Source organism: Gordonia prachuapensis, from assembly GCF_036350515.1.
Classification (GTDB): Bacteria; Actinomycetota; Actinomycetes; order Mycobacteriales; family Mycobacteriaceae; genus Gordonia; species Gordonia prachuapensis.
In genome coordinates this window covers 1-57,671 of sequence record NZ_JAZDUE010000019.1, presented here as the reverse complement: position 1 = coordinate 57,671, position 57,671 = coordinate 1, and the positions used below count along the sequence as shown (strand labels likewise).

Here is a 57,671-nt window from a genome sequence, read left to right as displayed (position 1 = left end):
AGGACGCGTACCCGTATGCAAACGGGCGAAACTTCGCGAGTCGGTCACCGATGGTTCACCTGTGAGCCGTGCCACCGCTCCGGCAGGCGCCCCCGCTAGCTGATAGGTTCCAACCGCCTGGCAAAACCTGTCGGGGACAATAACGTTCACACAATCTTCGGGGAGATTGCATGAAGAAGAAACTCGCATCCGGTATCGCCGCGCTGTCGATCGCGGCATCGGTCGGCGTCACGGGACTGGCCGCCGCGCCGGCCCTCGCCGCGCCGTCGGGCACCGCCACCCAGTCCGCCGCCCACTGGGCGCCGACCGAGACGCAGAAGCTCGCGATCAAGCAGGCGGTTCTCGACTCGCTCAACCGCACACCGGTGGTGGAGGAGACCGAGGAGACGGAGTCCGACGACACCGAGACCGACTCCCCGTCCTTCGGGTCGTCGAGCGGTTCCTCGAGCGGGTCCGCCGAACTCGGCCCGATCATCGGCGACTTCCTCGACAACTTCGACTGGGCCATCGTCACCGTGCCGCTGATCTCGCGGTATCTGCAGGCGCAGGGCATCCCCGCGGTGATCGCGACGCCGCTGGCGCAGGTCATCTGGGGCGCCATCGAGTCGGTGTTGCCCGCTCGCGCGGCCTGACGTCACCCCTCGGTCCCTGAGGAGATCCGGAGCGCTGGTGGGAGTCACCACCTGGTCCCTGAGGAGATCCGGAGCGCTGGTGGGAGTCACCACCTGGTCCCTGAGGAGATCCGGAGCGCTAGCGGAGGATCGTCACGAAGGGCCGCCCTTCGTGACCCTCGCAAGCTCGCTCCTCAGGGATCAGGACCCTACTGCACCTCCGGCAACCCGAACGCCGACAACACGGTCCGCGTCCACAGCTGCTGACCTTCGGCGTTCGGGTTGACGCTGTCCCGCAGCAGCGCCGACAGCTGGGTGGAGCTGGTGGGGAAGGCGGAACTGACGTCGATCACTTGGATGCCCTCGGCGTCCATGGCGGCGGCGAAGCCCTCGAGCTGGGCGGACGTGTCCGCACCCTGCGCGGGACTCTGTTTGATGGCCACGAGGTCGGCCTCGGGATAGCGCTGGCGCAGCTCGTCGATGAGCGGCTGCAGCTGCGGCGCGAGCGGCTGGCTGGTGTCCTGGGTGTGGCCGAAATTCAGCATGATCAGATCCGGCGTCACGTCGGGCGTGATCATCGCGTCCAGGTTGTCGAGGGCGTAGTCGGCGTCGCGGCCCGAGGCGCTGGCATTCCAGTACCCGACGGGACCGTTGGGGCCGTCGCCGAGCCCGACCATCGGCCCGTAGCTGTCGGTCGACGAGTTCCAGTAGCGGGTCGCCACCGGTCGCTCCAGCGTCTGCGAGATCGACTCGCCCAACGCGGGCGCCCACCCGTTGGGGTCGGCCCCCGTCGAGTCGCCCAGCAGCACGAGCGTTTTCGGGGTCTCCGGGTTGGCGCGGGCGTCGTCGACGAATGCCACGGTCGCCGGGGTCTGCATCGCGGTGCTGGTGGTGGGCAGCGTCTCGGCCGCCGACGGGGACGTCGGCGCGGTGCGGTTCGACGAGATGATCAGGCCGACGACCAGGATCACCACACACACGGCCATGACGATCCACGCCCACAGCGGAGCCGAATCCCAGATCCGCTTCACAACCTTCGGCATCCCCGCACGCTCCCGAATCGAAACAACCCAAACCACTACGCCGACCTGCAGCGCCGGTTTGCTTCAGCGCCGGTCCGACCGTGTCACTGTAACGGGCGGTCCGCCGCGACTTCTCGGTGAGTTGTCCGTTTCCGCTCAGCAATCACTCGGTACGGGCGCATCGTCGAGTCGATCGCTCATCCATTTCGCCATCAGTGGCCCCGGATCCAGCGAATGCCCTTGTCGTTCACGGCGAACCCGCGTGAGCTGATCGCCGACGCTGCAGCCACGTTGCAATGTGATCTGCATTACGTCAGGCGGGATGATGTCGTCCAAACTGCCGTAGAAGGCGAGGATCGGCACCTCCGTCGACTCCTGCGGCAACGCATAGGACCCGACCGTGGTCCGCAGGTGTTCGGCAGCGGCCGGCGTCACCGCGACGAACGCGTCGGCCGCCGGAGCGGCCGGTTGGGTGGCGAGGGCGGTCCCGTCCAGCGGGCACGACCCCGCGGCGGTCGGGGACGCGCCGGCCGGCAGGTGATCGATGGTCGTGACCTGCGGATCGGACTGTGCAACACCTCGCACGAGCAGCGGATACAGGTAGCGCTGTGCGGTGGTGAGGTGCCCGTTCTGCGCGTTGTCGACCAGATAGGTCGCGTCGAGCAGGGGCGCCACCGCGACCGCCCCGACGAGGTCGCCGCTGCCCTCGCCATAGGACGCGTACTGCTCGGCCGTCGCCCACGCCGCCGCGCCGCCCTGCGATGCGCCGACCGCGAACCATTCCGGCCCGATGTCGGGCTCCACCGACCGCGCCGCGCGCACCGCATCGATGACGTTGTATGCGGCCGTGTGGGGTTCGAGGTAGGGGTGCGGCGGTGTGTCGCCGGTGCGGGTGCCGAGGCCCTGGTAGTCGGTGGTCACCACGGCGTAGCCGCGGCGCAGGAAGTCGTCGACGGCGGTGAGATCGCCGAACATGTCCGGCCGGTCCGACGGTGCGCAGTCCCGGCTGATGCCGGTGGTGCCGTGCGCGTAGGCGATCAGCGGCCAACCCTCGTCGGGACGACGTTCATCAGAAGGTATGAATATCGCGCCGCTGACCGCGGTTCCCGCACCGTCGACACCGGAGGTGGACCGGTAGACGATCCGGGTGGTGCGGGTGCCGGCCGGAAGAGCCGCCGCCCATTGCTCCAGGCCGGGCTCGGTGCCGACCACCTCGCCCTGCCGGTCGCGGGCATCTGTGCTGATCGCGACCCCGGACGACGTCGTCTGCCCATCCGGCGAGCCGTCGCCGGCGCACGCGGAGATCAGCAGCAAGGCGGCGATTCCGTACGCCGCCACGCCGAGCATTCGCCGCGATTTCACAGAAGAAAGGTAGCCGTTGCGTTGCATACCGCCACTGCGGGCCATTCGAGATCACAATTGCGCGGTTTGCGTCGTCGCCCCGCCTCCCCGATTCTGATCGCGTGGAGTTGACGATCGGGGAAGACGACACGGCGCGCATCGCGGTCGCCGACGTCGACACCGAACCGATCGCGCTGCCCACCCGACCGGTGCGTCGCGGCAAGGCGGAACCCCCGGCGCCCGAATACGACCCGCAGGCAGTGTCACCACCCGCCGACGACGAGGTGTACGACTACCTCGGCCCGCAGATGCGCTGGATTCAGCCGTTGCTCATCTCCGCCTTTCTGCTCGTCGCGTGGTCGATGATCCTGTTCACGACCGGGCACCCATTGTTGTGGCCGGTGTGGATCGTCCTGGCCGCGAATGTGATCGGGAACACTCTGTCGACACTCACCGGCACCTACCGGCGCCGCGTCACCTGGCGGTCGCACCAGGAGAAGATCACCGAGTGGCAGAACCACAACGGCTGGCACCCGAGCGTCGATGTGTTCCTGCCGACGTGCGGTGAGAGTCTCGACATCCTGCGCAACACCTACCGGCACGTCGGCGCGCTGAACTGGTCGAGCCCGTTGACCGTGTTCGTGCTCGACGACGCGGACCGCGACGAGGTGCGTGCGCTGGCCGCCGACCACGGCTTCCGCTACGTCGTGCGTCCCGACCGCGGGCACCTGCGCAAGGCGGGCAACCTGCGCCACGCGTGCACGATCAGCGCCGGCGAACTGATCGTCATCTTCGACGCCGACTTCTGCCCGCGCCCCGACTTCCTGCGGCACCTGGTGCCCTACCTCGACGACCCGCAGGTCGCGATCGCACAGAGCCCGCAGTGTTTCGACACCACCGAGGCGATGCACTGGATTCAGCGCACCGCCGGCGCCACCCAGGAGTTCTTCTACCGCTGGGTGCTGCCGTCCCGGGATCGGATCGGCGCGGCCAACTGCGTCGGCACGTCGGCGGTGTATCGGCGTAGCGCGCTCGAACAGGTCGGCGGGTTCGCCCCCATCGAACACTCCGAGGATCTGCACACCGGCCGCCACCTGCAGCAGGCCGGCTACGAGATCCGCTATGTCCCGGTGGTGTTGTCCCGGGGGTTGTGCCCGTCGGATCTCGCCGGCTTTCTCAATCAGCAGTACCGCTGGTGTCAGGGGTCGTTGTCGCGGCTGCGCAACGACCACATCGAATCGCCGCGACGAATGCGCCTGCGGCAGTGGTTCGCCCACTGGGCGGGCATCTTCTACTACCTGACCACCGCGATGAATGTCTTCCTGCTGTTCCTGCCCGGCATCATCATGGCGGCCTTCTACCCCGACGACGTGCGGCCCGAACAACTCGTCCCGTTCCTGTTCGGCCTGTGGGTGTACGTGGTGCTGTTCCCGCTGGTGTCGCGCACCCGGTGGCGGTTCGAGGTGCTGCGGGTGCAGATCGCCTACAGCTACGCCCACACGATCGCCATCTGGCACAAGGTGATCGGGCGGGAGATCGACTGGGTGCCCACCGGAGCGATCGGCAAGAGCAACTCGCTGGCGCGGTCCATCTCGTGGCTCGGTACCGTCGCCCTCGGCGGTTCGTTGGTCGCGTTCTGGGCGTTCATCATTCGCGATGTGGTGGTGTACGGGCTCGACGACTTCTGGATGATGGTCGGCTTCGTCCTCGCCTACACCTACCTGACCGCGCCCCTGCTGCTCGAGTTCGTCCGGGTGCTGCTGCCCTCGCGACCCCCGCTCCCTGAAGAGGTCCGGAGCGCTGGCCGTCACCACTCGGTCCCTGAGGACCCCCACCCCCCGGTCCCTGAGGAGGTCCGGAGCGCTAGCGGAGGACCATCACGAAGGGCCCCCCAACCAGACCAACACCCCCAACAAACCCCCCACCGCCCCACCTCCACCAACTGGAACCGCATCACCATCTGGGAGGTCATCGGCTACACGTCCGCGATCCTGTTCATCGCGGCCCTGGCCCTGGGCTGGTTCGACATCATGGTGCCGTGGGCGGGCGCGTGACGACCCTCTCCCACGATGCGCCGACCGAACCGATTCGCACTCCGGCGGCCAAGGTCTTCTTCGACGACATCGCCGGGCTGCGTGGCATCGCGGTGCTGCTGGTGGTGCTGTTCCACGCGCACGTCCCGTTCGTCACCGGCGGATTCGTCGGCGTCGACATCTTCTTCGTCATCTCCGGGTTCCTGATCACCCGACTGTTGATCCGCGAGTACGAGACCACCGGGTCGTTGTCGTTCAAGGGCTTCTACGCACGACGGGCACGGCGCATCATCCCGGCGGCGGCTCTGGTGATCGTGGTGTCGATCATCGGTGCCGCGTTGACGATGCCGCTGCTCAAGGTGTTCAAGCAGGCCATCGATCTGCTCGCTGCGGCAGCGCAATTGGCGAACTGGCACTTCCTGTCGCAGAACGCCGACTATCTGGCCGGCGCCATCGACGGCAGTCTCGCGACGCACTTCTGGTCGTTGTCGATCGAGGAACAGTTGTATTTCGTGTGGCCGCTGGCGGTGTTCGCCGCCGCGGCGGTGGCCTCGCGGACTGCGCTGCGCCGCTACGTGTCCATGCGGATGGCCGTGGGTCTGGTGGTCGGCGCGATCACCGTCGCCTCGCTGGTGGTGGCGATCCGGCTGACCCCCACCGACCCGGCCGCCGCCTACATGGCCACCTACAGCCGCGCCTGGCAGTTCGGTGTCGGTGGGCTGATCGCCGTGGCCGCACCGTTGTTCGCGTTGAGGTGGAAGTCGCCGCGGCTCGCGGCGGTGGTCGCCATCCTGATCGGCTGGCTCGGCTTTGCGGGCATCGTCGTCGCCGTGGTGACGATCGACTCCACCACCCCTTATCCCGGTACCGCTGCCCTGTTGCCGACGATGGGTGCCGCCCTGGTGATCGCGTCCGGGCAGTTGCGCCCCCGCCGCACACCCACCATCTCCACCCTCCTCTCCACACCCCCGCTCACCTTCCTCGGCCGCGTCTCCTACGCCTGGTACCTGTGGCATTGGCCGGCGATCGTGCTGTTCGAAACCGTCACCGGCGCAACGTCCTGGCCCGCACTGTTGCTCGTATCCGTGGTGGCCCTGGGCATCGCGACCTTGTCGACGCTGTTCTTCGAAGAGCCGATCATCAACAACCGTGAGCTGCGACGTAACGCCTCGGCGTCGATCTCGGTGGGCGTGACCGGTGTGGTGGTGGGTCTTGCCGTGACGATGACCGCCGGCGTCGTGGCCGTGCAGATCGCCAGCCGCGACACCGTCGCCAACGCCGCGCTCAGCTACCAGTCGGTGTTCGGTTCGGAGAGCACCGAGCCCGCGGGTCCGGTGGTGCCCAATCCCTTCCAGGCCTACGACGACCGGCCCGAACCGCACGAATGTCTGATCCCGGTCGGCGAGCAGGCAGCCGGTCACGACTGCACCTTCGGGCCCGACAACGGTCTTCCGGTGGTGCTGTTCGGCGACAGTCACGCCGACCAGTGGTCGGAGGCGATCCGCAGTATCGGCAGCACGCACGGCTGGCAGATTCACCAGTTCACCAAGGCCGCCTGCCCGGCGCAGAATCTGCGGCCTCGGCCGGGGGTGCCCGACCCGTACACCACGTCCGAGTGCACGCAGTGGCGGGCGGACGCGTTGCAGGACATCACATCTCTGGCGCCGAAGATCATCGTCGTGTCGTCGCTGTCGACATATGTCCCCGAACGGGCCGCGGTCGAGGCCGCCTGGGACGACACCCTGACCACGCTGCGCGCCACCGGCGCCCAGATCGTCTACGTCGCCGACACCCCGTACCCGGGGTTCCAGATCGCCGACTGCATGTCCGGCGCGTTGGACAACTGGCACCAGTGCGACTTCCCGCTCGACGGCTTCACCCGCATCGAGCCGATCCTGGATCAGCAGGCGGCGGGGGAGAGCACCGACATCATCACCATCGGCGTGAACGATCTACTGTGCGACGACAATCTGTGCTTCCCGGCGCGCAACAAGATCCTCTTCTATCGCGACGACTCGCATCTCACCGCGACCGCAGCCGAGGTGCTGGAGCCCGCGCTTGTCCGCCAGCTCGACGAGGCGCGATTCGACTACACCGGACGTTGATCACATGCGTTCTTTCACGCCGGCCCGGATCAGCCACCAGTTCACCGGGAAGGACGTGACAAAGCCGATGAGCATCGCCAGCTGCATGACCGCCCAGAACACCGGGGTGTCTGTCGGCACCGCACCACCCAGCCAGGCCGGGAACACCGCAAGCTGCGCGACGCCCATCGTTGTGTACATCCCGATCTGCCAGGCGGTCAGCGACAAGACGTCCGCACGCCCGGCCGCCCGCAGATTGGCTGCCCGTCCGCGGTCGCGATTCATCGGCGCGATCGCGAAGTACTGGAACCCGATTCCCGCAGCCAGTGCCGCGACATAGGCCAGCACCCAGCCCGCGTAGATCTCGTCGTCGAACAACCAGTCCATCCCACCGATGATCGCCACCGGTGGCACGGTGAAGATCAGCCATTCGACGACGAGGTCGGCGACGGTACACCCTGCGCCGCAATGGCTCGTCCCGACGAACACCGAGCTGCCCATCGACCTTGGCGATGACGCTCTCCCCAACGGCGGCATGTCCATGTCGGAGTCGGTATGGCCGTCCGACTCAGCCGACGGGCGCGGCGCCCGGCCCCACGCGATGTAGGCCATCACCCACAGCACCGACCCGAACAGCGCGCAGATCGGCCAGACCAGGTTCATCACTGCCATCGGCTGCGGTCGGCGGTATGCGTCGATCGCGAGCGCCGCAGCACAGATCAGTCCAGCCGAGACGCTCGCCCAGCTCGCCGCCGCCAGCCAGGTCGGTAGGTCGTTCGATGCAAGCATGGTCATCTGACCATGCTCGCATCGACGGTCATCGGCCGAAGTCCAGTCCCAGACCCAGCCGATCAAGCGGGTTCCGCCCGACGTGGCGAACCAGCGTGCGCTTTCTTCGCCGCCGACGGCGTGGCCGAACCCCGCCTCGAGGTGGCGTGATCGGTCGAGCCGGTGACGGCGCCTCCGGTGGGCGCGGCGCATCACTGATCGACCCTCCGCGCAGGTACTGCTCGAACAGTTCGCCGACCTCGTGGATGCGGTTCACCCGCGGCGGTGGTGGTGGACCACTCACCGGATTCAGCGACCAGCCCGCCCGACCCGCATCCGGACCTTCGCGGATGATGCGCGTCGTCCATTGGCCCGGATTGGGGCCGACCATCCGGTTGTGGCGAGGGCACGCCGGTGCGGTCTCGTCGATGTTGGTGCGACCGCCCTGTGCCCAGTCCTTCTCCGCATGGTGGATCTCCGCATGCGCGATCGGTTGCGAACAACCGGGCGTGGAACACCCACCGCCGCCGGGCTGCGCGAAGAGCGCCAGCCGCTGCGCACGACTGGCGAGTCGCTTGGACGTGCCGAGGTAAAGCGGTTGTGCCGTATGGTCTTTGAAGACTGCCAGATGCCACTGCGCCTCGGCGGCGATCTCGAGAACATCCTTGATCGGCAGGTGCGAACCCGTCGCGGTGGTGCCCACGCCGGCGCGCTCGCGGAGCTCGGACTCGTCGATCTTCACCACCAGGTGCGGCGGCAGACCGCGGTGACTCTTGCCGAGGACACCGCCGTCGAGGACCGCCTTCAACATCGCCTCGAACGCATCGTGGCGGCATTGCGCGGGCGTTCTCCTGTCGCGCTTCGCAGCTTCCTTCAGTTTCTCGATGTCGGCGTCGGATTCGACTCCGCTGGGTGAGTTCTCGTCGTCGGGGTTGTTCATGCCCGGTGCGGCCCACGCGGCGAAGAGAACTTCGAGCATCGCTCGGGCCTTGGGGCTGAGGACAGCATCGAGTTCACTCATCGACTGCGAGTCCTGGTTGCCGAGGCTCATCTGTCGACGCTTCTTGCGGTCGGCGTCGTCGACGAGTGAGCCGTCGGGATCGATGCGCTCGAGGAGGTGGACTCCCGCGGCAGTGAGTTGTTTCGGGGTGAGCGTGCGCGCGAAGTCGGACATCAACGCCTCGGCCGCATTCTGGACGTCGGCGGGGACGGACGACGGGATCTTGCGGATCGTCTCGATGACGACGTCGACATGCGCCGGGGCGGCATCACCATCGGCGATCGCATCGGCGAGATGCGCATAACGCGGTTCCATGAGTTCGCCCTGCAGCGAATACATCTCGGCCACGAAGCGCATGTGATTCATGCGGCGACGCGCATCGGGTATCCGCAGCCGATGCAACATCAGGTCGAGCAGTCCGCGATACCCGAGCTCGCCGACCAGGCCACGATCCGACACGTCCAGAACGCGGCGATGACCGATGCCGCTCATCCTCCGGTAGGCACGCTCGTGTTCTTCGGCGACCTTCATGATGGCGTCGGCGGACGTCGGTGTGGTGTCGACTGCGCGGATCTGATCGAGGACGGCATGCAGCTGCTGATACAGCGCTTCCACCTCGGTGACCGAATCAATGTCCGACATCCTGCTGCACCCCCCGATTGCAGTCCGAACGTATGTTCGAGAGTAACCTATGTCCGAAATGTCCGCAAGGGGCAATTTTCAGAATCGGAAGATGTCCCCTGGAAAACCCCTTGCGTCGACGAAAGTGGAGGTACTAGCGTCGCTCACGCGCTGACAACTGGTCAGCAGACGACCCTTGGAGTGATGAGCCGATGACCGCGCCGACGAGCACCGCTGTGCGCGGTGCACGGTCCATCCTCATTCATCGGGCCTCGATCTGATCCGTTCACGGATCCGAGGCCCATCTCGACAAGGGTCTCAACATTGTCTTCTTCATCTTCTGAACACTCTGTGACGCTCGCCGACTACGGCTGGGACGAGCAGCGCGACAACGACTTCGCGGAACACGCCGCGCAGGGCCGCGTACCCGGGCGGGTTGTGCGAGCCGAACGGGGCCAGTGCGACGTCGTCACCGCAGCCGGTCTCATCCGGGTCACCGTGCCGCCCGATTCGACCGGAGATCAGCACGCGCCGTGCACGGGCGACTGGGTGGCCCTGCATCCGGCCACCGCGCAGTCCGCGGCGACCGTCACGGCAATCCTCGATCGACGAAGCGCCGTCACCCGCGCCCGGGCGTCGGGCACCTCCGATGGGCAGGTGCTGGCCGCTAACGTCGACATCGTGGCGATCGTCGTCTCCCTTGCCGACCCGCTCAAACAATCCCGCATCGAACGGCTTCTCGCCCTCGCGTGGGAGAGCGGCGGCATGCCGCTGGTGATCCTGACCAAGTCAGACCAGTGTCCCGATGCCCATCAGAAGGCGGCCGAGGTCGCCGACATCGCGCCCGGCGTCAACGTGCTGGTCACCAGCGCCACGACGGGCGAGGGCATCGACGACGTCCGAAGCGCGATCACGGGCACCGTCGTTCTTCTCGGCCGGTCGGGCGCCGGGAAGTCCAGTCTCGGCAACCGCCTGATGGGCGCGGATCTGTTGGCGATCAACACTGTTCGCGACACGGACGGCAAAGGGCGCCACACCACCGCGTGGCGAGAGCTGCTGCCGCTACCGGGTGGTGGCGTCCTTCTCGATACTCCCGGGTTGCGTGGCGTGGGACTGCACGATGTCGACGACGGCCTCGATCAGACCTTCGCCGAGATCACCGATCTGGCAGAGCGCTGCCGCTTCACCGACTGCGCGCACCAGACCGAACCGGGCTGTGCCGTGCTGGCCGCGATCGAGGGCGGCGACCTGCCTCGTCGTCGGCTCGACAGCTATCACCGGCTGCAGCGCGAGAATGCCCATGCTGCGGCCCGCACCGACGCCCGACTACGTGCCGAGGCGAAGCGGTCGGCGAAGGAGATGGGGCGCCTGCGTAAGTCGATCAACCGGTCGCATCCGCGCAAGATGTGACGCCGACGCTGCTCAATCCTCGATCAACGTCGGATCAGTACTGAGTTCCACGGTCGCCCACAGCTGGTAGTCGGACGATTCCAGTCGGTCGACGACGAAGCGCCGGACCCGGTCCTCGTCCTCCACCCGCCAATCACCCGGTTGCACAAGGAAGTCGACTTCCACGTACAGCCGCCGGCCGAGGCGAGTGGCGCGCACGATCGGGTCCGGCAGCTCGTATTCGGCGGCTGCCGCGGCGGCTGCCGCTTCGATGTTCGCGCGGAGTTCGGCGGGTGGCGCCGCCTCCATCAGCTCGCGCAGACCCTGTCGCAGCAGGGAGGTCGCCATCGGCGCGATCGCTGCCGATGCGATCAGGACGAGGACGGGATCGACGTAGGCAGCTGCCGATTCGGCCTCGGACCGTCGCATGATGACGGCGACGACACCGCCGACAGCCACCATGAGACTCAGCAGCGCGCCGGCCCGCCAGCTCACCAGTTCGGCTTGCGCCAGCTGAGACAGCCGGGCTGGACCGCGCAGGAAGATCATCACCACCAACGACAACGCCGCCGACACGATCCCGTAGGCGACCACACTGCCGGCGGATGCGTCGGACCCTCCGTTGACGATCACGGCGACGGCGTCGGATGCGCCGTATACGAGCGTCGCCAGCAAGGCAGCGCCTTGCAGACAGACCGCGAGCGGGGTGGCGCCGTGGCGGCCGAACGGGTAGTCGGGGGTCGGGCGCGTCTCGGCGGTGCGGGCGGCCACGAGGGACACCGCCACCAGCACGATCCCGGCGAGCATGTACAGCCCGTCGAACAGGATGACGCTCGAGCCGCTGATGATGCCCCACACCAGCGCGGCCGAGCCGAGTGCGCCGGTGACGGCAAGGCTCAGCAGGAGGGCGCGGCGCTCATGTGATCGGGGATCGGCTGCCACGGGTTCCAGGGTATGGCAGTGCCGAGCCGCCCGGTCCGTGGTCGGTGGGATGATGGTGGGGTCGGACGTAACGGACACCATGCGAGAAGGAGACGGTTGATGGCTTTGGGTGACGACGCGGTCGTGGTCGCGGTCGACGGTTCGGAGAACGCACTGATCGCCACGCGATGGGCCGCCGGTGCCGCGGGACGAGAGAAGCTGCCGCTCACGGTGGTGTGCGCATTCGAGAACCCGCCCATCGTGCCCACGCAGGGTTTCCTCGACAATTGGCGCTCCGAGAGTCAGCAGGCGGTGGACAAGGCTGCGCAGGTCGCGGCCGAAATCGCTCCCGGCGTCGAGGTCACCGCCCAGGTCATCGAGTCCCGGCCGTCGCTGCTGCTGCAGGAGCTGTCCTCGCGGGCGAAGATGCTGGTCGTCGGCAGCCGCGGCCGTGGTGGGGTCGCCGGCCTGCTGCTCGGGTCGGTGAGCACCTACATCTCCGCGCATGCCGACTGCCCGGTCGTCGTGGTTCCCTCCACGGCACGTGCCGATGCCGCCGGCCCTGTGGTGGTGGGCGTCGACGGTTCGCAGGTCTCGCGCGTCGCCACCGCCGCAGCGTTCCAGCAGGCACAACTGTTGACGACGTCGCTGGTCGCAGTCAACGGTTTCGGCGCCATGTCGGGTGAGGTCATCGGCGGACGGCATCTGCCGCCGCAGCAGCAGATGCACGACGACGCGGAGGCGTTGGTGACCGGCCTGGTCGACGAGTTCCGCGCGGACTATCCCGATGTCGACGTGACAACCGTTGTGGAAGCCGAGAATTCGGCGCAGAGCATCGTGAAGTCGGCCGACGACGCGCAGCTCGTGGTCCTTGGTAACCGAGGTCGCGGCGGATTCCGTGGCCTGCTGCTCGGTTCGACCACGCAGTCGGTGCTGCATGTGACGAAGTGCCCGGTGATGGTGGTACACACCCAGTAGGGCGCGGTCAGCCGGTTACGAGGGAGCTCACACCACGCCGGAACGCCTGCGTGCTGGCCGGCGTGGTGTTGAATCGCCAGTCTCGTTCCTTGTCGGTCTGGAACCACAGGAACGCCTTCAGCCGCGGCTCGGCGTCGACGACGGCGAAGAAGTCGCGAATCCAGTCCGCCTTCATCTCCGGTGCGGGACCCTCGGCGCACCCGACCTCGGTGATCAGCAGCGGCAGGTCGGCGTCGAGTTCCCGGAGTCGAGCGAGGCTGGGGGAGAACAGGTCTGCCGCCGGCTGCCAGTGGTGGCCGGGGGTGTCGCCCCAGTTGTAGCCGTCGAGGGCGAGATAGTCGACGTGGTCTGCGCCCGGGTAGGCGTCGCCGAAGTCGGTGGTGGCAACGGTCAGCGCGTTGGGCGCCCAGACGAACGACACGTTCTCGACGCCCTCGTCGCCGAAGACGGACCGCATCCGCGACCACGCATTGCGATAGTCGGCCGCCGTGTTGCCGCTGACCCCGATCGACCACGGATACCAGGTGCCGTTCATCTCCTGCGCGAAACGCAACAGGACGGGTCGGCCCCACTCGGCGAGTTGGGCGGCCCAGCGTCGGAAATCGGCGTCGAAATCGCCGGCAGCGATGCGCGACAACGTATATCGCGGCTGCACGATCCCGCCGTCTGGCCGCCACGGTTCGAGGGTCAGCAATGGAGTGGCCCCGGCATCGACGATGGCGTCGAGATCGGTGGTCGGGGCGGAGTCGCCGATCGCGGCGAAGCGGTGCAGGTACGCGGGCGCTGCGCCGGCGAGCGCGGCCAGCTGGTCGATCGGGGAGGGGGATGTGTCGGAGGCAGGGATGACGCTGGGGATGTACGCCCCCCACGCGCGCCGCGGCCCAGCGTCCTCGCTGGTCGACGACCCGCAGGCCGCCAGCGGAAGGGCCGCGCCGGCGAGCAGCATCGTGCGCAGTGCCTGCCGACGCGTCCACCCTCGTGGCGACGCCAGGCCGGTCTGCGCAGAGCTCATGCGTCCATCTTGTCGACTGGGTGCCACTTTCCGTCGACTGGGCGCCGTTTTCCGTCGACTGGGCGCCGTTTTCCGTCGACTGGGTGCCACTTTCGGTCGACTGGGTGCCACTTTCCGTCGAGTGGGTGCCGTTTCCGGTCCACCGGGCGCCGTTCTCGGTTCAGTGGGCGTTATCAAGGCGCCGATCGAGCGGTAGCGGAACTACCATACGTTTTGTGTTCACGATGACCTTGTCCGTCCCGGACGACCTGAAGCGAGCCATCGAGGTCGAAGCGCGTCGGCGGTCCGTCTCCGAGGCCGAGGTCGTGCGGCAGGCGCTTCGTGAAGCATTGAGCGACGGCCCTGTTCGTCCTAGAGGTGGCTTGTTCACCGGTCGCGAGCCCGTTGCCGAACGTGTCGATGAGCTGCTGGAAGGGTTCGGCCAGTAGTTCTCGGTGCACCATCGCAACTTGCATTCGACCACCCGATGCTGTCGGATGGGGTGCGACACGGGGTGCCGGCATGGGTCGGCTGAGATCACACCCGTCGAACCTGCTCCGGTTAGCACCGGCGAAGGGATGGTCCGAATGTCTGCTGTGCCCACCTCTGAGCATGTCGTTCTGGTCACCGGCGGTGGCCGCGGCCTCGGCGCGCACATCGTCCTGGCGGCCGCCGCCCAGGGGGCCCGCGTTGTCATCAACTATCGCCGGAGTGGTGATGCGGCACGGGCTTTGGCCGACAAGATCGGTGACAAGGCATTCGTCGTCGGCGCCGACGTCACTGATCGAGATGCGGTGCGTGACATGGTCGCCGCCGCGGGCGAGCATTTCGGCACCCCGGTTACCGCAGTGGTGAACAATGCGCTGCCGGACTACTCCTTCAACGGTGAGCATCGGTCACACGCCGACGATCTCTCTTGGGGTGAGCTGGACGCGCAGTTCAGCGGCGTCGTCGGGGGCGCACTCAACGTCATCCAGGCGGCACTACCGGGAATGCGGTCGGCCGGCGGTGGTCGAATCGTCAACATCGGCACCAACCTGGTGCAGAATCCGGTTGTGCCGTATCACGATTACACGGCGGCGAAGGCGGCGCTGCTCGCGTTGACCCGCACGATGTCGCACGATCTTGGCCCCGACGGCATCACGGTCAACATGGTTTCCGGAGGGCTGTTGCGCACCACTGACGCCAGCGCTGCAACTCCGAGTGGGGTGTTCGACGCCATTGCCGACTCCACGCCGCTCCGGTCGGTGACCACGCCCGAAGAGTTCGCCGACGCCGTGCTGTTCTTCCTGTCCCCGTGGTCGCGGGCGGTGACCGGTCAGAACCTCGTCGTCGACGGTGGGCTGGTGAAGAACTGATCGGGCGCGTCGCCAGACCTTCCAGTTCCTTCTGTTCTCGGCACATAGGTCAGGTTTGGTCGCCGCCCGTGCTGGTCATACCGGTGGTGTGCCTGTCACCAGCCTCGTGAGCAAACCCTTCGAGTGGCTGTCGCATGCCCGGTCGGCGCGCGTCTTCCACCCCGACGGCCTGGTGTGCAGCGGGTACGCGGCCCTTTCGGGCGACACCCCACTGCCGGTGCGCTCGGGGCCGGTCACCGCGCGGGTGTCGAAGGGGGTCGGCACACCCGGTGGGCTTCCCGACATCGTGGGTCTCGCCGTGCGACTGCCCGTCGAGCCGTCGGTCGATGACGACGGAAACTCGCACGCCGTCTGGGATCTGCTGCTGGCGGGTCCCGCGCCCCTCGGTGGCCGGCTGCCGCTTCCGCTACCGACATTCCGCTGGCCGGGCGCGACGGTGTCGAGCCTGACCCCGTTCCGCCACGACGACACCCTGTACTGGATTCGGGCGCGCTTCATCGAACCCGACGACCTGTCCGGCCTGTCGCTCGACGAGTTGCGCAAAGCGGTCTACGCCGGCCGGCCGATCGTCGCGGTCGTGGAGGTCGCGCGCGGCGGCGCAGAGTTCGTCGCAGTGCTACGACTCGACCTCGACGTCCTGGCCGACCCGGACTTCGACTTCGACCCGGTGATCCGCACCCCGGCATCGGTGGAACTCGCGCCGTCGTGGCTCGCGACGTTGCGTAAGGAGGCGTATCGGTACAGCCGGATCGGGCGGGAGCGAGCCTAGGAGCGATGAGCGTTCCGCGGAACGCCTACCGACGCCTCAAACAGCCGCCCGCCGATCCTGCCAATTCGTCGCCTTCAGCCCATACCGCATCCGGATGACCATCCACCCGACAGTCCCAACGACGAGCGCAATACCCAACCCGATCAGCGTCCACAGGTTGCTGACGCCGAGCATCTTCAGTCCTGCGGTGACCAGGACGAGGGCGAGTGCGCGACGCACGAGTCCGGCCGACGCCCGCGACGACAGGCGCGCGCCGATGTAGGCGCCCGGGATGCTGCCGACCAGCAGCGGCGCCACGACGCTCCAGTCGACGTCACCGAACAGCAGGTGCCCGGCTGCGGCGGCGATGACGAGGGGGACTGCTTGGGCGAGGTCGGTGCCGACCAGCCAGTTGGCGGACAGGAACGGGTACAGCGCCATCAGCGCGATGATCACCAGCGACCCCGAGCCGACCGAGGTGAGTCCGACGACCAGCCCGCCGATCACCCCGACCGCCAGGGTTGGGAGCATGCGCACGGCGATGTCGTTGCCGGTGGCCGGGGGTGGGCCGGCAACAGCGGACGGGTCGGGCCGCATGTTCTGACGCAAGGTGAGGTAGGCGCGTCCGACCAGGCCGGCAGCCGCGATGAGCAGCACGATGCCGAGCGCCGTCTTCACGAATTCGCTGACCCCCGCCAGGGGACCCAGCCAGGAGATGACGAGCGCCCCGGAGAATGCTGCCGGCACCGACCCGATGACCAGCCAGAGCACGATTTTCCAGTGCACGGTCCCGTTGCGGGTGTGCACCACGGTCCCGACGGGTTTGGTGGCCGCGCTGACCACGAGGTCGCTCGACACGGCGGTGAGCGGAGGAACGTTGAAGAACAGCACCAGCGTCGGCGTCATGAGTGCGCCGCCGCCCATACCGGTCAGGCCGATGACGATGCCGATCCCGAGAGCGGCGATGGCCATTTCGTAGTTCATCCGGGTGGTACCTCGCTGTCCAATCCGTCCGACCGAGGATAGGCCAGCCTCCGAACGACCCCTCGAAGGAGGTTCGCCGTTATCAACCCGTTACCTCGATCGCGAATCCGCCACGATGTGCTTCACGCAGTCGAACGCACCAGCCCACGCCCTTAGCGTCGTCAGCGAGACCGATAGAGCGCTACGAGGGGGAGTCACGATGCCAGCCGCACACGAATCTGCCGTCGCCACCGATCTGGCACAGCCGATCGATTCGGTGGTCGACCACGCCCGCGCCGCCGTGGTCATCGCCGCCTCCTTCGCCGCGAGTGGATTGCTGACCTTCGGCATGCTCCTCGCGTAGTTCCCTCGGTTTGCGCCCGTCGATGCCGGGGTATCCGCACGAACCGGATGCCGTCATCGACGAGGAGGCGAGCGGGCGTGGTCAGCGAACCCGAAGATCGTGTACCCACCGACGAGGAAGTGCACGAGCGGTGCGAGAAGCTCGCTGAGCTCGTCGGCCAACGCGAGCTCACCGTGGCCACCGCCGAATCGCTCACCGCGGGCAACCTCGCCTCCCATCTGGGTCGGGCCACCGCATCCGGCGACTGGTACTGCGGCGGGGTCGTCGCCTACCGCAAAGAGGTCAAGCACTCGGTGCTGCACGTGCCGGACGGACCCGTGGTGTGCGAAGCCGCTGCAGAGGCGATGGCGACCAGCGTCGCCGAATTCATGGGCGCACATATCGCGTTGGCGGTGACCGGGGAAGCCGGTCCGGAATGCCAGGAGGACGTGCCGCCGGGCACGGTGTGGTTCGGCATGTACGACCGCGGCGACGTCCGGACCGAACACCACGTCTTCGACGGCGATCCGCCGACGGTCCTGGCGCGCACCATCGCGACCAGCCTGAATCTGCTACTCACTGTGGCCGAGAACGCCGACCCGCGAGAGGGAGCGCACTGACATGAGTGAGCTCCAGGACGAGATCAGACAAGAGCTGCACCCCGCGGCGACGATCGACCCCGAACAAGAGATCGAGCGACGCGTCACCTTCCTCGTCGACTACCTGAACACGACGCCGGCACGCGGATTCGTGCTCGGGATCAGCGGCGGACAGGACAGTACCCTCGCCGGGAAGATCGCTCAGCTCGCCGTCGACCGCATTGCCGATGCCGAGTTCGTCGCGGTGCAACTGCCGTACGGGCAGCAGTCCGATCAGGACGACGTCGACGTCGCGTTGAAGTTCATCGACCCCACCCACACGATCGCCATCGACATCAAACCGGCGGTTGACGCGTCCGTGACGTCAGCCGCCCAGGCTCTCGGGGTGGAGCAGATCAGCGACTTCACCCGCGGCAATGTCAAAGCGCGCCAACGGATGATCGCGCAGTACACGATCGCCGGCGAGCGCAACTTACTCGTGGTGGGCACCGACCACGCGGCCGAAGCGGTCACCGGGTTCTTCACCAAGTACGGCGACGGTGGCAGTGACGTCAATCCACTGGCCGGGTTGACGAAAAGTCAGGGCGCACAGCTACTTCGGCACCTCGGCGCACCGGAGAGCACGTGGACGAAGGTGCCCACGGCCGACCTCGAGGACGACCGCCCGGCCCTGCCCGACGAGGAGGCGCTCGGCGTCAGCTACGCCGACATCGACCGTTACCTGCAGGGCGAGGCCGTCGACCCTGCCGCGGCCGAGGTCATCGAGTCCACCTACCTGCGCACCCGGCACAAGCGGTCGCTGCCGGTGGACCCGTATGACTCGTGGTGGCGTAGCTGAGTTCGGGATACAAGTCAGGCCGATGACGATGCCGATCCCGGCCACCATCGGATCGCGGTCGCGGTTCGCCCAGTCGTCGTTCATCCTGACTACGCTGGGATTATCACCCGGTAAAGGAGCTGCGTTGACCGAGCTGGAGAAGGTGCAACGGCGAGTGCGTACGATCCGCAAGATCCGTAGTGGCTCCGAGCTGGAAGGCTACCGCAGCACAGACGCCACACGGGCTGATCAGCGTGCCTACGCTCGCGGAGCGATCACTGCGGCGGAACTCGGTGAGCGAGTCCGCCAGCGCTACGACATCTGATAGCCGCGGGTGCCGGCCATCGATGCTTGGCCCCGCTCGGACAGCGATTCGGTGAACCCATGGTCACCGTCGTCGGTGTCCGGATGTTGCTCGATCCCCATTCAAAGCGTTCCGCGGAACGCTTTGCCACCCAAGCGAGTCAATCGACCCACTTGATACGGTCGAATCCGTCTTGCAGGACCGTGCAGGGACGATGATCGGGGGCGGAACGGTTGGGGGAAGTACTCAAGGCTGATCCGGAGTGGATCGGTGGGTTTGGGGAATCATGTTCTGGCGCTGCAACGCAACATCGTCACGGCGGTCAACCGTGAGATCTCGTGTGAAGCTGCTACCGACGGCGATCCTTGCAACATTGATGACGCTGCTTCTGAGCGCCTGTGGCGATGACTCATCGAACGACGCCGCGGAATCCACCACGACTGCCGTCTCTGGGGAGACGTCGAACTGGGCGGATGCGCCCGTCGAGAGTCCCACCGACCTGACCTCCGAACAGATCTGCGAGGTGTTGGCTCCCGAAGACGTGGCGCCGCTCGCAGAAGGAGAGATCACCGAACCACCGACTCCGACGATCGAACGGGGCCTCCCAGGGTGCAAATGGCCGGTCCGCGAAGGGTACGGATGGCTTGAGATCTCGGTGAGTAAACCGTTCGACGTCGACATCCTCCTCGACACCACGGTCTCCGGGGAATACCCGATCGGAGACGGGACCATGTATCGCCATACGCAGGAGGATATTTCGCTGTGCCGTTCGTCGGTCCAGACTCCCGAGACCCCAGATGGGTACCTGCTGAAAGTCGCGGTCGCCGGATCGCCGTCTGACACGACGAATGCCTGCGAAGCCGCCATCCCACAGACCGAAAAGGTCCTCCAGGCTTTGGGGTGGTGAGTTCGTCATTACCCAAACCTGCTGGATTTCTGGCGGAACCGAACAGGGAGGACGCGGCGTGAGGAATGTGACTAAAGCGTCGTTGGCAGCCGCGGCGACGTTGATCGCACTGACCGTCGGTGCATGTGGGGACAGTTCCACCGGCGACGATTCCGCGTCGTCCGGAATGCCGGCGCCGTTGTCAGCGCCGGCCGAAACGCAGCGGGAGAGTCCGACCACCCTGACCGGCCAGGAGATCTGCGCTGTCCTGACCAACGATGACCTTGCCCCACTCACGGTCGGCGAAGTCGCCATGGAACCGGAACCGACCGACGATCGCGGCCTTCCTGGGTGCGACTGGCCGCTCAGCGACGGCTACGGTTCGCTGAAGATCGAGGTGTTTCAGCCGGTGGACGTGGACATAATTCTGGAGAACGCGGTGGTCAGTGAGTATCCGATCGCGGCGGGCACCATGTACCAGCAGACGGAGGACGGGCAGTCGTCCTGCCGTGCTCTGGTGAAGACTGCCGGCACCCCGGACGGCTTCCTACTGCGGGTGCTGGTTGATGGCGACGCCGACGACGGAAGCGTCTGTCGCAGCGCGATCCCGCAGACCGAGAAGGTCCTCCAGGCTTTGGGGTGGTAACTATCGCACGACCAATCCGGCCGGTTTCGATGAGACGCTGAACAAGCTGCAGGGCGCGATGGACGATCTCTCCACCGCGACGATCCGCGCCCGCCAATCAGAGCCCACGACGTCGAGTAGCAATTCATCCCTTACGCCGAATCAGCGGAGAATGATTCCGCACCGGTCATTCGAAGAATCGCGTGCCGGATTCTGACTATCCGGTGAAAGTCCGATTCGTCGCATACTCTGAGATCGCATTTTGCCTCGGCCGGGTCAAGGAGATCTGTGGACAACTCACGTCGGATCGGTGTCGTCGAAGATCACGCGGTCACGGTCGCCGGTATCCGGGCGTTGCTCGATCCGTATCCCGAGCTGGCCATCATCGCCGCGGCACCGAGCGTGGCCGAGTTGCTGGCCAAGGCCACCGACCTTGATCTGGCGATTCTGGATCTGCGACTACCCGACGGGTCGTCGCCCGCCGCCAATGTCGCCGACCTCGGCGCGGCCGGCATCGACAACGTTCTGGTGTTCACCTCGGGTGAGGAACCGTATCTCGTCAGGACGGCCGCCAAAGCCGGTGTCCTGGGCGTCGTGCGCAAGTCGGAGCACGACTCGGTAGTGGTGGCCGCCATCCGCCGCGCAGCTGCCGGCGGGGTGGTCGGCACCATGGATTGGGCGATGGCCATCGACGGCGACGCCGACTTCGCCGACGTCGCACTGAGCCCCCGGCAACGCGAGATCCTCAGCCTGTACGCGTCCGGGGAGTCGGCGCAGCGGGTGGCGACGCTGTCGGGCCTCTCGCCGGACACGGTCAACGACTACCTGACCCGCATCCGGCAGAAGTACGCCGCGTCGGGACGTCCCGCCCCCACCAAGACCGACCTGTATCAGCGCGCATTGGAGGACGGATGGTTGCCCTTTCCCCGCCGACGACGAAACCGCTGACCCGCATCGAAGAGCAAAGCGCGGCAATACGAATCGAGCGGCTGTTCTCGATCTTCGTCGGCGCCGGCTACTTCGCCTACCTGGCGATCCTGGGCCCACAGATCGCAGCACAATTCTCGATCACGGCGGCGTGGTGGAATCTACTGGCGCCGCTTGCCATCTTCGCGCCCCCGGCGGTGCTGCTGATCGCCGCCATCACCCGCAGACGCAGCCTCGCGCAAACCGCCTCGCGCACATGTGCAGTCGTCTTCATCATCGTCGGCATCAGCTGGTTCCCGGCATGGAACGGCGGAACCGTCGACGACCAACTGTGGTTCTCCGTCATCCCCGGACTCGCGGGACTCGCCGCAGCAATCACCCTGCCACCCCGGTGGACGCTGACCCTGATGACCGCGGCGATCATTCCGGCACAGCTGGCCAACGCACTCGGCCGTCCCGACGACTACCCCGCGAACCTCACGGCCAACGTCCTGTTCGCGTTTGCGTTCATCCTGCCGTACACCTGCGCGGCGTTGATGGCGCTGCGGACAGGGCGGGTGCTCGACGAAACCCGTGCCGAAGCCTACGCGGGCGCCGCTGCTGCCGCCGAGGCCGATGCCCGACGCAGCCAGCGCAGTCACGTCGACGGCCTGATGCACGACTGGGTCATCTCGACACTGCTCGCCGCCGCGAAACAGGGCAACACGGATTCGGTTCGGCGGCAGGCGACCATCACCATGGACAAGCTGAACTCGCCGCCCGAGGAAGTCACCACCCTGGCCGCCGGCGCCATCCGCACCCGGTTGCGCGCGGCCGTCCTGGCCGTCGATGTCAGCCAGCAGATCAACACCCGCATCGACGACGACGCGGACTCGCTGCGAGCTCCCGTCGACGTCGTCGACGTTCTCGAATCCGCAGCCGCGGAGGCACTGCGCAACAGCATCATCCACGCCGGCGACGACGCCGACCGTGCGGTGGCACTGCACATCACCGCTGACGCCATCGGTGTCACCGTGGTCGACGACGGTGTCGGTTTCGACCCCACCGGCATCCCGCCGCACCGTCTCGGGCTGGCGGTGAGCATCCTGGCGCGGGTCCGCTCGCTGCCCGGCGGGTCGGCCGAGGTGGTGTCGGCCCCGGACGCCGGGACCCGCGTGGACCTGCGATGGGAGAACATCCGGTGAGTGTGCTCGACTTCCGGCTGAACCAGGAGACCGGCGACATCCGCTCACTGCTGGGGATGAACACCCGCGCGGCCTGGGGTATCGCGGCGCTGTTCATCGCCGCGGAGGCAACGATGTTCGCGACGTCGGCGGGCGACTTGTCCGCGCTGTGGCCGGGCGCCGTGCTCCTGGTGCTGCTCGCGTTGGGGGCGGTGGCCATCCTCGCGGTCCGGCAGGACCCGCTGCCCGCGCCGTTCGCGGTCGCCGTGGTCGTCACGACGACGCCCGCGGCGTACGCCTGCTTCCACGCGCTTCCGGTGCCGAACAGTTCGCCGGATCAGCTGTGGATGTTCGGCGGGGTCACCATGCTCTGCACCTGGCTGTGTGTGCGTGGGCGGGTCGGCGCGGCGTGGCTGACGATGGCCGGCCTGATTGCCGCGTCGATCCTGTGGACCATCTCGGCCGATCGCGGGCCGCTAGAAGGTTTCGCGTCCGGTGTGGTGAACCTGGGGCCGCTGCTCATGGCGACTCTGTTCGCCGCGACCATCCGGCCGGCGGCCCGCAACATCTACGAGCTGCGACGACGTGCCGTCGAGCAGAACGCCGCCCGCGCCGCAGCGGTCGGGGCGGTGGCCGAACGCGACCAGCGGCTGCGCGAACTGAACGCAGAAGTCACCCCGCTGCTGCAGCGGATCGCCGAGGAAGAACCGCTGACCGCGGCCGAACGGGAGCGGTGCCGCAATCTGGAAGCGCAGATACGGGATTCGTTGCGTGCGCCGATCCTCGCCGGCACCCCGGAGGTCGCGGCGGCCGCGTCCCGTGCCCGCGCCCGTGGCGTGGAGGTGATCATGGTCGACGGACACGCCCTCGACGACGCCGACGAACACGCGCGCACCTCCGTGCTGTCGCGCATCGCCGACGAATTGAACAGCACCACCGAGGGTTCCGTGGTGATTCGCATCTTGCCGCCGGGGCGGGCGTTGTGCGGGACTGTCGTGGTCGACGGACCCGGCAGTGTGTTGCGCATCGAGTTTCTGCCGGATGGGGACGAAGCATTCGTGGTCGCAAGGAGCACTGCTGCGGTGACCACTGGCGGTGGTCGCTACAGATACTGACACGAATGGCTCGGCGTTCCGCGGAGCACGATGGCGCCGACGGCTACGACCTGGCGGCGATAAGCTGTGACAGCAGTTTCGCGAGAAGCTTAGTCAGCACTCATCGTCAAGTAGCCGTGGTGACACGATGATTGTCACGCGGGGCCAATACGGTCGGCTCTACCCAAGTCATTTCCAATTTTCTTGAAATTGGCCTATTCGCCGCGAACTGATTCGGAATCCCTTAGTTTCAATTGCACAATTCCTCGCCGTGATAGCTCGGGAAACCCGCTGTAGAGCGACTCTTCCCAATCAGGCCCCCATTTCTTCGCCATTCCAAGATCATTCTCCAACTCAGCTTCTTGTTCACTGAAACCTGCGATTCCTGAAGCGGTCGCTCTTGCATAATGCGATAGATACGCACGCTCGGTCACGACCACCTTGCCGCCGAGATTCCGAACGCGCATACAGAGATCCTTGTCGCACCCCCAGTTCCACTGTGGCCAATGGTCGGTGTCCAGCGGACCAGCCAGTCTGAGTGCTTTGCTTGACGCCCATAGGCAGGTTCCGTCGACGAACGGTACTTCATGCTCCAAATCTTTGGCTTTGAAATCGCTGGGCGATCCACAGAAGTCAAAGCGCTGGTGCGGCCAATTGTGGTCATAACATGGCGCAACAATCCATGCGCCGCTCGATCGTGCAGCTGCCTGGAGTCCAGTCAGGAATCGCTGGGAGAGTTCAACGTCATTGTTAAGAAGTACAACTGAATCCACGCCCAACCGGGTGAGGCAGAACTCGATACCAAGATTCGAACCGGCTGCCCAGCCGAGATTGACGCCGGGACGCAAGACATGAACCGAGGAGGGATAGGAAGCGTTTTCCGGAAAGTCGTCGCCATTGTCGACAATTACAATTGCGACCCCTGTTGACTCCGCATGTAACTGTTTGACTACCGAATCTGTGAGGGTTTTCATTCCGAATGAGCAGACGATTACCGCCACGGTAGAATCCATCGATTCAACGAACATCAGGGTGATCATCCTCCGATATGCTGACTACGTATTCAACGTCTTTTCCAAAGGACGCGGCTATCTCGATTGCCTCCTCGAAGGAGAGTCGCGCGCCTTCCAGATCGCCTAGTGCTAGTTGAATCCTGTAGCGAGCTACCGCTACTTCGCATTGGTCTGACTTCGCGTCGATGCTTCGGAACGTCTGCATGGGAGCGTCCAACGCTCGTACAGCTGCGTCCTTCCTATCCACCAAACCGTTCACCAAGGACAGCTGCACCAATGCCCGGGCGCCCCAAACAGGATCACCGATTGCCTCTTGCAGCTCTTTGGTGCAGGCCAATAGTATATCTCGCGCCTTGTCGGGCTCGCCTGCAACTCGCAAACACTGGCCATAGCGGATTGCCGTAACAGCTGCCCAACGATCGTCTCCAACGCTTCTAAGGCTAGAGATCGCTTCTTCGAAGTCATGAACGGCTTGCTTCGGACCTAGATCCAGATATCGAGCCCTACCAAGATCGGAGAGAGTGAAACCGAGCCATCGATAGTCACGGCGATCTCGAAATCCCTCGCAAGCTCTTTCGAGTAGTTCAATAGCCTTTGATCGGTTCCCCATCTCCATGTACGTGATACCTCGATTGCGAAGAGGATTGAGCGAGAGGTGAACATTGCCGATCTTTCGGAGAATGTTCTCGCTCTCCACGAGCATGTCTAGAGCGGGCTGCCACTCCCGGTCGTACATCATGACTAGACCCAAGTCGTTTCTGATGTAGGCCTCGCCTTCGATATCTTTGGCCTTCAGGAAACATTGAAGACTGGATTCAATTGCTTCTCGTCCAGAGTCCCAACCGTTGGTCCTTACGATATTGGCTAACGATTGCATGCAATACCCCTCGGCCGAGCTGTCGGAGATTTCCTTGGCAGCGCCTGCAGCAGCAAGAACTCCGGGGAGAGAATCGCTCCACGTACCGCGAATGATGAAGCATGTCGGTATGCTGTGTGCAAGATTTATTAAGGGTCGGGCGAAATCGCGTCTCGCAGCAGAGGTCATAAGCCGGACGATATTCGCCTTCTCACTCTGCAGCCAAATTTCCGCTTCTCGCTGCTCTTCTGGCATCGGGAGGGGTAGGTGCGCAGATGCTGCGCCGCCAACAGGTGGCCTTTCAGGTTCGATTTTCCGTCGAGCGTCAACAATTCGTACGGAGAACTCGAGATATACTCGCTTGGTGGTCTCGGACAATTCGGTGGGCGAGTGTTCACTTACCGCTTTTGATCGCGCCAGGTCGCCTACGAGCGAATGCATCTCGAATAGTCCGTCTTCAATCGCGGTGAGCAACGAAGACTTCAAGAGCTCGTCAAGTACTTCGCGAGCACTGGCCTGCAGGTCCCACGATAACGTGTCGATAATCCAGGGCCGTATGTCTTTGAACGGCGCCAAGGCCAACCGTTTCAGTATTTCTCTTGCATCGCGCCCAAGCGCTTCGTATGCGCTACTCAGTACAGCCTCGACGCGCGGCCCGTTCTGCATCGAGTGGTGCTCAGTACTGAGCATCCTCTCGTTCATATGGTCACTATCGCGCGGGCGTACGAGGTCTCGAGCGGTGAGAGTGAGTGCTAGCGGGTGGTTTTCGGCACCAGTCACCATTTTGCGAACACGCTCTGAACTAACTGTTTCAGATGGGGAGAGTCGGCTTCTCAGCAGATCCTCTGAGGCGGCACTATCTAGTGGACCGAGATGGATGACTTCGTCGAATCCTTCAGTCGTCTCGGAGGATCGCGACGTTGCAATTAAAGCCGAACCTGTCGGGATTCTTAATCGGCTAAGGCGGCTAGGATCTACGATATCATCCAGGACGACGAGTGTCGGTTGATGGCTTAATATCTCGTAGAATGCCTCCTCTCGGCTTCGCGGATTCAGCGGAACACGTTCTGGTGGCACTCCGAGGGCCTCCAGAAAACCGCCTAAGGCGGCCCCTAGGGCGCCGTCGAAGTCAGGCGAACGATATAACCCTGCTCTAAGATTACCTCCTGCGAATCTATCTCTTGTTAATTTTGCTGCGTGTGTTGAAAGGAGGGTCTTTCCAATACCTGCAACGCCGCAAATCAAGACTCTGCGAGACTTTGCAGACAACGACTTTTCCGATAGGCACGCGGTGATTCTACGGAGTTCATTTTGGCGACCGAAGATTTCTGGAATTGATCCTGGGACTTGGTCGACTACTCTTGGCGAAACCGTTGATGCCAATCGAATCGCCTGCTCACTAATCGCACTGCGAGATGCATGAGTACCGACATTGGTCGATCTTGATGCGATTGACTTGTTATGAGTCAGCGCCTGCTCAATCTCTCTAGTGAGATGCGTATACTGCAGATCATTTGATGTCTCAGGCTTTATTATTGATCGGTGGTTGGCATCGATTGCGGTAACATTTGGGAACAGTCCTCGCGCTGATGCTGGTTTGACGATTTTGTCGCGAAGCCCGTAGTATGCAGATATGTGGACTGGGCAACTTGAGTCCGTTTCGGAGGTTGCGTAAACGGCGCGCTCAAGCACGTCCGTCCGCATCCTCTCGATCATTTCGTTGAGAGGGCGAAGCCGTTTTTCCTGAACATTTCCCGGGAAGAGTATTCGACGAATCCCCAGGAGCGTGTCTGAGCCGGAGTTGGGGCAAGCGAACATTACTACACGGAGCAGGTATCTAAGTTCGGCTGCTCGCCCCTTTCTTAGCTTCTCGGCGATATAGTTTTGCGCAACTAGGCCGCCGTGGCTATGGGTTACCAGAATAAAGGGACGGGATTCGCCCACGCGATCTCTTATATACGAATCCAAAAGGTCCGTGATAGATTCGAGGCTGGGAATGACTTTGGCGGGATTCAGGCTGCCTAGTCGCGTCGGGTAACCAATTAGTATTAGCTCGATATGCGATATTAGCGGATCATCGTTCAGCAATTCGACGGTACGGTCCCACGTAGCTGGGCTAGATTTAAATCCATGCACCAGAAGGACGGCTAATGGACCTCCCTCGGGTTGCTGGCGCGTCATTCGCTGATCCTAGCGCGTTGTCAACCTGAGTGCGGTGAGGACTGTGTCCTGAGACGCAGATCACGCTGAAAATGCTGAGGTAGGATTGTCTGCTCCAGGCTTTAGTGCGCACGGTTGCCCCTAGGGGCACGTAAGCAGAGATGAAGGTCCGCGATCTGATCGACGAACTGAAGAAGGCGATCGACGCGCTGAAGACCTTCCTCGAGTTTGTAACGACCAAATCGGAGTCGCTCGCGAGAAGGCGGACGCTATTGCCCGACCGAGCCTGAAGACGTGCTCGGGCTTCCTTCACAAAGCGGGGTTAATCCGTCGATTGGCCGTTCACGTCGACACCGCATTCGAGGGTGAAGCGAGTCGTCGAGACGGCGACCGAAGCTTATGACCAGCAGAGGGCGAAGTGCTGTGGGAGTGCGCCTCGTGGTGTCGGCCGTGACTCAGGGCCGGTGGCAGCTGTGGCGGCGCTGATCGCGCTGACCGTCGATGCGCTTAAGGACAACTCCATCGACGACGCGTCCTAGTCGAACGGCACGCCGACGGCATGGTCTGTGCCGGTCGAAACGCAGGGGACAGTACGACAACGCTTCCCGGCCAGGACATCTGTGCCGCACTCACCGACGACGACTTCGCCGCACTCACGGACAGCGGCGTCCTATGAGATTGAGCCCATCGACGATTGCCGCCCGCCGGGATGCGAGCGGCCGCGCCGCGACCGATACCCTTCGCTTGAGATCGAGGTGTTCGAGCCGGCCGACGTGACCATCGTCCTGGAGACGCGGTGCTCAGCGAGTACCCGATCGCTGGCGCCGCCATGTACCAGTAGACGCTTTAGTTGCCCGGAATAGTCGAACCACCGATCTCCCGCGACCAGCGCGCCGCCCTGGATGGAGTTGGCCGACCCGTCCCGCCCTAGCGGCACGCCGATTCGAGCTGAAGAACGTGACACCTGAAGCGCCCCGCCAGACCAGTCGGGGGGTGGTCTGACGGGGCGCACCTCAACGATACTTGATCGACGATTAGCTATCCGCGGATTGGGGCTGCCGACGTGTCAGGCGTCGGGCTCGGCGTCGCCCTCCTCCCGCGACCGACGCTTGTCGGCGTGCAGAGATTTGATGCGGCGATCTTCGCGCCGCACCTCGAGCTGGGTGGCGCGCTCGGCCGCCAACCAGTCCGGCATCTCGGCGAGGAGCTCATCGATTTGCGCCGTGGTGAGCGCTTCGGTGATCCCGCCGCGGACCAGGCCGGAGTTGGAGATGCCGAGTTTGGCGGCGACCAGGTTCTTCGGATGCGGGCCGTCGGTGCGCAGCGTGCGGAGCCATTCCGGCGGGTCGGCCTGCAGGTCCGCGAGTTCGGCTCGGGTGATGGGGCGCTCGCGGAACTCGGCCGGGGTCGCCGGCAGGTACACGTCCAGCTTCTTGGCGGCGGTGGCCGGCTTCATCGATTGCGAGCTCATCGGCCGAGGATATCGCGCGGTAGCCTCTGGTCGTGACCACACCCGACGCGACCACCAGCGACGATGCCCCGGCGTTCCGGCTGGCGTTTGTCCCGGGGGTCACGCCGGGCAAGTGGGTGCGGATCTGGGAGCAACGACGTCCCGATGTGCCGCTGGACCTCGTCGCCCTCGACGTCGCGGACTGTGCCGAGGCCATCGGGCAGGGGCGCGTGCAGATGGCGATCACCCGCCTGCCCGATGCGCTGCGTCACGGTGACGCGGGTGCGCATCACAGCATCGAGCTGTACGAGGAGACCACCGTCGTGGTGGTGCCGAAAGACCACGTGTTGACCGCAGGCGACGAGATGACGCTGGCCGACCTCGCCGACGAACAGCTGCTGTGGCCGCTGGACGAGCCGTTGACGGTGACTCAGCGCCCGGGTTCGGCGGTGTCGCATCGACCCGAGACCACTGGCGACGCCATCGAACTCGTCGCCGCCGGGATGGGTGTGCTGCTGGTCCCGCAATCGTTGGCGCGTCTGCACCACCGCAAGGATCTGGTGCACCGTCCGGTGATCGACGCCCCGACCTCCACCGTGGGGCTCCTGTGGCCGCAACCGACCACCGACCTCGCTGACGAGTTCATCGGCATCGTGCGCGGCCGCAAGGCGACGTCGTCGCGTGGCCGTACCGACGAGGCGCCCAAACGATCGGCCCGGGAGAAAGCGGCGGCCAAGCGTGCAGCGCGCGAAGCGGCGGGGAAGGTGTCCGGCAAGAATGCGCGGCGAGGTCCTGGACGTCCGAAGCGTCGGTAGCCGACGTGGGGGAGAGTCGTGGAACCCGAACCCGGCGCCGGCACCGGCAACGGCGATCTGGGTCATGTGTCCAATAAGTGATCGCGCTCGTAAATCGAGCCATGGATTCAATGCAACGTTGATGCTACGTTTCTTTCAAATACGGTTATTACGTAGAGCGTCGATTCTGTCGTACGAATTGCTGAATGGCGAAGGCGATTTTCCCGGGGCGACAGGAAATACCCAAGGTCGGTCGCCCAAAAGTGTGAACGACTCGCTACGGCAGCCAGAAAGTTTACGATAGTGAACGCGGAAAATTTCCGGAGACGCGCAGAATCTAGGCTGCGTCAAGACCCAGGCTCTGGGGGCAGTGGTCCCGAAAGCGCCTGCCTGGCAGTGTGTCTGACATCACTCTCGAGCCTGTGCGTGCGAGATTCTACGCATCGCTAACTAAACTCCAGGCGAACGTGCAGGTCACAGCATTGCGACTTCGCGGGGGCGTTCGGAAAGTGTGACCTACTAGACCGGCGTCCGCTGTAACGTTTGTCGCCGACCGCTGTCCATCGCCCTTGGGAGCGGCCCACGGTCCGCTTTCAAGTTGTCAAAGTCAGATGACTGCCATACGCTCTCAGCATCTCTTCAGGCGGTCTAAAAGGTGACCCCAAGAATGCCGATCGAATGGCACGGCTTATTTTGTCGTACCCAATTGTTGGCATGAGAGCGCTGTGAACGATAAGGGGAAGGGAACAGCGTTGGCGAACAGTCAGGCCTTCGGTGCATCGCGCTCTACGCGCGCCGATCGTCGGACATCCAGAATTCGGTTTGTCGGACGGTCCCGCGAGAGGTCGCGCTCCTGGGTGCAGGGCTACCTCAGTCGCCTTGCCTGGTCGGATGCCGCCGTCATCATCGTCGCCGTCACGGCCGCGCAGATCGTTCGCTTCGGCGCGGACAGTGCTATGACTCCAAACGGCGACGTGAAAGCGCCGGCGGCCTACGTCTCCGTCATCCTCGCGTTCACGTGGCTCGTCACTCTCAGGGCGTTCCAGACTCTCGACCGCCGCATCATCGGCGCCGGCTCCCAGGAGTACAGCCGGGTGGTCACCGCGTGCCTGTCGCTCTTCGGAGTTCTCGCAATGGTCGACCTCCTGTTCAGGTTGAATATCGCTCGCGGGTTCTTGGCCATCGCGTTACCCGTCGGCACGATCGGACTCCTGCTCGAGCGTTGGTTGTGGCGAAAGGATCTGTCCCGCCGCCGTGCTCGCGCCGAGAACCTCGAACACGTCCTCATGGTCGGCGAACCGGCCTCCGCACTACCCCTGATGAAACGGCTGGTAAGTCATCCCAGCCTGGGCTACCGCGTCGTCGGCATCTGCCTCCCGGGCCGCAGCGGACCGCGTAGCTCGGTGGTGATGGGCGACGACGAAGTGCCGGTCTACGGAAACTTCGACGACGTGTGCGACGCCGTCGCGCGGTCAGGCGCGACGACGGTCGCCGTCACCTCTGCGGAAGCACTCGGCCACACTGCGATGCAGAACCTCTCTTGGGACCTCGAGGGCCTTGATGTCGACATGGTCGTTGCGCCCGGTGTGATTGACGTTGCCGGCCCGCGGATGATGATGCGACCCGTGGCCGGTCTTCCGTTGCTGCACATCGACAAACCGCGCTACGAGGGCGCGAACCGTTTCCGCAAGGCCATCGTCGACCGGGTCGGCGCCGCGATCCTCGTCCTCGCCCTGTCTCCGGTACTGGCCGCGGTGGCCGTGGCGATCAAACTCGACACGCGTGGCCCGGTCTTCTATCGAGCAACTCGGGTCGGCATCAATAACTCGCATTTCAAGATGTGGAAGTTCCGCTCGATGGTGCAGAACGCCGACGACCTCAAGGGCGACCTGCGCGCCCGCAACGAGGGCAACGGAGTGCTGTTCAAGATGCGCGACGATCCACGAGTCACTCGTGTCGGCGCAGTGATCCGGCGCTACAGCATCGACGAGTTGCCTCAGCTGTTCAACGTCCTTGGCGGAACGATGAGCCTGGTCGGGCCCAGGCCGCCGCTCCCGGACGAGGTGGATCAGTACGACGGGCGCGTCGCGCGACGGATGCTGGTGAAACCTGGCATGACCGGGCTGTGGCAGGTCTCGGGTCGATCGGATCTGTCGTGGGAAGAGTCTGTGCGACTTGATCTCTCGTACGTGGAGAACTGGTCGATCATGCAGGATGCCTTGATCTTGTGGAAGACGGCACGGGCCGTCGTGGCGAAGGACGGAGCGTACTGATGCGGATGGCAATGCCAGGAACCGCCGAACGGGGAGTGGCGACTTGGACGATCAAAGCGTCAGCCGCGGAGGGGAAGGCGACCAGCCGAGACACCACGGTACACAGCCTGACCGGCGGCATGCAGTGAGCGCCGGCCGAACTACTTTTCAGCAAATGGTGTTACGAACGCGTGCCAGTTCCAGCGTAGAAGAAGGCGGGTTGATAGGTGTCGCAGAATGAGCTCCCGATACGCATCCTCCAAATCGTCGCGTCGATGGATCGAGCGGGGCTGGAGACAATGCTAATGAACTACTACCGACATATCGATCGCACCAAGATCCAGTTCGACTTTCTTATGCACCGGGAAGAACCCAGTTCATATGATGCCGAGATTCTTAGTTTGGGCGGACAGATCTATAGGATATCCCCTATTACGCCCAGAAATCTGGCAACGTACAAACGTAGATACGAACACTTTTTTCGAACGCATACGGGCTACCGTGTGGCACACGCCCACATGGATGCGCTATCCGCTTTTCCACTATCGGCTGCGAAGCATTCAAAAGTTCCTGTGCGTATAGCTCACTCGCACAACACCGGATTCTCTCCCGACATCAAGCTGCCTATTCGGTTGATTGCTAAACGCTATATACCGAGATACGCAACTCACCTGTTCGCCTGCTCGAACGACGCATCGAGATTCATGTTTGGTCCGAAGCGCGCGTCGCGGATAGTTGAGAACGCTATAGAGATAGAAAAGTTCAAGTATGATGACAGGAATCGTAAAGAAGTGCGGAAGCGGCACGGAATCTCAGACTCCAGCTTCGTGATTGGTCATGTGGGTCGATTCGTGCACCAGAAGAACCAAGAGTTTCTTGTAGAAGTTCTCAACCAATTGAAAAATAAGGATCCGCGCCTAGAGCTTATCTTAATCGGAAGCGGGGAAAATGAGGCGCGAGTTCGGAATCGGGTAGTTTCAAGCGGACTGCAACAGCGCGTCCACTTTGTCGGAGAAAGCAACGAAGTGCCCGCATATATGCACGCAATGGACATGCTCGCACTGCCGTCTCGGTACGAAGGCTTGGGAATGGTGGCGGTCGAGGCGCAAGCGAGCGGACTTCCCTGCATTCTAAGTACGAACGTCACGAGAGACGCCAATGTGTCAGGCGCGGCCGAATTTTTGGATCTGGAATCGACTCTCTGGGCTCGGAGAATCCTTGAGCTGCGAGCCGATACGCGAAAGTCATGGGCCAATCAAGTACGGGACGCTGGATACGACATACGCGATCAAGCCCAGAAGCTTGAAACACTCTACCGCGACTTGCACGAAATCGCCCAAAGATAGCGACCTAGCGCGGAGGGCGGCAAAGTGAGGCTTCAATCATCAGAGCCGAAAAGTCGGAGATATTCGACAAGTAGCGCGGGTGTGAACAGCCAGGATCTGTATGTAGCTATCGGAGCATTCTGGTCCGTCGGTGCGTTAATCATACTCGCCCGTGACAGGATATTACCCGACAAGTTCTCCTATGACGGCGATTTTATCCAGCGCATCGCGAACGGGACTGGAATCGCTAGGGGCGATAATTCGTACACAAACACCGGGGCCTTTTATAGGATTCTAAACCTTGAGGACTCACCAATACTGTCTGGGCTTCTAGGACTAACGGCGTTCACACTCCTCTGCGCCCTGGTGGTATCCAAGAGCGTCAGGCAAATATACTGGCCCGCGAGTTTAGCCGTGGTCGGGGCATCAACGATCTTCGCTGCAGTATATCTCGGCTACTATTCCAAGGAGATCATCGTTCTGGCAATCGTGGCGACTATAGTTGCGATGCCAGAACGAGTAGAGTGCGAAGTCGCAATTATCGCCGTCATGCTCGCTTACGCAGCACTGTTTCGACCATACTGGATGATCATAGCGGCGATCTACGCAATATGTCGATTGTTGCCGACTCGATCTGTGAACTTGAAGTCCCTGTTAACTGCCAGCGTCATCGTCCTCGTGCTCATTTCGGTAGTCTTCGAGGTAGGGCTGGGCGTCTCGCTAGACTATTATCGGCAATCCGTAAATGATATCCGGGGAGCAGGTTCAGATTCAATAACGCGGATTGAACCATACGTGAGCATTGCGCCGTCGCAACTTGAGTCCGTAGTGAATGTCACTATTACACTCATTACATTGTTTTTCCCCTTTCCCTTAATCTTCCTCGGTAGCGCGTACTACGTAGGAATCGTATGTTCGGTTTCGGTTGTGTGGCTAACGTTCCTTCTGGCGGTCTCAAGGCTGGGTGCAGGCGATATTGTGAGTTTGAAGAAGACGATGCGTCTGTCGCGCTGCATCTCACTCGCGTTTGCATTCATAGTGGTCCAAGCGCTATTTGAGCCGGACTTTGGCTCTGCTGTGCGTCATCAGGTGCCGATAATGCCGGCGGTTCTGCTGGTTGTCCTGGCGGCACCAATCCAACAGACATCGGGTCAATTGCTTTATTTCCGGAAGAAATGAGTACAGGGTGCAATTTCACAGCCATCTTGACACTAGCGGACACACTGCGGGGGTTTGGTCGGCGAAGCGATCAGAGCCTCTCCGAGTTCTCCACATAACGGACAGCTCCGGAGGAGTTGCATCAGCGATCCGCAGTTATGTTTCCGCTACGCCGGATTTTTGCCATCGGATCTTTCACTTGACTCGACGAGATTCGATATCTTCATCCGGATATGCAAAGGTGGACAACTGTGAAGTAGTCGAGATTGAGCGAAAGATCACAGCTTCAACATTGGGTGTCGTTCGACAAGTACGACTGTATCGACCAGACATTGTGCACCTGCACTCAAGTCGCGCGGGATTCTTTGGCAGACTGCTAGTTAAGAAACAACTAGATTTAAGAATCGTCTATACGCCACATTGCTACGCGTTCGAAAGGACAGATCTGAACAGATTCGTACGGACCACTATTATGGGCATTGAGGCACTCCTATCCCTAAACACTAGCGTCGTCGCAGCTTGTAGCCAGCGTGAGGCCGACCTCGCTCAGCGCTTAGCCAGGTCCGCCACTCGAGTCACCACGATCCCGAACGTTGCCGATTGGCGATTCTTTGGCGCGCAAGAGACCTTGGTCGTCCCCGCAGTTGTCTGCGCGGTTGGCAGGCTCACCGCTCAAAAGGATCCTGCCTGGTTCATGGCGGTAGCCGAGGCAGTCCAGCGACTTCGGCCTAGCGAATCGGTGAAGTTTATGTGGATAGGCGGTGGAGACAAGAGCTACGAAGAGTATCTCCGTTCTCGCGGGGTAGAGGTTACCGGATGGGTAGACGAATCCCGAGTGGATTCGTTGCTGCAAGGGTGCTTGGCATATATCCACAGCGCAGCATGGGAGGGATTTCCGGTGGCATTGCTCAATGCGGTTGCGTGCGGTATTCCGCCTGTGGTACGGGATGTACCATCGTTCGGACCATATAGTGAGCTATGCGTCGCTAGCGCTGACGAGGCGGCGCGAAGAATCCTTGCCCTAATGGAGTCTCCTAGTAAGAGGAAAATCCAACTAGCGGCGTGGAAGAACGCGCTTCGGGAGAATAGTCGATCGAACCAGGAGACTGCGCTGCGCGCTCTCTACGCTGGGACCTCGCCATGAGGGTCGCTCGAAGAGTACTGCGACAGATTCGGAACGATCTCATTCCTTCGGTAGTTGGCATCAGTGCTCAGGCCATTTCGCTGTTGAGTGGTCTATTGCCTCTCTTCTTTGGGCACACCGATGTGCTCACGTTCGTGCTAGTAGTGAGTGCCGTATCGAGCATTCTGCTCGGATCGGCCACCTGCGCGATCGCTTTTCGCCTTCCTGCGATAGGAGTCTTCTCGAAGTGCCCAGTTGGCGATGGGGGGAACACCAACTCGGCATCTACGACTTCATCTCTAATCGAGTCCGCGGTGTCGTTGACGATCGTGACCGCAGTTATTGTCGCCCTTGCAGGTGTTGTTCTCGAAACACTGTCGCCCTGGCACGCCGTGGCTCAGTACGCTTGGGCTGGCTCGATAATCCTGGTGGCTCAGGGAATGTTTGTCGTTGCGCAAACAACGGCTGTTACTATCAACGATTATAGTATCGCGATGCGTATGCGGTTGCTATACTCGGTGGTCCTGCTCGTTGGGACCTTCTCCGCGTGTTTGGTTACGTCATCAGTCTGGGTGTACGTCGCCGCTATCTTCCTGGCATTCCTCGGTGCTGCGCTCGCGGGATTTCTATGGATACGTCGCTTTCACACGGTTATTGCGAGTCCTTCGCGATTCAGTCTTAAAGCGTTACTATCAGACATATGGTGTGAAAAGTATCTTGTATTCGGACAGCTATTGAGTGGATGTGCGGCACAGGCTGGAGCTGTATCGGCTGCCTTTCTAGGAACTTCGGCCCCCGCCTGGGCGGCGGCGTGCAGGGTCGGTGCTGGTTTTCATACGACCGCTGGACAAGTGGTCGCGCCATCGATGGATGCTCACATAGGTGCGTCAGTTCGGTCGCTCGATAGAAAAGCAGTGCGGAGCCGGCTGTTTATCGGCCTTTCTATAGGCGCTGTGTTGGCGACTGCGTCAGCTGTTTCAACCGTTATCCTAGTCTGGATAACGGGCTTGATGCCAGCCATTCAACCCTCGGGGTTATTCTTTTGGCTGGCTGTTGTCGGTTTTATTGGCTCCCAACTCTTGTATATGCCGGTAGAGCATAGCCTCGCCTTTCTGGGCGGCGCGTCTTGGCGTGTCGCATGGGACGTTATGCGTATCATCTCGGTTGGTTATTGCCTTGTCTTTCTTCGCGGTGGCACCCTGTTGCTGGGTTTGGGTATCGTTGGGATAGCATCTTCGTTTATATACGTGTTTGCTATCTGGTACTGCTACTGGCGTTGGAGTGCGCCTGATGTTCAGAAGCCGCGTCTATCGCGCTTGTTATCTATCTCGAAGGGTTAGTCATGCTTGAAGCAATTTTCTGTGACTGGCAGCGTAACGCGATTAACGGACGATCAAGCGGACTGTCTTCTCGGCTTGCTGATATCGGCACTGTTAGGTTCGTAGCTGTCGTCCTGTTCCGCGTGAGTCAGGCTCTTGGCCGTAGGTGGGGGCCACTCGGTAGTGCGGTTAAGCAGATTAACACCGTTATTACGGGATGTGATATTTCTTGGCAGGCTGATATTGCTCCCGGGCTTGTTCTTTACCACCCTGTTGGCGTTGTCATCGGTCCTAACGTTTGGATCGGAAACGATGTGACCATACAGCAGGGGGTTACGATCGGCTCGCGGTCCCCAGCGGATGTCTCGGGTCCTGTGATAGGTGCAGGATGCCAGCTTGGTGCGGGGTCCCGCGTTCTTGGCGACGTTGTTCTTGGCAATCAATGTACGATAGGTGCGAATGCTGTCGTCCTCAAGAGCCTGCCGGACTCTGTCAGCGCCGTCGGAATTCCGGCGTCGATTGTTGGATTTTCTATGAATGTTTCGGAGGACGGCGAGTGCTGAATCAAGAAGTTCCGACGAATGAGACTCGAAAGTACGCGTCTTTGCAAAGTTTGGGTGCATTGTGGAGGCAGCGTTGGTGGAACGTGGTACTTGCGGCCTTAGCCGGAGGGGTTCTTGCCGTCGCATGGGCGCTTCTACAATCGCCAACGTATGCTTCAACAGCTGTGGTCTATGTGACAACGGTGTCGGACGGCGGATCCCAGGGGGCATACACAGGGTCGCTTGCGTCCCAACAGCGCGTTGCTTCTTACGTAGATCTAGCGTCTTCGGATGCCGTCTTGTCGGATGCGATCGAAATTGGCGATCTTGACGGGTCCGTCGATGATGTGCGGTCTGCAGTCACAGCATCGGCGGCTCTGGACACCGTCGTTCTGGACATCACGGCGACTGCGACTGAACCGACTGGCGCGGCAGCTCTCGCCAATGCTGTTGCGGAAGCGATGAGGCTTAACGTAGTCGAGCTCGAAACTCCGAGTGGCGGAGGCGAACCGCTAGCGAAGTTGACTGTTATTTCACCGGCTAGTCCGAGTGTGTATCCATTTTCGCCACAACCGCTTCGCCTTGTGGCGATTGGGTTGTTTTCAGGTTCTGTCATCGGTTTTCTTTTCATGTATTTGAAGGGTCGGTTTGACACTAGGCTTAGGTCGGAATCGGACATTGAAGGACTTGTCGACGTTCCAGTGCTAGCTTCCGTTGATTCGCGGCTCGGAATGGTCGATTCGAAGAATGACCTGGTGCAGTTCGGTAACTCGCCGATGGCTGAGTCGTTTCGTCGACTGCAGATCAACCTGGACTTCGCGGGCGTAGAGGGAGATATTCGGCGACTTCTAATTGCGAGCGGGGAGCAGGGCGAGGGAAAATCGACCACCACGATCCACCTGGCATTGGCGCTGGCGGACTCTGGTTATCGAACCCTAATAGTTGATTCAGATCTTAGACGCCCTACCTTATGTCCTCGATTGGGACTCAATGGCGAAGTTGGATTAACGGATATTATTCGCGGTGTGGCAGAACCCGGTGATGTAATTCAACGAACCGAGGTCCCAAACCTTGAGGTACTTGGCCCTGGGCGATTGCCGCCAAACCCGGTGGAGTTTCTCAATTCGACAAAATCTGAAGAACTGTTTCGCTCACTTTCGGTGGAGTACGACTATGTCATAGTCGACTCGCCTCCAGTCAATCTTGTCGCTGATTCATCGGTTCTTGTTCGCTCGGTTGATGGGGTTCTCGTAGTGGTTCGCGCTGGTCGTACCAGGCGATCTGAATTGGTTTCGGCTGTTGATCAGTTGCGGATGGCGCAGGCGACGATTGCTGGTGTTGTCTTGAATGGCGTTTCGCGGACTGGGGCGTACCGTGAATACGGCTATACTGCATCAAATGCGGGTTTGTCGGGATCGTCGCGATGAGTGGTTGTAGCGAACGGCACGCGTGCGTCGCGGCACCACGGCGCACCTGCCGCTGTGCGTAGTTTACTCGGAGTGGTTAATCATGTTGGTGTCGCTGGGAATCCTGAATCCCCGGACGTCGTTAGTGCATAGAGCGAATCGACTTTCTGGCTGTTCGTTGAAGGGCGGTTTCGCTCCCTACATCCTGCTCGAGCTCGTTGATGCTGTCTACAAAGTAGAGCCTCAAATGCTATTCGGTGGGTGGTCTTGTTTTGTACTGCGCCGCGCGAGTCCGCCGCGATGCAGAGGTTCTTGCGCTCCGTTTGTCGGAGCTGGCATGCGGAGTGCTGTCCCGGCAGTTTCGGTGGAGTTCATTGTCGACATCGCCGCCGGCGCTCTTTGCGAGTGCAGTGCAAACGCATTTCCGAAGGCAAACGGCCCTGGCGCCCTGACCACGCTTCGATTCCGACAAGAGCGACGGTTGAGCAGTGGTTTCGTCGGTGGTTGGGCCGTGTACTGGAAGGTGCACGGCGCGTGACTGGCGAAGCGATTGCGTTTTCGCCGAACCTTGCCCAGGTGGCCCTGTGGGACGCGCAACGCGGCCAGCCAGCTGTTTCCCTGAACATCGCGCAGTGTACCGAACTCGATGGACCGATTGAAGTCGGGGTGTTCTTGAGCGCGGTGGGGAATTGTGTCCGTGCGCTGAGGGCTTTCCAGGTCACTTTTCACGCCGACGGAGGAGATCTTACTGGTATCCATGATGCATCTCTGTCGAGCGAACCGGTGTACGTCGACCTACGCGGAGAGGACGACGCCGATGCGGTCGCTCGTGGCATGATGGTGGCCGATTATGCTCGCCCTGTTGATCCGTTGGTGGACAGGCTCACTGTCGGCTACCTGTATCGCGTCGCAGATGAGCGGTTCCTTTTTTACATCCGCACGCACCATCTGACCGCAGATGGTTTCTCGGCAAAGGCCTGCACGATTTCGGCACTTGCCGCTTACGACGCGACGATTTCCGGGCGTGAGGTTCCCACGGTCCGGGCCGTAGACTTCGATGCCGCGTATCGCGCGGACCTCGATTACAAAGGTTCTTCCCGCTACGTCGCAGACGGCAATTACTGGCGTCGGACTCTAACTGGCCTCCCGCTTCCCTCGACTCTTGCCCGGCGGAATGGACCTCCGACAGCGATTGCGGAACACGTCGCTGAGCCGATACCCACTGCCACAATGGATGTACTCCGGGATGCCGCCGAGCACCATTCGACCTCGCTGCCGGTAGTTGTCGCAACGGCCGTGGCCGCCTATCTGGGGCGCGCGACTGCCAGTGGCGACGTCGTGTTCAATCTTCCAGTTGCCGCCCGCACTACTGCACACCTGCGCAACACTCCATTTCCCGTTTCTAACATCGTGCCCCTTCGATTCCGGATTGGATCAAGAATCGCTGTTCGTACTTTCCTTCGCGACGTCCAGACTGCCCTAATGGGGGCGTTGCGCCACCAGCGATATCGGTACGACGACATCCTGGCCGACCTCACCCGCGCTGGCGAGGTCACTCCCGCAGGCCAGCGTGGCATGTCCACGATCATGCTTAACCTGATGCTGTTCGACCGCGAATTTCGCTGTGGCGAAGCGCGTGCCACCTTCCATGTCCTCACTACCAGCCCGGTGGACGACCTGTCGATCAATCTCTATCCCGGAGCCGGAGGAACCGGCAGGCTCGTACTCGACCTGGAAGCAAACCCAAACCGGTACGACGGCGCGGAGATCGCCGCGCACCATCGCCAGCTGTTAGCGATGCTGGACGCGGTGGCACACGCATTGCTTGAACGCCCTGACTCGAAGATCGATGACGTTCCGCTTGTCATTCCCGATACGTTGACTGCGCAGATGCAGCACCAGACTGAACTTCTTGACCGACGCCATCGACCTGTGCCGCCAGGCGTGATCGGGGAGATCTTTTGGGAAGGGGTGCCCACCCGTCAGCTCGCCTACATCGACCCCTCCACGGACGAGCTGTGCGCGCACGCCCATTTGGACAACGAGTTCGTCCTTCGGGGTGTCCGAGTGCAGCCCGAAGTGATAGAGCGCGCCGCTGCCGAAATCGGTGGTGTGGAAACGGCTGTTGCCGTCCCATTCACCGGAGCAGACGGCGACTGTATCGACCTCGCGGTGAGTATCTCACGAGATTCCGATGACGCGTCGGCCGTAGTGGCTGCTGTCCGCGTGCACCTCACCACATACCTGCCCGCGGTGCTGTGGCCTCGACGCATCGTTGTTCTCGACACCCTGCCGTTCGACACCACCGGCCAGCCGGACCGCGATGCGATAGCCGTTGCGATCGCGCACATGGCAACGGCCCTGACACTAGACGCGCAGCCACGGAACGAGATCGAACGCGCCATCGCGTCGGCCATAGCGGATCTCACTGGTGTCGACAGTCCGTCCTTGGACACTTGTCTCAACGAGTTCGGCGCTACTTCCCTCATCCTGATGCAGGTTGCCGCCCGCGCGGGCGGAGACCTCAACATATCGTTTCCGCTTGACATCCTCACGCCCACCACCACTATCAGCGACCTCGCGGCCCTTATCGCGCAACGTGAACCGGGCCTGCGCGTCGAGCGCAGGAGTTCGGTGACCTATCGGCCCACTCGCGCGCAGCACGAAATCTGGCTCCTAAACCGCGGCGACCGTCACGCAATCGTCAATCACTTGCCTGTCCACCTGAGCCTTGGCGGCGGAGTTACCGAGGACGCGGTCCGGGCCGGATTGATCGACATTGCCGCACGACAACAGGCACTGAGCACAGTGCACCTAGACGAGCGCGGTACACCGATGCCCATCGTCCGCTCAGTCGCCGACCCGGTAGGTGCTACGCCGATCACCATCGCCACGCTTGATTCCGAAGGCATCAACCGAGCCGTCACCACCCCGTTCGACCTCACAGTCGACGTGCCGTGGCGGGCGGTCCTGGACACATCCGGCGACAATCTAGACCTCGTGCTCGTTGCTCACCACATCGCGATCGACGAATGGTCATTACCCATCGTCCTCGCCGACTTCGCGTTCGCAGTCCAGGCGAGACAATCCGGTGTTGAGCCCACTTGGCCATCTGACGCCACCGGTTTCAGTTCGGTCCTCGCGGCGCGCGAGAACGTCGCGCCTTCCGGCATCTACTGGACACGCAAGCTCCGCCGAGCACCTGAGCACATGGCGCTGCCGGCGCCAGCGACCACCCAATCCACCGGCCTCACCGGCGGACCCGCCGTCTACCTGCAACTCACCATCAGCAGCGACCTCCGTCGGCGCGCAACGGAAGTGGCGCGGTCGGCCGGTACCACCCTGAACACACTTCTCAGCCTGGCTCTGGCTGCCACGCTCTGTGACTACACCGACACCGACGACGTCGTGCTGTCTGTGCCTTTCGCCGGCCGCGAAACCAGTGACGAACTGCAGACCGTCGGCATGTTCGTCCAGACTGCGCCGCTCCGCATCACCGGCGTCCGCGAGCTGGCGGTCAGCGAAGCGCTGACCCGAGTGGCCAAAGACATCAACGACGCCCGCCGCCACGCCGCAACCGCACCAGCTGGGTTGGCCGACGTCATCTTCGCATATCACGCCGGACAACCAGACCTCACCGCGACCGGTGTCATCGTCGACTACGAAGTACTGCCCACCTATCAGGCGCGCACCGCACTCGAGTTCAGCGTCGTCGACAACGAGTCCGAACTCGAGGTCACTGTCACCGTCGCCGAGAAGCACGTCGATGTGGTTGCGGCGGAACATATTCTCGACCTGTTCATCGCCACCATTGATGGCCTCGTGGCTGGTGGCGGGGATGCGCTGGTGTCGGAGAGTGTCCCGGTGCCGGAGCTGCCGGCTCCCACGGACCGACGCACGGTGGTGGTCGATCCGATCGAGGCGCTGGTGGCACACGCTGAGGCGCGGCCTCATGCGGGTGCCCTGGTCTCTGGTGAGGATCGTCTGACGTATCAGCAGCTGGTGACGCGTGCTCGGGATCTGGCAGATCGGCTGCGGGAGAGCGGTGTGCGGCCGGGGGATCGGGTGGCGCTGCTTCTGCCGGGCGGGACCAACGCCGTGGTCGCGATGGTCGCGTCGTTGATGGCCGATGCGGTGTATGTGCCGATCGATCCGGAGTATCCGCAGGCGCGGATCGACCTGATTGTCGAGGCGACGCAGCCGGTTGTGGTCGTGCATCCCAGGCTGGGACTGTCGGTGGGTGCGGGCCGCGATGTGGCCGAACCGATTCCGGGTGCGGCGTACATCATCCACACGTCCGGGTCGACGGGTGTGCCCAAGGGTGTGGTGGTCACGCGGTCGAACGTCGCGGCGATGCTGGGTGCGGCGATGGATGAGGTGGATGCCGGTCCCGACGATGTGTGGAGTTGGGTGCACTCGTATGCGTTCGACTTTTCCGTGTGGGAGATCTTCGGGGCGTTGGCGTCGGGTGGATGTGTGGTCGCGGTGGATCGGGCGACGGCGCGTGATCCGCGGAGGCTGGCGGCGACGCTGGATCGGCATGGGGTGACGATTCTGTCGCAGACACCGACGGCGTTCTCGGCGTTGACCGATCCGGCGGTCGTGGGTGCTGGGGTGCTGTCGTCGGTGCGGGCGGTCGTATTTGGTGGGGAGGCGTTGGAGCCGAAAGGGTTGCGGGGGTTTGTGGAGGGGCGGGGTCTTCGTGACTACGAGGGGGGTGCGGTTGGACGGGAGGGTTCGGCTGGTTTCGATACGCCCTCGGCTAGCGCCTCGGGCTACTCAACCGGCGAAGGGGGTGGGGAGACCCTTCGTGACGCGCCCTCGCAAGCTCGGTCGCTCCTCAGGGATCAGGTGAGTGACGCGCCCTCGCAAGCTCGGTCGCTCCTCAGGGATCAGGGGGGTGAGGGCGGTTTCGATACGCCCTCGGCTAGCGCCTCGGGCTACTCAACCGGCGGACGGGGTGGCTCGGACTACTCAACCGGCGGTAGCTCGGGGCTGCGGCTGATCAACATGTATGGGATCACCGAGACGACGGTGCATCTCACGGCGTGCGACGTGGACCTCGACGACGAGCGCAGCATCATCGGCGCACCGCTCGACGGGGTGGGGTGGGCGATCCTCGACTCGCGGATGCGCCCGGTGCCGCCGGGGGCGGCTGGGGACCTGTATGTGGCGGGTGATCAGGTGTCGATGGGGTACCTGAATGCGCCGGCACTCACGGCCACCCGGTTCGTGGCCGACCCGCTCGGTGGCGGACGTCGGATGTACCGCACCGGGGACCGGGTACGGGAGGTGGCGCCGAACCGGCTGGCCTACCTGGGCCGCGACGACGACCAGGTGCAGATCCGCGGATACCGCATCGAACTCGGCGAGATCGCCGGCGTCCTGCGCGCGATACCCGGAGTCGGGAACGCCCGTGTCCTCGTCGACCCGGGACAGAACGCCGGCGACGAACGGCTCATCGCGTTCATCACCGAAGACGGCTTCGCCGACCGCGCCGACGTCGCCGCGCTGAACGAAACCATGATGCTCGCCGCATGCTCGGCCCGGCTGCCGGCGTACGCGGTGCCGGCGCGCGCGATCATCGTCGACGGCTTCCCGCGCACCCAGACGGGCAAACTCGACCGCGACAAACTGCTTGCCGAACTACGGGAATCGACCACGCCGGCGCGGCCGCTGACGCCGACCGAGGAGATCGTCGCCGCAGCGATGCGGACAGTGATCGGCGACGACTCCGTCGACCTCACACCCGAGAGCAACTTCTTCGCCACCGGCGGAACGTCGTTGTCGGCGGCGCGACTGGCTGCCGCGCTCGCCGCGGACGGGCACCCGGTCGCGGTGCCCGACGTGTTCGACCGCCCCACCGTCGCAGGCCTCGCCGAACTTCTGACCGGAGCGACCGAGGTCGCGATGCCGGAGCTGGGGGAGCGTCGCGTTGAACCGGAGCATTTGCCGCTCACCCCCGAGCAACTCGACGTGTGGCTGCGGTGGCGCACCCAACCCGAGTTCACCGGCTACCTGATGCACGTGGCGCTGCCCGTCGAGGCTCCTGTTGCGCAGGTCCGTGACGCGGTTGCCGCTCTGGTTGGGCGGCACGACGCGCTGCGCACCAGCTTCCCCGTCCACGACGGATCGCCGTTCCAATACCGCTGGAGCGATGACGAACTCGCCGTCTTCGTGCGTGGGCAGCTGGATGCCGACGTGGATTCTGCGCTCGACGTGTCGGACGTACTTGCAACGCTGCTCCGCCCGATTGACCTCGGCGAGACGTTGCCGTGGCGGGTGCGGGTGATCGAACGTGAGGGGCAGACGTGGCTGCTGATCGTCGGGCACCACATCGCCACCGATGGCGAATCGTTCCCGATCCTCCTGGACGAGCTATCTGCGGAACTCGACGGCCGGACCGACAGTGCCGAGGACCGGGTCGACTATCGGCAGTACGGACTGTGGCGCGACGACGTGGTGCGGGCGCGGCGCGACGAACTCGTGGCGCACTGGTCGTCGGCGTTCGGTGAGCCGGTCAGCCCGCTGCGGTTGCCGGAAGTCAATCTGCAGGCGGCTGCGGATGTGACGTCGGCGGATGTCTCGGTGGTGCAGGCGCACGGGGAGCTCGACGACTCGGTAACCGGTGCGCTCGACGCGTTGGCGGTGGAGCGCAAGTCCACGGCGTTCATCGTCGTCCACACGGCGTTGGCGGCAGTGCTTGCGCGGCAGGCGGATACATCGGTCGTCACGATCGGGACCGCGGTGTCCGGGCGGTTGGATGCGCGGTTGGCTCGGGTGCCTGGGTTGTTTGCGCGGGCGGTGCCGTTGCATACGGCGATTGATCTTGAGGTGCCGTTTGGGGAGTTGCTGTCGCGGGTCACTGAGGTGGATCTGGGGGCGTTTGCGCATGCTGATCTGCCGTTGACGGAGATTGCGGAGATCGCTGATCCGGGACGAGCGGGGGCGGGGACGCCGTTGTTCGAGGTGTCGTTGGGGGTGGTGCCGGATGAGGTTGCTGCTTGGGTTGGGGGTTCTGGTTCTGGTTCTGAGGTTTCGATACGCCCTCGGCTGGCGCCTCGGGCTACTCAACCAGCGGAAGGAGATGTGGCTCGGGCTGCTGACCCGGCGGGGGAAGGTGGTCACGGGGTTTCGATACGCCCTCGGCTAGCGCCTCGGGCTACTCAACCGGCGGGGGGAGAGGCGGCCCTTCGTGACGCGCACTCGCAAGCTCGCGCGCTCCTCAGGGACCGGGTGGCGGATCTGCCGCTGTTTGGGATTGATGTGGCCATGTACCGGGTTGATGGGCGGCTGCAGATCTCGATGACGTGCACCGATCGCGTCGCGGACGCCGAACGGCTTGATGCGCTGTGCCGGCTCGTCGTCGACACGGTCGGGCGGGCGGTGACGGAAGCCGACCGACCGACAGCTGCGCTGCTTGCCGGAACCACCGAGGTGGCACGGCCGGCGCCGCCGGCGGAGACTCTCGCGGAACTGTTGGGTGCAGGACTGGCCGACGCACCGGATGGGGTGGCGGTCGTCGAGGACGGCGGCGTACTCACCAACGCCGATCTGGATCGGATGTCGACGGCGATTGCTCGGCAACTGATCGCGGCTCGTATCGGCCCTAGAGATGTTGTGGTGCAGCACCTCCCGCGCTCCGTCTGGGGTGTAATCGCGACGCTGGCGGTGGCACGAGCGGGCGCGGCGTTCGTCAATGTCGATCCGGCCGATCCGGCCGAGCGTCGTCGCTCGCTGATCGATCGGGCGCGGCCGGCGGCGATTCTGGCGCTCGATGAGCACGCGCTGCCGTCTATCGACGCGTCGATCCCGGTGCTCCGCGTCGACCAGCTCGATACCGACGTCTCGGAGCCTTTCGGCCCGGCCGAGCGGGTGCGTCCGCTGCGCGTCGACGACGCCGCCTACATCACGTTCACCTCCGGCACCACCGGCACACCGAAGGGTGTGGTGGTCACCCATCGCGGAATCGCCGGCTGGGCCCGCGACACCGCGCAACGCCTGCAGATCACCGCCGCGGACCGCGTCCTGCACACCTATGCAGTCGGATTCGACGCCCAACTCATGGGCCTGGTGCCCGCCCGCCTCGCCGGCGCGAGCATCGTCATCTGCCCGCCGACCGTCATCGCCGCCGACGAACTCTGCGACACCATCACCGACCACGCCGTCACCATGCTGTTCACCACCCCGTCGGTGCTCGCCACCCTGCACCCGGGCGAACTCCCCGACGTCCGCCACATCGCCGTCGGCGGCGAAGCACTCAGCGGCGGCCTCGTCCGCGACTGGACCGCCGTCGCAGCGGTCAGCAACGAGTACGGCCCCACCGAAGCAACCGTCGCCGTGACCAGCGCCCGATTCACCGAACCCGGACCGGTCACCATCGGCACACCCCTGGCGGGCGTCGTCGCGCACGTCCTCGACGCCCAGTTGCGGCCGGTGCCCTTGCACACTGTTGGCGAACTCTACGTCTCCGGCGCATGCCTAGCACAGGGCTACCTTGGTGAATCCGGGCGGACCGCAATCGCATTCGTCGCCGACCCGTTCGGCACCGGCGAGCGGATGTACCGCACCGGCGATCTCGTGCATCGCCGGCCCGACGGCACCCTCGTCATCCACGGCCGCACCGACGACCAGGTCAAGATCCGTGGCATCCGACTCGAACCGTCCGAGATCGACGTCGCCCTGACCCGGCTGCCCGAGGTCGCCACCGCCGTCACCGCCACCCGCGCCACTCAGAGTGGCGAGAAAGTGCTGGTGTCCTGGGTGGTGCCGGAGCCGGGCCGTACTGTGGTGGCCGACGACCTGCGCGAGGCACTCTCGCATGTTCTGCCGCGCAGCATCATTCCGGTGTCGTTCGTCGAGGTCGAGGCGCTGCCGATCGGACGCAACGGCAAGGTCGACCTCGCGCAGCTCCCCGAGCCGGACATCACCGGCCGCGACACCACCGCCGGTGACGAGCCGCTGACCACCGCCACCGAACACCTCGTCGCCGAGGCATGGGCCGACGTGCTCGAGACGAATCTCGACAGCTTTGGCGCGACCACCGACTTCTTCACCGCGGGCGGGACGTCGCTGTCGGCGACGCGGGCCACCGCGCGACTCACCGCAGCGTGCGGTGTCGACGTGCCGGTGCGGGTGCTGTTCGAGGCGCGCACCGTCAGTGGCGTTGCCGACCGCATCGACGAACTGCGCGGCGCCGACAGCGGACCCGCACCGGCGCCGTTGCCGATCCCGGCGCACCTGCCGCTGGCACACCCGCAGCGCCGCATGTGGATTCACCACCACTACGCGCCCACCTCCACCGCCTATCACGTGCCGGTGGTGATCCGCATCGACGGCGACATCGACCTCGCCCGACTGCAGCACGCCGTCGACGCCGTCGTAGACACCCACGCCGTCCTGCGCACCACCTACCCGGACGGACCCGCGGGACCGGTGCAACGCATCGTCGACCGGACCGGGCCGCTGCTGGGACACGAGACCGTCGACGCCGGGGCGATTCGTCCGGCAATCGAGACGTTCCTGTCGACACCGTTCGACCTGGAACACGAGCCGGGGTTCCGTGCCCGCGTCTTCGACGCCGAGGATGCCCGCTATTTCGTTGCGGCGCTGCATCACATCGCCATCGACGGCTGGTCGATGCGCATACTGCTGGCGGATCTGCTGCGCGCCTACCAGGGTGAAGCGCTGGAAACTGCGTTGAGCTACGCCGACTTCACCCAGTGGCAGATGCAGCGCCTCGGTGGGCCGGACGACCCGACCAGCCGCTATACCCGCGAACTCGACCACTGGCTCGGTGTGCTCGACGGCGCCGGTGAGCCGGTCCGTCTGCCCGGGTGTTCTGACGTCGAGGGGGATGCCGGGCGAGTGTCGGCGCGGATGGAGCGCAATGTCGCCGAGGGGCTGCGGCAGACGGCGGACCGCTTGTCGGCGACGGTGTTCCACCTGGCCCACGCTGCGTTGGCGGATCTGATCGGGCAGTGGACGGGACGGTGGGATGTGGTCGTCGGTGTGCCGGTCCACGGCCGCAGCAATCCCGCGTGGGAGTCGGTGGTCGGCATGTTCGTCAACACCGTCGCCCTGCGCACAAGGTTGGCCGCGGGTGAGGCGATCGGCACGGTCGTCGAGCAGGTGCGCGACGTCGCGCTTGACGCCGCCGACCACGCCGAGGTGCCGTACGACGCCGTTGCGCGTGCGGTGCGGCCGAATGCGCATGCCGGCTACGACTCGCTCATCTCCGTGCTGCTCGTCAACGAGGACGTGCTGCCGACCGTGACCGGGGATGCGCTCGGCGCCAACGCGTGGCAGGCGAGCGTGGTGGAGGAGGCGATCGCCACCGTCGACGCCAAGTTCGACATCGAGGTCGTGCTTGCTGAGGACGACGGCGAACTGGTTGTCACCGTGGTGCATTCCGGATATGTGCCGGGTGAGGTGGCGCAGGCATTCCTGGGGGACTTCGTGACATTGTTCGCGGCGGCCGCGGGGGATGTGGCGGTTTCGTTCCCCGAGGTTCGTGCGGGCACTGTGGTCGGGTCCGAGGCCGCTGGTGTGGTGGCGCCTGTTGCGGCGTCGACGGATACGGAGCTGGTGCGGCAGGTCGCGGGTGTGATGGCCGAGGTGCTCGACGTGCCGGTGGCCGACATCGGAGTTCGCGACGACTTCTTCACCATCGGTGGGACATCGTTGTCGGCGACGCGGGTGACGTCGACGCTCGGGCGTGAACTCGGGGTGCGGGTGCCGACGCGGGTGTTGTTCGAGAATCCGTCGGCGGAGGAGTTGGCGGGGGCCCTTCGTGACGCTCGGCTAGCGCCTCGCTCCTCAGGGAGCGGTGATGACGTCGGTGCTGCAGGTTCCTCAGGGACCTTTGAACTCGCGCCGACACAGCGGCGCATGTGGGTGAACGCGCAACTGTTGGGGGAGACACCGATCTACGGGGTCCCGGTAGTAGTGGCTGTCCCCGACGGCGCGACCGCGGACACGGTCATCGGTGCGGTGAACGAGATTGTGGACCGCCACACCGCGCTACGGACGCAGGTCCTGTCCACTGCCGACGGGCCGCGCCAGCAGGTCATCGAGGGCTGGCGACCGGAGATCCGCCGAATCTCGGCGGAGACGCTGGCCGATAGCGCGGCCGAGTTCACCGAACCGTTCGACCTCGAGGCCGCACCACCTGTGCGGGCATGGGTGATGGAGTCCGATGGTGCGCCGGTCGCGGTGGTCATCGTCGCGCACCACATCGTCCTCGACGGCGAATCGGCCGACATACTCGCCGACGAACTCACCGTCCTCATGGCGGGCATGGAACTCAACCCGCCACACACCGGATTCGACGACGTCGCGGCAAGGCTTGCTGCCGAGGATGAGGAGTCGCGCGAGGAGAATCTGCAGTTCTGGGCGGATGCGCTTGACGGTTACAGCGGGCAGCTCGAACTGGTCGCGGACCGGCCTGCAGCGCGTGATCTGCGAACGGCGACTGTGGAATTCGACCTCGATGGGGGGGTGTCGGCGGCGGTCGCGGAGGCTGCTGAGCGGGAGCATGCGAGCGAGTTCCATGTGCTCCATGCGGGACTGGCTCTGGCGCTTGGGGTTCAGGGCGGCACGGATGACGTCGCACTCGCGACGCCCGTGTCGATGCGGCGCGACGCGGGGACAGCGGGCACGGTCGGGATGCTCACCTCGACCGTCGTGCTGCGCACTAGGCTCGACGCGGCTTCTTGTGTGGACGAACTGATTCGGCAGGTGCGGGATGCAGACCTGGCGGCCATCGACCACGGGTTGATCGCGTTCGACGATGTGGTGGCGCTGGTCGATCCGCCGCGCGAAGCCGGTCGGCATCCGCTGGTGCAGGTCGCGTTCTCGATGGCCTTCGGTGCGGCCGCGTCCTGGGAGGGGATGGCCGGCGGGTTGCTCGAAGAGTGGAGTGAGTTCGATCTGCACGTCGTCGCGGTTGAGCACGAGGGCCGGTGGCGGTTACGGCTGGAGTACGCGCGTGGGTTGTTTGATGATGAGGCGATTGCTGCGATCGGGCAAAGGGTTGTGGCGGGTGTTGTTGCGGTGGTTGGGGATTCGTCGGTGCGGGTTTCGTCGGTGGGGCTGCTTGACGTGCACGAGTTGGGGTTCTTGGGGCGGGTTGGGCGGTCTCGATACGCTTCCTCGCCTAGCGGCTCGGAGGCTACTCGACCGGCGGTGGGTGCGGAGGGGGACTCGCGTTTCGTTGGTCGAGTAGACCGAGGCGCTAGCCGAGGTCGTATCGAGACCTCGGAGGGTGGGGTTGCGGGGTCTCGATACGCTTCCTCGCCTAGCGGCTCGGAAGCTACTCGACCAGCGGGGGGTGGCGACTCGGAGGCTCGACCAGCTGCGGGGGCGCCGCTTCTCGGGGATCTGCTTGCGACGGCGGTCGCGACGTATCCGGACAATGTTGCTCTCGATGACGGGACTCGAAGGCTCACGTACCGCGAGTTCGATGGCTGGGTGTCGGTCGCGGCGCGGGCGCTGCGGGCCAGGGGGCTCGGGCGCGGGGATGTGGTGGCGGTCGCGATCCCGCGGTCCATCGAATCGGTGGTGGCGCTGTGGGCGGTCACGCGGATCGGCGCGACCTGCGTGCCCGTCGACGTCACCTATCCGGCCGCGCGGCTGGACCGGGTCGTCGAGGTCACCGGCGCCGCAGTCATCGGTCCGGAGGACGTACCGGCTCAGCCAACCGAAGACGTTGTGTCCGGACCACTCACCCGCGTCTCCCCGGATGAACTCGCCTACGTGATCACCACGTCGGGAACCACCGGCACCCCGAACGTGGTCGGTGTGCCGCATCGCGGCGTGCATCGGGTTGCGGAACTCGGCGACGTGGTCGGAACCGACCGCGTCGGCATGGCCATCAGCCCAGGGTTCGACGCCACCTTCCACGACATGCTGCTGCCCCTCGCCGCCGGCGCGACCCTCGTCGTGGTGCCCGCCGAGATCGCCGGTGGCCGCGACCTCACCGACTTCCTTCGCACACAACGGGTCAGCGTCTTCACCGCCACCCCGTCGGTGATGCGCACCCTCACCCCCGCCGACCTCACGGCACTGCGCGCGGTGTACATCGGCGGCGAGGCGCTCACCACCGACCTCGCCGACACCTGGGCCAGCGCCGCGCAGGTCATCAACATCTACGGCCCCACCGAAACCACCGTCACCGTCTCCACCAGCCGGTACGTGCCCGGTGACCGCATCCGCATCGGACGTCCACGACCAGGCATCGGCGCCGTCCTGCTCGACCGGCAGTTGCGGCCCACCCCTCCCGGTGTCGTCGGCGAGCTCTACATCGCGGGAACCGGTGTGGCACGCGGATATCTGGGCGATGCGGCGCTGACCGCGTCGCGGTTCGTAGCCGGGCCGGACGGTGAGCGGCTCTACCGCACGGGTGACCTGATGCGCTGGGACGTCACCACCGAAGAACTCGTCTACGTCGGACGCGCCGACCGGCAGATCAAGGTCCGCGGCCAGCGCGTCGAACCCGCCGAGATTGACGCCGTGCTGGTGGCCGCGGGCGCCACCCGCGCCGCGACCGTCCTGCGCGACAGCCCCGCCGGGCCCGCGCTGGTGTCCTACGTCGTCGCGCCCGACGTACCCGCCGACCAGCTGTGGGCGCACTGCCGCCGCACTCTGCCGCGGCACATGGTGCCCAGCCGCATCGTCCCCATCCCGGAGCTACCACTGTCCGGGGCGGGGAAGCTCGACGCGAAACGACTTCCGGAACCGGAATGGTCGACGTCGCAACGCACCCCCGACGACGCCGTCGAACAAGCCATCATCGACGCCTTCGCCGAGGTGCTGGGCGTCGACGTCGGCATGGACGACGAATTCTTCGCCGCCGGCGGCAACTCCCTCGCCTTACTGTCTCTGCGGGACGCATTGAAGCGCAACGGTATCGAGGTGTCAGCGGCGGAACTGTTCACCCACCCGACGCCCGCCGAGATCGCACACCTGCACCGGTCGCCGGAACGCGGCAACGACCGCGTCGTTCGGCTGTCGGCATCCACCGACGGATCACCCGTCTGGTGCGTGCACACCGCCGCCGGCATCGTCGAACAGTTCCGGCCCCTCGCCGATGCGCTGTCCGCGCCGGTGTTCGGTCTGCAGCTGCCCGAGCTGATCGACCCTGCGCGGCAGATGCCGGAGACTCTGCCCGAGCTGGTGGCACGGCACGTCGCGGCGATGCGAGACGTGCAGGCGAACGGCCCGTACCGGCTCGTCGGCTGGTCGCTGGGCGGGCTCATCGCGCACGAGATCGCCCGCCAACTCGTCGACGCCGACGAGGAGGTCACCCAGCTGGTGTTGCTCGACCCGCGCACGCCGGCGGATCTCTGCGACGTGCCCGACGACGAACTACGGGCCGCTCATCCACTGCGGGCACTCGCCGAGCAGCGTGACCCAGAGGCGGTGCGGCGCTTCGACGAACGTTCGGCGACGATGGTGCAAGCCGCGCGTGACCATGCGCTTGCACCGGTCGCCGCCGGCCGCACCCTGTATGTCGCCGCGTCCGACAACCCCGACCCCGACGCGTGGGGACGCGCAGCCGGACCGGTCCGTGTGGTGGCCGGCAACTCGACCCACGCCGACCTCGGCGAACCCGACACACTCAGACGCATCGCGCAACTACTCGAGGAGGAGCTGTGAGCGCACCAGCCGACAAGCCCGCATCGGTGCTGTTCATCTGCACCGGCAACATCTGCCGGTCGCCGATGGGGGAGGCGATCCTGCGCGGCCAGGTCGAGAAGGCCGAGCTCGACGTGGCGTCGGCCAGTGCCGGCGTCGGCGCGATGAACGGGCACGAGATGCACCGCCACGCCGTCGAAGTCCTCCGTGAACACGACTATGACCCCGCCGACTTCCACTCCCGCTACCTGCGGCCGCCGATCCTGCAGGACGCCGACCTGGTGCTGTGCTTCACCCGCGACCATCGGGCCGCCGCGCAACAGCTGCTGCCGGTGCGGTGGAAGCGGATGTTCACGCTCACCGAGTTCGCCGAACTCGCCGACGGCGCGGCCGGTTCGCTCGACGACATCATCGCGAATCGTTCTCGCATCGACACCAATTCGGCGCACCTCGACATCGCCGACCCCATGGGCCGCCCCAAGGACGACTTCGAGCGGGTCTTCGGTGAGATCGAACCCAAGGTGACCACCATCGTCGACTGGCTGCGCCGATGATCCGCCGCGCCTTCGGCAACCGCATCGTGCAGGTCGTCGCCGTGGTGCTCCTGCTGCTGATTGCCGCGCTGTGCTGGCTGGCGTTCTCGGCGTTCAAGGTGCGTGGCGACCTAGAGGATGCCCGCGCGGACGCCTCCGACGCGCGGCAACTCGCGCTCGACGGCGACCAGGACCGCGCGACGCAAGCCGCCGACGCTGCATCGGACAAGGCGCGCAGCGCATCCGACTGGTCACACGGATTCGTGTGGAGCGCCGCGGCATCCATCCCGTGGCTCGGTGCGCCTCTGGAGTCGGTGCAGCAGATGAGCGACGCCGTCGAGGATCTGGCCACCCAGGTGCTGGTGCCCTCGGCGGAACTCGCATCGGTGCTCAACCCGTCCGAGCTGCGCTCCGGCGACACCGTCGACACCGCGCCACTACGCGAGGCGCAACCCGAATTGGCCGCCGTCGCCGCCACATCGAGCGAGATCGCCGCGCAGGTCGAGACCATCGAACCGAGTTGGCTGGGTGTGGTCGCCGACGCACACACGCAGCTGCAGGAGCAGGTCGACGAAGCGGCCGCCACCCTCAACGGCACCAACGTCGCCGCGCAGCTGGTGCCGTCGATGCTCGGCGGCGAGGGCCCACGTAATTACTTCCTGGCCTTCCAAACACCCTCGGAGGCGCGCGGAACCGGTGGGCTCGTCGGCGGATTCGCCATCATGAACGCGCGCAACGGCCGCGTCACCGTGCCGACACTCGGCGCCAACTCGACCTTCCGCGACCCGGTGCGCCCGCAGATCGACCTCGGTCCGGACTACGACGCGATCTACTCGTCGTACCGGCCGTACACCGACTTCCGCAACAACAACCTCAGCGCCCACTTCCCGGATGCGGCGAAGATCTGGATCGCCAACTGGCAGCGCCAAACCGGGCAGGAACTCGACGGCGCCATGGCGCTCGACCCGATCGCACTGAGCTACGTGCTCGACGTGACCGGGCCGGTTACCCTGCCCAACGGCGAGGAGATCACCGCCGACAACGTCGTGCCGATCACGCTGTCGACGTCGTACGAACGGTTCCGCGGCGACAGCGAGGCCCGCAAGCTCTACCTGCAGGCCATCGCGAAAGCCGTGGTGGATCAGGTCGCGTCGGCCGAAGGCGACACCGGCGACATCCTCGAGGCGCTCGGCCGCGGCGTGCACGAACGCCGCATCATGATCTACAGCACCGACGCCGACGAGCAACGCATCCTGCAGACCACCGCCCTGGGACACCAGATCTCCGACACGTCGTCGCCGTATCTCCAGGTGGCCATCGGCAATGCGGGCGGAAACAAGCTCGACTACTACCTGCGCCGCGACATCAGCTACACCGCCGGCACCTGCGACGGGACGACACGCGAGAGCACCGTGACGGTGAAACTCACCAACACCCTCGACGACCTGACGCTGCCCGACTACGTCCTCGCCCCCAACGGCACCGTCCGCGCCATGCCCAAGGGCACCAACCTCTCCAACGTGGAGATGCTCCTGACGAAAGGTGCTGTGGTGAAACAGATCAGCGTGGACGGGCAGAGCCCGATGCGCGTCGAGTTGCCACTGCACGGGCGGCCCTACGTCTCGACGATGGTGCAGATCCCGCCGGGGGAGACGGTGACCGTCGAGCTGACGCTCGACGAGCCGACGTCGGCGCACGGTGAGGCCGAGGTCCCGATCCAGCCCCTCGTCGACGATCCGACGGTGACCGTCGATGTGCCCGAGTGTGGTGCGGCGTGAGGTCCCGATCGGCGCGTCGGCTGGTGGCCGGCGTTGCGGCCGTGACGAGTTTGGCGATGTTGTCGGGGACTGGGATTGCAATGGCGGTCGACCCGACCACCCTGCGGACCGGCTGCTCCTACACGAACAACTCCGAGCGCGACCGCAACATCCAGACCTGTCGGGTGTGGTCGGAGTCGATGCAGTCCATGGTCGTGGTGAAGGTGCGGCCGTCGAGTCAGCAACCGGGACAACAGGAACAGGCGGTTTACTTCCTGGGTGGGGTCGGTGGCGGCGATGAGGCCGACAGCATCGCCTCGCAGTACAGCGAGCAGTACACGCTGGTGCAGGTGGTCGACGGGTCGAATGCGTGGTCGTCGAACTGGCAGGCGCTGCCCGTCGACGCCGACGGCAACACACTGCCCAACCGCAGCGGCGGTGTGTACGACCCGCAATGGGAGACGTTCATCGGCGAAGAACTGCCCGCCTATCTGGAGCAGGACTTCTCCGTCGAGCAGACCGGCAACGCGATCGTCGGGCTCTCGCTCGGCGGCGGGCAGGCGGTGAACCTGGCGCTCAAGTACCCCGAGGTGTTCAAGGTCGCGCACTCGATCTCCGGCTACTACCAGACCGACAGCGTCTTCGGGTACCTGCTGATCCCGTACATCCTGAGCAACCGCAACGGCATCGCCAATGGCCTCGACGGCATGTGGGGCAATCCCTTTGCGCCCGGCAACCAGTGGGCCGCCAACGACGTCACCCGGCACATCATCGAAGCCCGCGACAACGACCAGATCATCGTCATCTCCGCCGGCACCGGCCTATTGACCGGGCGCGATGAGTTCGACGAACTGATCGGACTTGGCGGCATCGGCGAGGTCGTCTTCGGCAGTCTGCTGGAGACAATGTCGTTCGCGTCGACGCTCGCGCTCAATGGCGTCGCCATCGTCTTCGACCTCCCCGTCCGCTTCAACTACTCCCACGGCGCCCACACCTGGCAGCACTGGAACGCCAACGCCGAAGAAGAAGCGGACATGGTGCAGGATGCGCTCGAGGAGTACGAGCGGCCGGAGCCGGCGACCACCTCGGCTGCGGTGGAGAAGGTTGCGGTGACGTCGGCGCCGTCGGTGGAGCCGTCCCCGTCCGTTGCTCCGACCCCGTCCGCCGTCCCGTCTACGTCGGTCGTTCCGTCCGTTGTCCCGTCGACTGGGCGCGACTTTCCGTCGACTGGGCGCCAAATCCCGTCGAGTGGGCGCGACATTCCGTCGAGTGGGTCCCAGATCCCGTCGACTGAGCCCTCGATTCCGTCCACTGTGCCCTCGGGCTCGTCGACTGTGCCCACCTCGGCACCGGCCGAGTCCACGGATGAACCGACCTCTGCCCCGGAGACTTCGGATGTGCCCGAACCTGAGTCGAGCTCGTCGTCGGCTGGTTCGGAGGGGGAGTCGGGATCGGTGCCTGAGGTGGCGTCGCCGTCGGAAGACTGATGGCGTCGGCGCCACGGTTGCCAAACCTTTTTCAGTATGTGTCCTCAGTCGATGTGATGTGACCACGGACACAGCTGTCGTTTGGCCTCAAGTCGAATACCCGACCGTGTGGAACCGATTGCGACCATGCTGCGTCTAAACTCCTGACCTGAGTTGGACCTCCTTAGTGCCTGGCGTTGATAGCGGCGATGATCGCTTCGGCGTCGTCGTCGAGCGGGGTGCGTGCGGTCAGCGGGTGGCCGTCGATGTCGACGATGACGGTGTGGATGCGGC

40 protein-coding genes, 3 pseudogenes and 1 riboswitch are annotated in these 57,671 nt (G+C 64.4%); of the genes and pseudogenes, 31 read left to right on the top strand and 12 right to left on the bottom strand.

The features are described 5' to 3' along the window. Nucleotides 1-170: 170 nt before the first annotated feature. Nucleotides 171-632: a hypothetical protein gene (locus V1Y59_RS20045; RefSeq protein ID WP_330506808.1), complete on the top strand. Its 462-nt coding sequence runs from the start codon at nucleotides 171-173 to the stop codon at nucleotides 630-632. Nucleotides 633-820: 188 nt separating this feature from the next. Here the strand turns inward: V1Y59_RS20045 and V1Y59_RS20040 are convergent, their stop codons facing one another. Next, nucleotides 821-1,654 carry an SGNH/GDSL hydrolase family protein gene (locus tag V1Y59_RS20040; protein WP_330506807.1) on the bottom strand — a complete coding sequence of 278 codons (834 nt, stop codon included), beginning with the start codon at nucleotides 1,652-1,654 and terminating at the stop codon, nucleotides 821-823. Nucleotides 1,655-1,789: 135 nt separating this feature from the next. Beyond that, nucleotides 1,790-2,995, bottom strand: a complete 1,206-nt coding sequence (locus V1Y59_RS20035; RefSeq protein WP_330506806.1) for an alpha/beta hydrolase — start codon at nucleotides 2,993-2,995, stop codon at nucleotides 1,790-1,792. Between the two features lie 101 nt (nucleotides 2,996-3,096). On the opposite strand from V1Y59_RS20035, the gene V1Y59_RS20030 reads away from it, so the two are divergent. Together V1Y59_RS20030 and V1Y59_RS20025 are read left to right on the top strand one after the other, a co-directional pair. Then, nucleotides 3,097-5,028 carry a glycosyltransferase family 2 protein gene (locus tag V1Y59_RS20030; RefSeq protein WP_431309238.1) on the top strand — a complete coding sequence of 644 codons (1,932 nt, stop codon included), beginning with the start codon at nucleotides 3,097-3,099 and terminating at the stop codon, nucleotides 5,026-5,028. After that, nucleotides 5,025-7,112 (top strand): acyltransferase family protein, encoded by a 2,088-nt coding sequence (locus V1Y59_RS20025; RefSeq protein WP_330506805.1) that lies wholly within the window; start codon nucleotides 5,025-5,027, stop codon nucleotides 7,110-7,112. Before V1Y59_RS20030 ends, V1Y59_RS20025 begins: the two co-directional genes overlap by 4 nt. Here V1Y59_RS20025 and V1Y59_RS20020 read toward each other — a convergent pair whose 3' ends face one another. Further along, the gene (locus V1Y59_RS20020; protein ID WP_330506804.1) at nucleotides 7,113-7,886 is read right to left on the bottom strand and encodes a DUF4396 domain-containing protein; all 774 of its coding nucleotides are present in this window, start codon (nucleotides 7,884-7,886) and stop codon (nucleotides 7,113-7,115) included. It lies immediately after the preceding gene. 22 nt (nucleotides 7,887-7,908) lie between these two features. Next, nucleotides 7,909-9,501 (bottom strand): HNH endonuclease signature motif containing protein, encoded by a 1,593-nt coding sequence (locus V1Y59_RS20015; protein WP_330506803.1) that lies wholly within the window; start codon nucleotides 9,499-9,501, stop codon nucleotides 7,909-7,911. 330 nt (nucleotides 9,502-9,831) lie between these two features. On the opposite strand from V1Y59_RS20015, the gene rsgA reads away from it, so the two are divergent. After that, a complete protein-coding gene (gene rsgA / locus V1Y59_RS20010) occupies nucleotides 9,832-10,890 on the top strand; it encodes a ribosome small subunit-dependent GTPase A (RefSeq protein WP_330506802.1) in 1,059 nt (352 codons plus the stop codon). A gap of 12 nt (nucleotides 10,891-10,902) precedes the next feature. On the opposite strand, the gene V1Y59_RS20005 is transcribed toward rsgA, so the two are convergent. After that, the gene (locus V1Y59_RS20005; RefSeq protein ID WP_330506801.1) at nucleotides 10,903-11,811 is read right to left on the bottom strand and encodes a cation diffusion facilitator family transporter; all 909 of its coding nucleotides are present in this window, start codon (nucleotides 11,809-11,811) and stop codon (nucleotides 10,903-10,905) included. 99 nt (nucleotides 11,812-11,910) lie between these two features. Between V1Y59_RS20005 and V1Y59_RS20000 the strand changes: the two genes are divergently transcribed. Continuing rightward, entirely contained in the window at nucleotides 11,911-12,768 is an 858-nt protein-coding gene (locus V1Y59_RS20000) for a universal stress protein (protein ID WP_330506800.1), read from the top strand. Nucleotides 12,769-12,775: 7 nt separating this feature from the next. Here V1Y59_RS20000 and V1Y59_RS19995 read toward each other — a convergent pair whose 3' ends face one another. Next, nucleotides 12,776-13,780, bottom strand: coding sequence for a glycoside hydrolase family 26 protein (locus V1Y59_RS19995; protein ID WP_330506799.1), 1,005 nt, complete (start codon nucleotides 13,778-13,780; stop codon nucleotides 12,776-12,778). Between the two features lie 224 nt (nucleotides 13,781-14,004). Here V1Y59_RS19995 and V1Y59_RS19990 point away from each other — a divergent pair, with 224 nt between their 5' ends. The 3 genes from V1Y59_RS19990 to V1Y59_RS19980 all read left to right on the top strand — a co-directional run bounded on the left by V1Y59_RS19990 (nucleotide 14,005) and on the right by V1Y59_RS19980 (nucleotide 15,886). Continuing rightward, the gene (locus tag V1Y59_RS19990; protein ID WP_330506844.1) at nucleotides 14,005-14,208 is read left to right on the top strand and encodes a ribbon-helix-helix domain-containing protein; all 204 of its coding nucleotides are present in this window, start codon (nucleotides 14,005-14,007) and stop codon (nucleotides 14,206-14,208) included. Nucleotides 14,209-14,259: 51 nt separating this feature from the next. Beyond that, nucleotides 14,260-14,356: riboswitch (TPP riboswitch) on the top strand. Further along, nucleotides 14,347-15,117 (top strand): 3-oxoacyl-ACP reductase, encoded by a 771-nt coding sequence (locus V1Y59_RS19985; RefSeq protein WP_431309237.1) that lies wholly within the window; start codon nucleotides 14,347-14,349, stop codon nucleotides 15,115-15,117. (Overlaps the previous riboswitch by 10 nt.) A gap of 88 nt (nucleotides 15,118-15,205) precedes the next feature. Further along, entirely contained in the window at nucleotides 15,206-15,886 is a 681-nt protein-coding gene (locus V1Y59_RS19980) for a hypothetical protein (RefSeq protein WP_330506797.1), read from the top strand. 36 nt (nucleotides 15,887-15,922) lie between these two features. On the opposite strand, the gene V1Y59_RS19975 is transcribed toward V1Y59_RS19980, so the two are convergent. Next, on the bottom strand, nucleotides 15,923-16,849 hold the full coding sequence (locus V1Y59_RS19975; protein WP_330506796.1) for a sulfite exporter TauE/SafE family protein: 927 nt from the start codon (nucleotides 16,847-16,849) through the stop codon (nucleotides 15,923-15,925). Nucleotides 16,850-17,048: 199 nt separating this feature from the next. Here V1Y59_RS19975 and V1Y59_RS19970 point away from each other — a divergent pair, with 199 nt between their 5' ends. From V1Y59_RS19970 to V1Y59_RS19930, 9 genes are all read left to right on the top strand, one after another. Beyond that, a complete protein-coding gene (locus V1Y59_RS19970; RefSeq protein WP_330506795.1) occupies nucleotides 17,049-17,192 on the top strand; it encodes a hypothetical protein in 144 nt (47 codons plus the stop codon). A 77-nt stretch (nucleotides 17,193-17,269) separates the two neighbouring features. Beyond that, entirely contained in the window at nucleotides 17,270-17,791 is a 522-nt protein-coding gene (locus V1Y59_RS19965; RefSeq protein WP_330506794.1) for a CinA family protein, read from the top strand. Nucleotide 17,792: 1 nt separating this feature from the next. Continuing rightward, nucleotides 17,793-18,608, top strand: coding sequence for an NAD(+) synthase (nadE, locus tag V1Y59_RS19960; RefSeq protein WP_330506793.1), 816 nt, complete (start codon nucleotides 17,793-17,795; stop codon nucleotides 18,606-18,608). Between the two features lie 124 nt (nucleotides 18,609-18,732). Next, nucleotides 18,733-18,912, top strand: coding sequence for an antitoxin VbhA family protein (locus tag V1Y59_RS19955; RefSeq protein WP_330506843.1), 180 nt, complete (start codon nucleotides 18,733-18,735; stop codon nucleotides 18,910-18,912). A 265-nt stretch (nucleotides 18,913-19,177) separates the two neighbouring features. Continuing rightward, the gene (locus tag V1Y59_RS19950) at nucleotides 19,178-19,798 is read left to right on the top strand and encodes a DUF3558 family protein (RefSeq protein WP_330506792.1); all 621 of its coding nucleotides are present in this window, start codon (nucleotides 19,178-19,180) and stop codon (nucleotides 19,796-19,798) included. A gap of 58 nt (nucleotides 19,799-19,856) precedes the next feature. Beyond that, nucleotides 19,857-20,423 carry a DUF3558 family protein gene (locus tag V1Y59_RS19945; RefSeq protein WP_330506791.1) on the top strand — a complete coding sequence of 189 codons (567 nt, stop codon included), beginning with the start codon at nucleotides 19,857-19,859 and terminating at the stop codon, nucleotides 20,421-20,423. Between the two features lie 267 nt (nucleotides 20,424-20,690). After that, complete coding sequence (locus V1Y59_RS19940) at nucleotides 20,691-21,350, top strand: response regulator transcription factor (RefSeq protein ID WP_330506790.1); 660 nt, start codon at nucleotides 20,691-20,693, stop codon at nucleotides 21,348-21,350. After that, on the top strand, nucleotides 21,314-22,513 hold the full coding sequence (locus V1Y59_RS19935) for a sensor histidine kinase (protein WP_330506789.1): 1,200 nt from the start codon (nucleotides 21,314-21,316) through the stop codon (nucleotides 22,511-22,513). The genes V1Y59_RS19940 and V1Y59_RS19935 overlap by 37 nt, the downstream gene beginning before the upstream one ends. Beyond that, entirely contained in the window at nucleotides 22,495-23,607 is a 1,113-nt protein-coding gene (locus V1Y59_RS19930) for a hypothetical protein (RefSeq protein WP_330506788.1), read from the top strand. The genes V1Y59_RS19935 and V1Y59_RS19930 overlap by 19 nt, the downstream gene beginning before the upstream one ends. A gap of 194 nt (nucleotides 23,608-23,801) precedes the next feature. Here V1Y59_RS19930 and V1Y59_RS19925 read toward each other — a convergent pair whose 3' ends face one another. The 3 genes and pseudogenes from V1Y59_RS19925 to V1Y59_RS23720 form a co-directional block, all read right to left on the bottom strand. Beyond that, a complete protein-coding gene (locus V1Y59_RS19925) occupies nucleotides 23,802-24,626 on the bottom strand; it encodes a glycosyltransferase family 2 protein (protein WP_330506787.1) in 825 nt (274 codons plus the stop codon). After that, complete coding sequence (locus V1Y59_RS19920) at nucleotides 24,604-26,157, bottom strand: tetratricopeptide repeat protein (RefSeq protein WP_330506786.1); 1,554 nt, start codon at nucleotides 26,155-26,157, stop codon at nucleotides 24,604-24,606. The genes V1Y59_RS19925 and V1Y59_RS19920 overlap by 23 nt, the downstream gene beginning before the upstream one ends. 1,071 nt (nucleotides 26,158-27,228) lie before the next feature. Further along, a pseudogene (locus tag V1Y59_RS23720) lies at nucleotides 27,229-27,636 on the bottom strand (esterase/lipase family protein); the annotation flags it as partial. 140 nt (nucleotides 27,637-27,776) lie between these two features. Between V1Y59_RS23720 and V1Y59_RS19915 the strand changes: the two are divergent. Next, the gene (locus V1Y59_RS19915; RefSeq protein ID WP_330506785.1) at nucleotides 27,777-27,905 is read left to right on the top strand and encodes a hypothetical protein; all 129 of its coding nucleotides are present in this window, start codon (nucleotides 27,777-27,779) and stop codon (nucleotides 27,903-27,905) included. 776 nt (nucleotides 27,906-28,681) lie between these two features. Here the strand turns inward: V1Y59_RS19915 and V1Y59_RS19910 are convergent. Next, nucleotides 28,682-29,071 (bottom strand): DUF5997 family protein, encoded by a 390-nt coding sequence (locus V1Y59_RS19910; RefSeq protein WP_330506842.1) that lies wholly within the window; start codon nucleotides 29,069-29,071, stop codon nucleotides 28,682-28,684. Nucleotides 29,072-29,112: 41 nt separating this feature from the next. On the opposite strand from V1Y59_RS19910, the gene V1Y59_RS19905 reads away from it, so the two are divergent. The 8 genes and pseudogenes from V1Y59_RS19905 to V1Y59_RS23705 all read left to right on the top strand — a co-directional run. After that, a complete protein-coding gene (locus tag V1Y59_RS19905; RefSeq protein WP_431309242.1) occupies nucleotides 29,113-29,880 on the top strand; it encodes a LysR family transcriptional regulator substrate-binding protein in 768 nt (255 codons plus the stop codon). A 794-nt stretch (nucleotides 29,881-30,674) separates the two neighbouring features. Further along, complete coding sequence (locus V1Y59_RS19900) at nucleotides 30,675-32,132, top strand: sugar transferase (protein ID WP_431309241.1); 1,458 nt, start codon at nucleotides 30,675-30,677, stop codon at nucleotides 32,130-32,132. A 254-nt stretch (nucleotides 32,133-32,386) separates the two neighbouring features. After that, a complete protein-coding gene (locus V1Y59_RS19895; RefSeq protein WP_330506782.1) occupies nucleotides 32,387-33,457 on the top strand; it encodes a glycosyltransferase family 1 protein in 1,071 nt (356 codons plus the stop codon). A gap of 81 nt (nucleotides 33,458-33,538) precedes the next feature. Continuing rightward, nucleotides 33,539-34,615, top strand: coding sequence for a hypothetical protein (locus V1Y59_RS19890; protein ID WP_330506781.1), 1,077 nt, complete (start codon nucleotides 33,539-33,541; stop codon nucleotides 34,613-34,615). Between the two features lie 7 nt (nucleotides 34,616-34,622). Then, nucleotides 34,623-35,738, top strand: coding sequence for a glycosyltransferase family 4 protein (locus V1Y59_RS23715; protein ID WP_431309236.1), 1,116 nt, complete (start codon nucleotides 34,623-34,625; stop codon nucleotides 35,736-35,738). Nucleotides 35,739-37,059: 1,321 nt separating this feature from the next. After that, nucleotides 37,060-37,599 carry a serine O-acetyltransferase gene (locus tag V1Y59_RS23710; RefSeq protein WP_431309235.1) on the top strand — a complete coding sequence of 180 codons (540 nt, stop codon included), beginning with the start codon at nucleotides 37,060-37,062 and terminating at the stop codon, nucleotides 37,597-37,599. After that, complete coding sequence (locus V1Y59_RS19885) at nucleotides 37,593-39,005, top strand: tyrosine-protein kinase domain-containing protein (RefSeq protein WP_330506780.1); 1,413 nt, start codon at nucleotides 37,593-37,595, stop codon at nucleotides 39,003-39,005. The genes V1Y59_RS23710 and V1Y59_RS19885 overlap by 7 nt, the downstream gene beginning before the upstream one ends. A gap of 279 nt (nucleotides 39,006-39,284) precedes the next feature. Then, nucleotides 39,285-40,781: pseudogene (locus V1Y59_RS23705) on the top strand (condensation domain-containing protein); the annotation flags it as partial. A gap of 384 nt (nucleotides 40,782-41,165) precedes the next feature. On the opposite strand, the gene V1Y59_RS19875 reads toward V1Y59_RS23705, so the two are convergent. Continuing rightward, nucleotides 41,166-41,333 (bottom strand): hypothetical protein, encoded by a 168-nt coding sequence (locus tag V1Y59_RS19875; RefSeq protein ID WP_330506851.1) that lies wholly within the window; start codon nucleotides 41,331-41,333, stop codon nucleotides 41,166-41,168. On the opposite strand from V1Y59_RS19875, the pseudogene V1Y59_RS23700 reads away from it, so the two are divergent. The 5 genes and pseudogenes from V1Y59_RS23700 to V1Y59_RS19855 all read left to right on the top strand — a co-directional run. Beyond that, nucleotides 41,334-41,564: pseudogene (locus V1Y59_RS23700) on the top strand (phosphopantetheine-binding protein); the annotation flags it as partial. It lies immediately after the preceding gene. 54 nt (nucleotides 41,565-41,618) lie between these two features. Beyond that, nucleotides 41,619-53,642, top strand: a complete 12,024-nt coding sequence (locus V1Y59_RS19870; RefSeq protein WP_431309240.1) for an amino acid adenylation domain-containing protein — start codon at nucleotides 41,619-41,621, stop codon at nucleotides 53,640-53,642. After that, nucleotides 53,639-54,175, top strand: coding sequence for an arsenate reductase/protein-tyrosine-phosphatase family protein (locus V1Y59_RS19865; RefSeq protein ID WP_330506778.1), 537 nt, complete (start codon nucleotides 53,639-53,641; stop codon nucleotides 54,173-54,175). The genes V1Y59_RS19870 and V1Y59_RS19865 overlap by 4 nt, the downstream gene beginning before the upstream one ends. Beyond that, nucleotides 54,172-55,932 carry a DUF4012 domain-containing protein gene (locus V1Y59_RS19860; RefSeq protein ID WP_330506777.1) on the top strand — a complete coding sequence of 587 codons (1,761 nt, stop codon included), beginning with the start codon at nucleotides 54,172-54,174 and terminating at the stop codon, nucleotides 55,930-55,932. The genes V1Y59_RS19865 and V1Y59_RS19860 overlap by 4 nt, the downstream gene beginning before the upstream one ends. An 80-nt stretch (nucleotides 55,933-56,012) precedes the next feature. Continuing rightward, nucleotides 56,013-57,398 (top strand): alpha/beta hydrolase, encoded by a 1,386-nt coding sequence (locus V1Y59_RS19855; protein WP_330506776.1) that lies wholly within the window; start codon nucleotides 56,013-56,015, stop codon nucleotides 57,396-57,398. Nucleotides 57,399-57,671: the final 273 nt, after the last annotated feature.

What these genes read in the sequence shown, in the direction of transcription:
- V1Y59_RS19895 (WP_330506782.1), top strand. Translation starts at nt 32,387, where the DNA reads ATGGATCGAGCGGGGCTGGAGACAATGCTAATGAACTACTACCGACAT.
- V1Y59_RS19970 (WP_330506795.1), top strand. Translation starts at nt 17,049, where the DNA reads ATGCCAGCCGCACACGAATCTGCCGTCGCCACCGATCTGGCACAGCCG.
- V1Y59_RS19920 (WP_330506786.1), bottom strand. Translation starts at nt 26,157, where the DNA reads ATGAACGAGAGGATGCTCAGTACTGAGCACCACTCGATGCAGAACGGG.
- V1Y59_RS19860 (WP_330506777.1), top strand. Translation starts at nt 54,172, where the DNA reads ATGATCCGCCGCGCCTTCGGCAACCGCATCGTGCAGGTCGTCGCCGTG.
- V1Y59_RS19930 (WP_330506788.1), top strand. Translation starts at nt 22,495, where the DNA reads ATGGGAGAACATCCGGTGAGTGTGCTCGACTTCCGGCTGAACCAGGAG.
- V1Y59_RS19975 (WP_330506796.1), bottom strand. Translation starts at nt 16,849, where the DNA reads ATGAACTACGAAATGGCCATCGCCGCTCTCGGGATCGGCATCGTCATC.
- V1Y59_RS19935 (WP_330506789.1), top strand. Translation starts at nt 21,314, where the DNA reads ATGGTTGCCCTTTCCCCGCCGACGACGAAACCGCTGACCCGCATCGAA.
- V1Y59_RS19925 (WP_330506787.1), bottom strand. Translation starts at nt 24,626, where the DNA reads ATGATCACCCTGATGTTCGTTGAATCGATGGATTCTACCGTGGCGGTA.
- V1Y59_RS19985 (WP_431309237.1), top strand. Translation starts at nt 14,347, where the DNA reads ATGTCTGCTGTGCCCACCTCTGAGCATGTCGTTCTGGTCACCGGCGGT.
- V1Y59_RS19855 (WP_330506776.1), top strand. Translation starts at nt 56,013, where the DNA reads ATGGCGGTCGACCCGACCACCCTGCGGACCGGCTGCTCCTACACGAAC.
- nadE (WP_330506793.1), top strand. Translation starts at nt 17,793, where the DNA reads ATGAGTGAGCTCCAGGACGAGATCAGACAAGAGCTGCACCCCGCGGCG.
- V1Y59_RS20015 (WP_330506803.1), bottom strand. Translation starts at nt 9,501, where the DNA reads ATGTCGGACATTGATTCGGTCACCGAGGTGGAAGCGCTGTATCAGCAG.
- V1Y59_RS19995 (WP_330506799.1), bottom strand. Translation starts at nt 13,780, where the DNA reads ATGAGCTCTGCGCAGACCGGCCTGGCGTCGCCACGAGGGTGGACGCGT.
- V1Y59_RS20045 (WP_330506808.1), top strand. Translation starts at nt 171, where the DNA reads ATGAAGAAGAAACTCGCATCCGGTATCGCCGCGCTGTCGATCGCGGCA.
- V1Y59_RS19950 (WP_330506792.1), top strand. Translation starts at nt 19,178, where the DNA reads ATGTTCTGGCGCTGCAACGCAACATCGTCACGGCGGTCAACCGTGAGA.
- V1Y59_RS19990 (WP_330506844.1), top strand. Translation starts at nt 14,005, where the DNA reads ATGACCTTGTCCGTCCCGGACGACCTGAAGCGAGCCATCGAGGTCGAA.
- V1Y59_RS20040 (WP_330506807.1), bottom strand. Translation starts at nt 1,654, where the DNA reads ATGCCGAAGGTTGTGAAGCGGATCTGGGATTCGGCTCCGCTGTGGGCG.
- V1Y59_RS20020 (WP_330506804.1), bottom strand. Translation starts at nt 7,886, where the DNA reads ATGACCATGCTTGCATCGAACGACCTACCGACCTGGCTGGCGGCGGCG.
- V1Y59_RS19915 (WP_330506785.1), top strand. Translation starts at nt 27,777, where the DNA reads ATGAAGGTCCGCGATCTGATCGACGAACTGAAGAAGGCGATCGACGCG.
- V1Y59_RS23710 (WP_431309235.1), top strand. Translation starts at nt 37,060, where the DNA reads ATGCTTGAAGCAATTTTCTGTGACTGGCAGCGTAACGCGATTAACGGA.
- V1Y59_RS19910 (WP_330506842.1), bottom strand. Translation starts at nt 29,071, where the DNA reads ATGAAGCCGGCCACCGCCGCCAAGAAGCTGGACGTGTACCTGCCGGCG.
- V1Y59_RS20000 (WP_330506800.1), top strand. Translation starts at nt 11,911, where the DNA reads ATGGCTTTGGGTGACGACGCGGTCGTGGTCGCGGTCGACGGTTCGGAG.